We start from the raw sequence: 55014 nt of genomic DNA on the forward strand, positions 1-55014 counted from the left end.
GACACCCCAGAGAGCACATATCTCCTCACGTTGAAATTTTCTGGACTCGATAAACTGAGCATCGCGCTGAGAGATAGCAATCGGCTCATACTTCCAATTGCCTGCGACGAAAACGGTCTTACCGGCTGATCCAGATCCAGCACGTTGCTGGTCCCACGAGGTTTTTGCCGTGGTTAGCTCTGCAAGATCGATATCATCCGAGGTGGACATGATGCCGCCGGGATCGCCACCGGTGCCGAAGTAGCTCGCAGCGTATTTCTCAGCGGCCTTAGACAAACCAAGTCCCTGCCGCGCGAGGTCTACCGGGTTGTATCCCTTGAGACCATCGAAACAGAAGAGGGGTACATGGATGATGTCCGCAGGGGCTATCTTGGTTTCGCCGTGAGTGGCCGGGTCCGTGAACACATAGATCAGGTCCTTACCTTTGCGCTTTGGCTCGATATAGCGAGGCGGGATAGGCCATAACGCTACTACTTGTCCCGCTGGATTCCGCTCAATAAGCGCATATCCATTGCCGGTGAGAGCCATAGCTCCGGCCATCGCGTCAAAAAACGTAAAGGCCGTCATCTCCGGGTTTGGCTCCTGCGTGAGCAGGTAGTAGAGCGGATGATCTACAGCCTCGGTGTGGTTCGCACCGTCGATGCTGTACATCTTCGCGGGCATGCCAGCTACACCACTGCCGATGACGCGGATGCAGGCATAGACAGCGCCGATGCGTAGCGCCGACTCTGTGTTTATCGACTCGCCCGATACTGTGGGGTAGGAGCCAGAGAGTAGCTGGTATGCAGCCGGAGAAGAGAGCGAGACAGCAGGATTTTCAAGCGAGAGGCCCGAGCTGCGCAGGGAGATGGGTGCGGCATCGCGCTCCATCGTGTCGCGTGCTGCTCGAATGGCCGAATAGATACCCATGTGTGTCCTTGCTAGGCGATGAGAAATGAATGTTTTCGTTTGGGTGGCGCGATAGGCACTACCATGCCGCGTGCGAGGGCGGTGAGTGTCGCGGAGATGCCATCTATCTTCTCCCGGCACTTATCTTTGTCGGGATAAAGTAGTCCAGCCTTGACCCCGGCGACTACATTCGAGGCCATCCAGCGTAGTACCGGATTGCCTCCATGTGAGATCTCATGCCGGAGCACCAGCTCCATGATCCGCTTCATGGGCGGATTCATGGATATGGAGCCTTGCCTAACTTGCACTAATGTATGTCCGTCAGCGTGAAGGTGCGTGGTGATCTCGCTGGAGTTCCACGGGTCGAACGCTATCTCAGATATGCGATAGATGTCGGCTAGCTGATTGATTTTCTCGCGCACTGACTGCTGGTCAATTAGATTACCCGGCGTGAGGGTGAATAGTCCCTGACGAGCCCAGATGTCATACGGTACGTGGTCCTTGCGGACACGTTCGCGGATGTTATCTGCTGGCAGAAAAAAGTGTGGGAGTATGACCCACTTTTCTAGGTCACCTTGTGGCGGGAAAAGTAGGACAAAGGCCGTGATATCAGTAGTACTTGATAGGTCTAGGCCGCCGAAGCACTGCAGGCCCTTGAGGGCAGCCAGGTCGATGGGATCGCTACATACATCCCACTTATCCATCGGCATCCATACACTATGTGACTCAGTCCAGACAGAGAAGTGGAAGCGGAGTACCTCATTCAGCATCGCGGGGGACGACTTACCCTCCATCGCGTGCCGTCTAAGTCCGGCGATACTCACCGCATGACCCATGGATGGGTTGGCCTTTACCCAGATCGCCTCATTGTCCAGGCAGGCCGATGGGTTTGCCGGATCGAGGTCCTCATCATCCAGTCCGCATATCCACCCGAAGCGGGAGTCATCGGGGATGATGCCTAGAAGGACCTTGGTCGTGTACTCACGCTGCGTCCAGCAGACGGAATGCCTATCCCATCCACTGTTGGTGATCGCTAGAAGCCATGCCTCAGAGCGTTTCTCAAGGGCAGACCAGAAAGCATTCCATACGTCGGCGGTGGGGTGAAGATGTAGCTCGTCAAGTACCACGAATGACGGGCGAGACGCCTGAAAGAGCGTCTTCGCCTCTGCACTGCAAGGTACAAACTTCGATCCTGTCGACTTACTGCTTAGATTGTTGCGAAAACTCTGGATTCGCTTCGCCAGCGATGGTGATAAGTCCCGCATACGCACGGCAGTGTCAAACACCACCTTCGCCGACTCTTTATCGGTGCTTGCGGAGTAGACATTTGCGCCTGCGACGCTGATTAACTCATAGATGGCCAGTGCAGAGGCCAGAGTGGATTTTAGGTTGCCTCGACTTATCTCGACATAGGCGACCTTAAATCGCCTTTGTGAGTTTTCAGCCCACACCCATCCATAAGAGATGTAGAGCAGCGCGGCCATCCAAGGCTCAAGGATGAACGGCTTGCCTTTGAATTCACCCTCTGTACCGGGAATGAATCGCTCAATAAAATCAATAACTCGCCTGCCGCGAACTGGATCAAATCTAAGACCGCGTGATGGGCCGGATTCCAGATCTGAAATGTGACGCTCAATCGCTAAGCGGACCCATTTACTGACGACCTGCTTTTCGCAAAGTACATCAGCGATGTATTGTTCAGCCTTGTTGTGCGGGTTGTGGGAGCTCGCATGAGTCATCTGGTGGGTTAACTATCTCTTCCGCGCCGATCTGTGCCATGAATGCCTCGAAAGGATCATCAGCGGTTGTCGGCTCGACCTGTATGCGGGATCTGGAAGCGGGAGTCATTCCGAACTCGACGAGGAACTTCCGCATGTGATCCAGCGCGGTATTAGCCACGCCCACATAAGGATTAGGGACCGGATATCCAGACTTAGGAGACCTGATTACTGCGCCGAACTTCTGCACCTGGGCCTCAGCCTGTGCCCAGCGCGAGTAACTCGCGCAGTAGGCGGCGAGGGCAGCACGATCGACCTCGGTAAGTAGTCCGAGGGTAACTAATTCAGCGCTTATCCTTCTCCACTCACCCTTTGCGATCCTATCGAGATGCGTCGGGCATGTGGGAATGCCGGATGGCTTCGGCTCGCGGGAGTTAAGTCGCCGCTTGCCTGGATTACCCTGTAACTGCTTCAGCGCTGTTGGTTTTGGTCGGCGGCCTGCCATGGATTAGTTCTGCTTTCTTACCCGTGAGTGTTTCCCAGCGGTGGACGATTACATCGCAATACGCGGGATCTAATTCCATCCCGTAGCAGATGCGACCCTCAGACTCGGCGGCTATAAGAGTCGAACCGGAGCCGAGGAATGGGTCATACACGATGTCACCTCGCTGAGAGTTATTCAGGATTGGCCTGCGCATACACTCGACAGGTTTTTGTGTGCCGTGTCCTACCCGATCATCTTGCGGGCCGGATGACCTGCCGGTTGGGTTGAGGCTTGCGATATCCCATACCGTCGATTGCTTGCGGTCGCCATGCCAGTGGCCTGTGCGCCCTTTGCGCACCGCGTACCAACACGGCTCATGCTGCCAGTGGTAATCACCGCGAGAGAGGACGCCCTGCTGCTTACGCCAGATAACTTGTGATCGGATCTGAAATCCACCTACACTCAGGCTGTCTGCGACAACTCCAGCGTGAAGTGCACCGTGCCAGATGTATGCGACGTCCCCGGGGAACAGAGCCCACGCTTCGCGCCAGTCGGCACGATCATCGTTCTCGACCTTGCCACGCTGCTGTACCGGAGCGGTAGAGAATCCACCCTTGCCGTCACGCCATGTCGGATCGTATGCGACTCCATAAGGCGGGTCGCTCACCATCAGATGAGGCTTGGCACCGTCGAGCAGGTAATCTACATCGGTGGCGACCGTGCTATCACCGCACAGCAAGCGATGCTTGCCGAGCAGGTACAGATCACCGCGTACCGTCACCGGCGCTGTGGGGACATCTACCTCCGCGTCCTCGCCTTCATGCTCTTCCGGTGGGAGGATGTTGTGCAGTTCGGCATCGGTAAAGAACGGCTGCAGGTCTAACTCGCCGGATAAGTTCTTGAGAACTTCTGGATCCCACTCCAAGCCCAATTCTGCTGTGCGGTTATCCGCGATGGCCAAGCCACGAGCCTTGGGGTCGTCCAGGCTGAGATCCATGCGCTGCACGGCGACTATTTTAGTTCCGTCGGTCGGCACGACGATGACATCGTCGATGCCTGCAGTGGCGGCCTGCTCAATGGTCTTGTTTCCGGCGATCAAGCGACCGTCGCGGTCAATGAGAACTGAACGACCAGCACCGTACTCCTGTAGTGACTTGGCGACCGCAGCGCGTCCACGCTTGGTGCCTTTATTTGCATTGCGGTCATCGGATTTAAGGTCGGCAATCTTCAAAGTTATTCAATACCTCGATCGACTATTTCGCGGTTGCGTACGCGACAGCCATGCTTACGGTCTGGTAACTCGCGCCTTTTGAACAACTTAGGGGCCATACCCCCTATGACAGCACCATTCTATGGAACTGTGTAAAATTTACTCACCTGCTCGGGTACGGATGGAGTGATGCCGCTCGCACAGGCTCAGTAGGTTGGCGGGGTCGAGGCGACGAGAGGGGTCGAGACGGACGCGGACGAGGTGGTGTACCTGCTCTGCCGGTGTAGCTATGCCAGCGATGAGACAGTCTGCACAGAGGGGATGCTCCCGCATGTGCCGGAGACGGAGACGAGCCCAGGCATCGTCATACCCCCGAGACCATGCTGAGCCACGGGCTCTGTCAGATATCCGCTGTGACTCTCTGAGGTAGGTCCTACGCACGATAGTGTGGTCCGGGCAATAGCCCGAGGCGACGAGCACAGGGCATCCGTAGTGGGCACAAGGACGAAGTGGTGATGTCGGCATAGATACCAGTAGAGAGGAGGCCCGATGGCCAGCCGCAGGAGGAGGATGTGGGGCCATCGGGAGGCGTCGCGGTGGAGAGGGTAGAGCAGCGACGGCAGGAGAGATGTCTCATCTATGCGATGAGCGATGAGCTACATGCTAGTAGCATGCATGGTAAAAATGTGCCGGACTATTTTTTCAGGGGTGCTAATGCACGAAGGCCGGTACCGGCTCGGTCCTATATCTGCCCTCTATAGATTAGTCGGCTGAAACTACCCAGATACATCGGTCTTTTTTATCTCCGCTGTCAGCCTCTGTACCTTAGACCGCGCAGCTATCTCCGAGATCCCTAGCTCATCAGCTACACCAGCGACGGTAGCACCGGGTAGACACAGCAGACGGTATAGATCGCCATAGGTGGCGCGTAGAGCCACCGGTAGAGTAGGTGGGAGGTAAGGATGCATATCCGGGTCACCGTCTCCACAGAGGGCATGCTGAGCTATCTCAGGGAGCTCTACATATCGGCACTCGACCCTCTGCATATCGATGATGCGACGATGCACGATGCGAGAAAACCAAGTAGAAAATCTAGAGCGGCCGGAATAGCTGTCCAGAGACTGCCATGCTGAGATGGCAGCCTCCTGAGCTATGTCATCGCTCTGCGAGGTATCTGCTCGTGACATCTGCCTAGCATATGCCACGCAGTCAGCCAGTAGGGAGTTTAGGGTCTCAGCGGTGGCTGAGACCCGATAGGTGGCGTAGGACGCATCTAGCTGCGTGCTAGTCATGGGTACCTCCCTCGTATGTGTGATAGCCAGCCTCAGATATCTCAGCCATCTCGTCGGGAGAGACTACCCGGAGCATGGGGGTAGCCCTAGTGTGCGAGCGGATACCCTGCCAGGTGGGGATGATCACCTGCGCATACTCTAGGCCACACACATAGGCCAGCATGAGATGAGCGTCAGGCCGCAGAGAGAGAGCCGTCTGTAGCGTAGGGGGAGCGGTAGGGGTGTCAGAGGGACTAGACATGCGACACCTCCTGTTGTGGCTGTGGCTGTGGCTCGACAGGGGGGGCATAGTGAGCCGTGAGCTGCCGGAGTAGCTCCTCAGCCTCGCGCAGCCTGATCAGGGTCTCTATCAGGCTGCTACGCAGCGCTATCTCATAGGTGGCGGGGGTGAAGGAGCTACTCATGTGACACCCCCGGACGGACGATATAGAGACGAGACCGGGACGGGGCTGCTGTCTCCTTAGCTGCCCGTCGGGCAGCAGACCCGGCAGCCAGGTATCGGGACCACATATCTCGCAAAGAGGCCCACTGCTTGAGCGTCTCCTCATGAGATTTTTTGTCCTGAATCGCGAGACCCAATAAAAAAATCTCATGCGCTAGTGGACCGACTAGACGGTCCTGCTCGGTAGCCGGGTACCCCGGCATTATGCTGTGGCTGGGAACTATCGTCGAGATAAACTCCATGTGCTACCTCCAGAGGTCCTCTGACATCAGGAGCCTCTGTATAAGGGGTCCCGTAGTCGGTTTTTACACTCATTGCTGTTTTGGTCCTCTGGAGGGCTAATACCGGCGGAGGGAGGGGTGCGGCGGAATGGGGGTGGGGGGATACTCCCCCCTCACCTCACATACCTCTTCCAGGCTGGCTCGGAGGAGCGGATGCAGGAGCAGGGAGCTAGTGTCTGCACCCTCTCCTCAGGATGGTACCGTATGGTCCCGACGTAGTCGGTGGATACGACCCCGGTACCCTTGCACTTGGGGCAGGTCTTATCCACCAAGCGGGTAGTCTGGGTCATCTCCCCGGACAGGTACCAGTTGGCCTCAGCATTGATTTGCTTAGCCATCGTGGGTAGAGCCCGGGTCAGCTCAGGGAGGGACTTTATCCTGCCTGCAGGGTTATCCCGCCAGTAATGCTCCTGCAGGTCAGGAGACATCCAATGGTAGGAGACTATCCGACGGACCCCCCGCCAGTCATACTCTCCGACGGGATCCCGGTTCTCCATAGCAAAAGTAAGAGGGTCCCATGCTTTTGGCTGGGCAGGTACCTTCTGTGGCTGGGCAGGAGATACCTCAGTTTGAGCAGGTACCTTCTGTGGCTGGGCAGGAGATACCTCAGTTTGAGCAGATACCTTCTGTGGCTGGGCAGGAGATACCTCAGTTTGAGCAGATGTGTTTTTGCTGTTGCTCTTGCTGTTGCTGTTGCTGTTGCTCTTGCTGTTGCTCTTGCTGTTGCTTTTGTCTTTAAGAAAAAAAGTAGCAACATTACCCTGTCTCTGTGCAGGACTACCTAGTTCCACCCCTGCTGGCGGAGTAGCTGTCTCTGTCTTTGTTTCTTTCTTCTTCTCCTTCTCCTTTTTGTATATGTCGACAAAAAAGGGGGTCGTCGTGTCGCTGACAGCGACAAAAGGAGGGGTCGTCGTGTCGCTGTCAGCGACACTGGTGTCGCTGAGGTGTCGCTGAGGTGTCACTGAGGGTGTACCAAAGGTGAACCTACCACCACCCAGATCCTGTATCTGTCCCTCACTGAGGTCATTGGATCGCTCCCGGTAGATTGGGTTAACCACATCCTTTGTGTCCCCCACGGACAGGTATTTACCCGCCAGAGGTCCATCTGTGATGCGGTACTTGTCTAGCAGGATGGCATAGGGTCCTACTTTCCCCTTATGCACCTCCCGCTTGATGTACCCACTCTCCTCCAGATTTTTTAGGCTCCGCTGGAGTGTTCGGACGTTTACCTCCGGGGCCATCATATTCAGATATCCCGCACACCCCCAGTACACCCCCGTCTTGCGGTCCGCCAGCAGGAGCAGTAGGTTAAACACGGCAAACTCATTTAGACCCATTCGCCCCCGCTCTAGATGGGAGACGAGGTTTCTTCGGACCTGCACATATCCATTGTCCGTTGCGTCGTTCACAAACATTTTGCCACCTCCTCAGGAGACTCATAGGGGTTTATCCCCATCTGGATATCCCGCACATCTGCTGCCTGCTCCGGTGTCAGCTCCCGCACACAGCGCGAGGTAGGATCCACATGCACGTCAAAAAACTCGAATCCAAGTCCGGATCGAGGTGGCTTGGGCAGGGAAATCCGCATCGTGTTTGTTTCCTTGAGCGGACCTCGGAACCACACCCCTAACACCACATCCATACCTTGACTAGCAGCAGAGAATGTATCTACCGCGTTGCAGTCTCGATAGCACCCCCATAGCTGGTCATCCTCATCTTTGTCCGCCGCAGAGAAGCCCGCCCTATTGGACTGTAGTGGGGTGACACAGACGACCTCCTCATGATTCGCGAAGGCTTGTAGCCTTTTGAAGTCGCGGCTGTGGGCTGCGACTTCTTCGCTTGTATTTTTAAACTCGACCCCCATTAAGGCTACATAGTCGATGCAGATGACGTTGTACCGTTTGCGCGTACGGTGAGTGTGATAGTGCTCCAGCACATCATCCAGAGTCTCAGCATGGGTGCACTCAATGGAACCTGCCATCGCGTGCCGGAATCTGTCGAAGAGGGTGTCTTTAGCCAGTACCCCCTCTGCGGAGATGGTATCCGGCTGAGTCTCCCAGTCATTGAGGCTGGGTAGGTCCAGCACCCATGGATCTACACGTGGGTCTATATAGGCGGCGTAGGTCCAGATCATCGTAGCCATCGCCTTTTCGGGTGTCTCCTCACAGGGCACAAATAGGACCCTAGCCCCCTGAACCGCAAAGTGGACCATCAGAGATTTACAAAAAGTTGATTTTCCGCTGCCGGTGTACCCCAGCACTCCGATCCACCGCAGATTTTTTGGACCTATGACCATCCGCGTATCAATAGAAGGTAGGCCTGTTAAAAACCTATCCCCCTGCTCCCTCCTGAGGATCGCGTCAAGGTTATCTGATATCTCCTCGCTGGCCTCGATGATGTCTCCCTCTATCCCCCGAAACCCGGGAGTAATAGGATCCTCAGCAGCCCGCTTTCTTACAAAGGCCATTGCATCGACCACACCCCGGGGTGCATCTCCACCCTTTTTCTCATCTGGCACACGACCGGTCGCGATATTTATTCCGTGCTGGAAAGTTTTCTCAAAATAACTGACACGACCCTGATTGATCATGTTCACTGTTAGGACTTCGGCGTCGGCCACTCCATCCGGGTCACCAGTCTCTACGAGACTTAGATTCTCCACGATGAGGATCCAGCGATTCCCATATTCTGACCGTGCGGTCCCAAACTCTCTCAGATCGGCGATGCTGGTGGGGCACTTTTTCATCTGCTCAATAAAGTCGAGACATAAGCTCAGTGCAGGTACACCTGCATCGTCGACCAGACTCTTGATGGCCCACCTCAGATTGGGGGTGTAGTCCCGGATCGTATCGTATGGCTGCTGCTTGATGATGGCTGCTATGAGGTGGTGGCTAGGATCCCAGTTAGTTGCCTGCATTGGTCACCTCCTGTGCTGGCTGAGCGGGGGTGGGGTTTTCGGGGATGCCATGCATCTCCCTAATCCGCATAAAACGGAACTCATCCGCTATGAGGTCCTTTATCTGCTGGGCTGTGAGTATCTCCGGCTCATGCTGTGGGTCTCGCAGGGTGTAGGTGGTCATCATCCTCTGGGTGCCCGCTGACCTGACTTCCCCTCTCCCGAGGAGGCCTAGCTTGACGAGGCTGCGGATACAGCGCTCGGTGTGCTCCGGCTTACCACCCACCGTGGAGTGGACCTCTGCACTGGTGGCCTCGCCACGATACATATATATAGCTGCGATGATCATCCGCTCTGTGGGCGTCAGCTTATTTTTCAAAATCGACAATACTGTCTGCCGTTCTTTTTCCTGAATCCATCCTGTTTTCATTTTGTTATCTCCTGTGTGCCCATAGTTGGGTCTTTGTCTAATACTGCTGCTGTGGTTGTTTCGACCGGATAGGTCGAAGAATTTCTTCTCGCTACATAGGAGCAAGTGGTAGTTCGAAATTCTCGTTACATGTGTTTTAGGGGTGGGGGTGGCTCAGAGGTGCATAAACAGGGGAGATACGGGTAGTTGGGGAATGTAACAAGAAAAGGAATCCAGGAAGGGGCTGAAATTATTTTTATTTATTCTGAAGAATTTGTGCGTCAGGTCGGTATTAGTCCCCAGATGGCAAAAACAGTAGTGAGTGAAAAAACCGACTACCGGATCTATAGATATACGGGCTGCCCAGATGACAGCTCACACCACTCACGCAGCAGACACCACAGGAGGATACGCCATGACCACACGCACCGTAGGAGGATACGCCATGTACGCAGAGACGATGGACAGAGAGATCCGTATCACCCCACAGCAGGAAGCTCACCGGCGCTCAATGACCCTTCGTATGTGGGCTTCATTGAGATCCGGTACCCATGGGGCATAGTGCTTGCGAATCGTGGTGGTATCAACATGCCCCATCATGGTAGCCACCTCCTCGGGTCTTTGCCCGGCTCGCAACTGCCAAACGGCAAATGTGTGGCGAAACTGCTTTATGTTCGCCGGTTTCGTCTTCGGCCTGCCTCGGCTATCGAGCGTCGGCAGGATCACATACTTTACCCCCGACGCCTTTATGCACCGCATGAGCCGCTCCGTCCACATCTTCCTGTCCCCCAATATGCGGGGGTTGTCACTACGGAAGGGCATCGTGGGCTGGTACCCCGGAGGCAGTGGGATCGATGTGAGCTGCTGGGCCACCTCCTCGGAAATAGGAATGACGGCGTTGCCCTTGGTTTTTTGCCGGGCATAGGTGTACACCGGGATGCGCCGTCCATCGAGCACCACCCACGTGATATTGTCCGGCTGAAATTTTATGGCATCCATGATGTCGCATCCGGTATTGAGCAGCAAGGTAAGCAGCGACGACAGGCGCTCGACGAACATCCCCTGCTCACACTGCTGCACATGCCGGGGAGAGGCAGTGGCCACCGCAGCGGTGATCTTCTCGATCTGCTCATCGCTATAAGGACCCTGCACCAGATCGGCATCCGGCTTGATCGGCTTGATCGCTGCAATGGGGCTCTCCTTGAGCACCTTGCGCTCGACCAGATAGCGGAAAAAACTCCGCAGGATGCTCCAGCGGTTCTGGCGCGTGCTCATCGCCAGACGGCTCCACTTGGGGGAGGAGTACCAGCGCTCCATCGCTATCGTGGTGATCTCCTGAATGTATTGAACCCCATGCTCATCAGCCCACTCCTGTAGCTGACGCATCTGTGTCCGGTAAAGTTGGGTCGTGGTCCCCAGCTCGGACCCGGCCCGGAGGCTTCGGGAGATCCAGAGTTCCCCGGCTTCTTTTACCGTCACGAGTTGCGCGGCTTCCTCTTCCGTGAGCTTGCGAGAGGCGGCGATCTCCGGGTCATAGCCATGCAACACATGAGACGCAATTCGCTGCGCCTCCGCCCATGATGGCGTGTTGAGAGTTCTTCGGAGCATCTTCCCGCCCCGGGGGTTCTCATAAATCCATTTGGGACAGGAGCAGGAGTTGTATTCCGGCTCCGCCAGATGAGAGCATGTAGTGATATGTCTGGTGTAAACCCGCACACTCCCGAAGGCACTCTTGCTGATCGTCATGACTCGGTACTCTCTCCGAGCCATCATAGACTGTTTTGTACACCCTTGGTACACGAAATTTTTACAGTCTTATAACTTATGTGTTTTCAATAGTTTAGGACTTCAAGGGGCCGTACGAAGAGTACGTCTCCGCAACCAGCACCGCCAGCTAAGAGGCCCGCTTTGACGCCGATCTTGAATGGGCAGGGGTTGGAGAAGCGCTTTGGCGCGACAACCCTCTTCCAGAACATCAGTTTTGTTGTTTCCGAGGGCGACCGCATCGGCGTGATCGGCCCAAATGGCTCCGGCAAATCGACGCTCCTCGGTATTCTGGCTGGCGAAATCGAGGTCGATAGCGGAGAACTCTCACGGCGCAAACATACCCGGCTGAGCTATGTAGCACAGGTATCCGAATTCGCTCCCGGACAGACGCCTCGCTCGGTATTGCAGGATGCCTTGAAGAAGGCGCATGTACCTGAAGCGGAGTGGGAGGCGCGGATTGCCGAAACCCTTGGCCGCGCGGGGTTTGAGGAATTCGATACCGAGGCGGTTACATATTCCGGAGGCTGGCGGAAGCGGCTGGCGATTGCACAGGCGCTGGCTGTAAAGGCCGATGTCCTGCTGCTGGACGAGCCGACAAACCATCTGGATCTGGCGGGCATTGAGTGGCTGGAAGGCCTGCTGGCCACTGCCCCATTTGCCTGCGTCGTGGTGAGCCACGACCGGTACTTCCTCGAAAATGTCGCCACAGAGATGGTCGAGTTGAACCGCACCTATCCCAACGGCCTGCTGCGGGTGGCTGGAAATTACAGTCAATTTCTGGAAAAGAAGGAAGAGTTTCTGGAGACGCAGGCAAAGCGCCAGGATGCGCTGGAAAATCGCGTCAAACGTGAGATGGAGTGGCTCCGCCGCGGCCCCAAAGCGCGAACCACCAAGAGCAAGGCCCGCATCGACAAGGCGAATGAGTTGATTGGAGAGCTGGCTGAGCTAGGCGCGCGCCGCAGCACCTCATCGGCTGGAATCGACTTTACCGCCACCGAGCGCCAGACCAAGAGACTCGTCGAAGTAGAAGCACTAAGCTACACAATTGGGGAGCGCACGCTCTTCCAGAACCTCAACTTCGCAATCCTCGCCGGAATGCGTGTCGGCCTGGTTGGACCCAACGGCAGCGGCAAAACAACACTGCTTCGGCTGCTCCGGGGAGAGGTAGAACCGGCCAGCGGGGATATCCGCCGCGCTAATTCCCTGCGTATCGTCTATTTCGATCAGAACCGCGTGCTCGATCCCGATGTAACCCTGCGCCGCGCACTCGCACCTGACAGCGACTCGATCGTCTACCAGGACCGCGTGATTCATGTCGCGTCGTGGGCCTCGCGCTTCCTCTTTACCGGCGAGCAATTGAACCAGCCTGTTGGGCGACTCTCCGGCGGCGAGAGAGCGCGCGTGCTCATCGCCAATCTTATGCTGCAGCCGGCTGACCTTCTTCTTCTGGACGAGCCGACCAATGATCTCGACATCCCCACGCTTGAGATTCTGGAAGAAAGCCTGCTGGAGTATCCCGGCGCGTTAGTGCTGGTTACGCATGATCGCTATCTGCTCGACCGCATTTCGACCACGGTACTGGGCCTGGATGGTATCGGCTCGATCGAGCGTTTTGCGGATTATCCGCAATGGGAGGCGTGGCAGGCGGAGCGCAAGCAGGCGAAAAATAAAAGCACTAACCCTTCCACCACACGCACTGCCTCACCTACGCCAGCGCCGCTGCCGGCCAAAAAGAAGCTGGCCTACCTGGAAGCGCGCGAATATGCCGAGATCGAAGACCGCGTCGCGAAAGCGGAAGAGGTTCTGCAACAATGGCGGGCAACGCTGGAAGACCCTGCGGTCGCAATTGACGCCGTGCGCTTGCAGGAGGCGCTGGCTCAGTCCGAGCGGGCACAGCATGAGGTCGATGCTCTCTATGCCCGCTGGGCCGAACTGGAAGCGAAACAGAACTAGCAACTGCCAGGCTTAGACCCGCCAGTAATCCGGGCGCCAGATGATGATGGCTTTCTTGATCTCCTTAGGAGCAAGCCGATCACGGAGAGTCTTTTCGACAAGAGCTGGAAGCTCCCCATCCGAAGCAAAGCGCAGAGCAATCAGTTGTTGCTCGGTAAGCTCGTCAGATTGCAGGCGAAGAGCCTCTGGCAGAAGAGCCGCAAGACGCAGGCGCTCCTCAAGGCGGATTACACGGTCTTGAACTCGCAGCGCGTAGCTCCGCACTCTGAAGGCCAGCACGATCAGCACGATGGAAAGCACAATCAGCCACTCATCAAAGTGGCGTGGTTCGTGATATTCATGCACGATGCATACAAAGAAGTTGAGCAGTAAAGCAGGCATGACAAAGAAGTGGTACCAAGGATCCACACGTCCATGATTTGCAAGCGTCTGCGGTTTCTTCTCGCTCATATCTTTCTCCTGTGTTCAGACTGTCCACTTCCCTGCTAAGTGTTCCCGAAGAGGGTAGCACCGCTGGCTGTCGGTTGCGAAGCTAGAACTTAATTGGCAGCAAGTCTACATCGTCTTGAATCAGGCCTCCGGACGGGAGACATAATCCAGGAGATGCAGGTAGGAGCGGTAGATCTCTCCTGTCGCCCGCGTCATTCCAATCTCGCAGGTACGGCTGCTGGAGAAATATCCGTCGCAATGTTTCTTCTCGATACTCTCTGCCTCGTCCTGCGTGGCCGAAGCCGTGAGCTCGGGGAAAAGGAATCCCCTATCTCCGGCAAACGCGCAGCAACCCGCCCCCTGCGGCACAACCACCTCATCGCTGCAGGCCTCGGCTATCTTCACAAGCTCTGACGCAATCCCCATCTTCGTCACCGAGCATACGGGATGAAGCGTTACCGAATTTACCCGGCGATGGATCGGCAGGTGCGGAAGGATCTGCTCGCTGGCAAACTGCACACTGTCGAGGATCGTGAGCCGATCGAATTTTGCCTGGTTTTCAGGCGTCAGGTAGGGGCGTGCGGTCTTCAATCCGTAGGTACAAGGGCTGGTATCTACCAGGATTGGGAGCGCACCATTCTCGGACCAGCGCGAAAAATTTTCGATGGTGTGGTTCAATGCTGCGCGGTGTCCCGCTTCAAAGCCCTTGGAGGAAAAAGGCACGCCGCAACACTTCCCCGTCAGATCGGAGGGCACAAACAAAGGAACATTTGCCCGTTCTGCGATATTGAGCAACGCCTGCATGGTTGTCGTGTCGTCGGACTCTCCGGGCAGCGCCCCCATGATGCGGGAAATACATGCCGGGAAGTACACCGCCCTGGCTCCCTGGCGTGGCGTTACCGGCAAAGGCCCGCGGCGCGGATGCGGCATCTCTTTCGACCATTGCCAAAAAGGCTCATCCATCCATGCCCTGGTAACCCGGTTGAGTGTCCGCGTAATCGCAACCATGGTCTGCAAGCCAAACACGCGCTGCACCCCGTGGCCCATGCCAAGCGCAAACCGCGCGCCAATCTCCGCAAGCTTCAGGTTGCGTGCAATCGTCCGTGCCGCTGCGTTCGCAAGGCTCGTGTGCCGCACCTGGCGGAAGCGCTTGGTCAGCGTGCCGGTATCGATGCTCACGGGGCACTCTGTGGCACACAGGCCATCGACTGCACAGGTATCCAGCACCATGTAGGGAAAGTCCCGCTCCAGCGCCTCGTATCGCTCCCACTCCTGGCCTGAGTCCTTCAGCCTTTGCATCTCTCGCCGAACCACAATGCGTTGGCGCGGAGTCAGCGTCAAGTCGCGGCTGGGGCACTTATGCTCGCAGTATCCACACTCGATGCACTTGTCCACCTCTGGCTCGACGACGGGCAGCCCCTTGAGGTTTGCGATATGGGCCTCTGGATCGGAATTGAGGATGACTCCCGGATTCAGCAAGCCGTACGGGTCGGCAAGTGCCTTGACCTCGCGCATGACGGAGTAGGCGTCACTTCCCCACTCCGTCTCGACAAATGGAGCCATGTTGCGCCCGGTTCCATGCTCTGCTTTGAGCGCGCCATCATACTTCTGCACGACCAACGTCACCACATCGTCGATGAACTCCCGGTAGCGACGAATCTCAGTCGCATGAATAAAGCCTTGCGTGATCACGAAGTGCAGGTTGCCATCCTTGGCATGGCCGAAGATGATCGCATCCTTGTAGCCATGGCGATCGAGCAGGATCCGCAAATCTACCGCTGCATCCGCCAGCCTCTCGACCGGGAAGGCTACATCTTCAATGATCGCGGTGGTTCCGCTGGCGCGAACCGCACCGACGGAAGGAAACATCCCTTTGCGAATCTTCCAAAACTGGGCCTGTACCGCCGGATCGCGAGTGAGAATCGCAGGATGCAGGAGGTGGAAACTGGAAACTGCCTCATCCGCACGCGATTTGACCTCCGCGCGTTCGGCGTCATTGGCGCATTGGAACTCAACCAGTAACGCAGCCGCATCGGGAGGAAGAGAGCGTAAGACTTCGGGCACTCCTGGCTTGTCTTCAACGGAACGCATCGACGAACGATCCATCAACTCCAGTGCGGCGGCACCTGCCTGCTTCAAGACGGGAATAGCAGCACAGGCGGCGTGGAGATTCTCAAACAAAAGCAATCCAGTGTATTTGTAGGGCTGGTCTGGAACCGTGTTCAGCACCGCCTCGGCAACGAAGGCGAGCGTGCCTTCTGAGCCAATCAGCAGGTGGCTGAAGATATCGACTGGACTCTCAAAATCAAGGAAAGCATTCAACCCATATCCGGTAGTGTTCTTCATCAGATATTTGCGCCGGATTCGCGCAACCATCGCAGGATCGTTTGCGATGGTGCTCTTCAGGCGTAGCAGACCGTGATAGAGGTCCGGCTCCAGCTCACGAAAGCGTGCATCGGCATCCGGTTCGGCAGTATCCACTTCTGTACCCGAGGGCAGCACGAATGTGAGGGATTGCAAGGTGTGATAGGCGTTCTGAGCGACTCCGCAGCACATGCCGCTGGCGTTGTTTGAGAGGATGCCGCCTAATTGGCAGCTATTGATTGACGCCGGATCGGGTCCGATCTTTGCCCGATACAGGCGCAGAGTATCGTTCGCCTTCTGGCCGATCACTCCGGGCTGCACGCGAATCGCCTTGCCGTTTTGCTCTACGCGGATAACGCGCCAGTGACGGCTCACGTCCACCAGTACACCGTCGGTGATGGATTGGCCTGAGAGACTGGTGCCGCCGGCACGAAAGACCAGCGGGACACTATGACGATGGCTGAAGCGAAAGAGTTCGCGGACCTCATCTGTGCTTACGGGCTGCACCACTGCCCGCGGAATCAGCCGGTAGAAGCTGGCATCCGAGGCAAACGCGATGCGGTCTATCTCGCGAATCAGGATTCTCGCCGGATCGATCCGCTCTTGCAACGCGGCGAGGATCTCGCCGGGCGTTAGTGAAGTTGTCACAACGGCCTCTCCGGTCTGTATAACATCCGCTTTCACTTCCCACTCCTTATCAAAAATAAGAATCCCGCACGAGTAACTTTTCAAGTCCATGCAGTCCTGCCGCGAAGAAGGAATGCGGCAGGCTGGATTCGGGTTTCCTCAATCGTTCAGACTGGCTGGAATCCCCACATCCTCCGGCCTGGGGAGTGTGCGGGTGCGGTACCACTGATCGATGATGCCCGTGACGCGTTCCCGGCGGCCGAGCCAGAGGTCCATCGCGTGGTCGTAACGAGCCAGAACATTATGGAGCCAATAGGTACGGTTCTCACGCAGCCATGCCTGTTCGTATAAGTCGCGGTTCGCGGAGTAGCCACTCAAAATATCCTGGCAGCGTCCATTGTTCCCGGCGATGTCATAGAGTTCGTTCGCCAGATTGTCGGCCAGCTTTGAATCTTTCTGCTCCGCGTAGGCACGGCCATAGCCCAGGATGATTTCATCGGAGAGCTGAAACTTCAGGCCAATCAAATCCATTCGGCGCGCTCCCAGTTCCATCCCCCGCAAAGTATCGCTTTCTCTCAACTTCTGCTGCGACTCCGCCTCCGCCAGCAGGATCATGGCCCGCTCCGCGTGAAGGCGGAAATCGTGAACCACGGGGCGCAGCTTCTTCGCCGCGATCTTTCCTTCCACGCTCCAGGGATCCATCCAGAAGAGCCGGTTACTTGCGTCGCCCAGGTCCGCCTTGGCCAGAATTGCATGAGCCGCGGCCAACTCCCGCTCCGCTTCGTCGATCTTCCCAGTGGCATCTCCGTGGAAGACCGCTCCATAGCTCTGCTGAAACTGCTCGATGGAGCTCTCCCCAGGCTGCCAGCTTGCGGCGGCAGAAAAGATCACTCCATACCAATCCTGATCGAACAATCCCTCCCCATCATCGTCCCATACCGTCGTCAGAGCCCCTGTACTGCCCAGCCGCTGTCCATCGCGGACAAATCCCTGAATATTCAGCAAAGCGGTATTGTTATTCGGATAGACGCGATTCCAGTTACTGACACCCGGAGCCACCCACGTCTCCATTCCCGCCTCTTTGAATGGCAGGATGAAACGAGCGAATCCCTTCGGCTGTGGGCCATAGACCCAGGGAACCGCGATCATGTCCTTCGGCAGGGTCTTCACTAGTGCAGGGTCATTCCACGCCAGATCTCCCCAAAAAAGAATCTTCTTATTCAGTGGCTGCAGAGCGTTCCGAATCTGCTTGAGGAAGGCGACATAGGTGGCGCCAAGCCCTTTCTGCTGAACCTCAGCACTGGTCTGGCCGCGTCCAAGATCAAACGTCTCATCCGCGCCAATGTGGACAAAGGGTCCCGGAAACATTCCGGCAATCTCAGTAAACCACTGCGTGATAAGGGCGATGGAGCCTGGCTGACCAGGAGCCAGCACGTGTCCGTGCGGAGTCTCAGCCAACGGTGCATATTGCTCATACGTGAGGACGTTGTGCAGATGGCCGAATGCCTCCTGCTCAGGAACAACGGTCACATGATACTGCCCGGCATAGCGCACCAATTGCTCGACATCGGACCGCGTCATGGCACCTCCCGGAGACGCAGCCAGAGGATTGCCGGAATAGGCCAGAGTGCTCTCAAAATATGGCGAATAAATGTTGATCTTGAATGCGGAAAAGATGCGCACCTGGCGCTTCTGATACTCCAGTGTCGGCACTGGACCGCGTGAGAGGTCATCGCTGATTCCACGGTACCTGAGCGCCGGCCAGTCTCTCACCAGTACAGAATGGATCTGCGCCGAGCGGCCCGACCCAACGACCAACTGCTTGACTGTCTGGGCACCATAAAACATGCCCTCGGCGCTGCTCGCGATGATCGCCAGACTATGCGCGCCAGGCAGGAGGACGTATCCCTCGGGCTTCATCGCATCATCGAACTGCACAGCGCCGGCAGAGAGCAGCCGCCGCGCCCGGGGCTCGCTTGCCCGTAGAAGCTCGATCTGAAGTCGCTGGGGATCGGTCGATGAAGGCCGCACCTCACGGCTGGACAGGGCTTGCCGCAAATCGTCGGCGGCAAACCGATCCTGCGCATCCGAACTGTCCACTCGAACCACGACTCCATGCGCCAGGGAAACTAACTTGTCGTGGCTGACCTCGCGTGGCTGGGGAATCAGCCGGAGCGTGGCCCTTTTGCCTGCTGCGGAATCAGAGGTCGACACGCCCTTCTGCGCCCGGACCGGGCATGGGGCGACAAGCGTCGCCAACAGATACAAGATTCCCGCAGGAGCCGCCATTTGGCTCCAGGAACGAAATCGCAATCCCGGTCTCTCCAAAAAACGTACAAACTGCATCAACGCTCTCCTTCAACCTGCACTACAATTCCGCACACCCGGTTAGCGTCGCCTGCCGTCAGCCGGCCCCACTGTCAGGACCACCTCAGGAAGTCTTTTTTGGCGGGAAAGAGCCTCCAGACTACTGGGCCTGGACACTAGACGCGCAGCAGGCGATACCCTGCCATCGCCGGACAGGACGGTCCCACTCTACATGTATTGAACTATTGGACCTTGAAATCGGATTCTATTCCTCCCGGCATCCCAGTTGGAGATGTTTTTTCGCCGCGCTGCGGTCACAATGGATGAAGATTGGAAATCTTCCGATACTCTGGAGTGAGGCGCCCTATGGGGTTCTTGGACCACAGCCGCGCTGCGCCCCCCTCGGCACGAAGAGAGAACACGAAGAAAGAAAAGAAGAGAAGAGTGATGAGCGAGCACAAAGGCACAAGCAATTCTGGTTCCCCACAGGAGCCGAGATCCTTCCCTCACGCGATGCTGCGCGAAATCTACGAGCAGCCCCGTGCGCTGGCAGACACCATCGGTCACTACATCCCCGATGGCAAACTGAATCCCGATGCCTTCAGGACGGTTCCGGAATCGATGGGGAGCAAGCAGCGCCTTGTCATCGCGGCCAGCGGTTCGAGCCGCAACGCCGGTCTTGCAGCGGAAATCATGCTGGAGGATCTGGCCGGCCTCGCGGTGGATGTGGAGTATGCCAGCGAATACTGTTACCGCTCGAGCCACACGTTGCAGGATCCAGGCGTCGTTGTCGTTTCGCAATCCGGAGAAACAGCGGATACGCTCGCCGCGCTGCGGGAGGCGAAGCTGCGCGGACTTGTCACCGTAGCGATTACAAATAATCCGAATTCCACCATGGCATTGGAGGCGGACTCTTCCCTTCCCACCTATGCAGGCAAGGAAAAGGCTATCCCTGCCACCAAGAGCTTCACGACGCAGCTCGCCGTTCTGTATTCCCTGACGCTGCTGCTGGCCCGGCTCCGCGGACGTATGACCGCGCCTACGATCGAAGCACATGGCTCCCAGTTGGCTAGGCTGCCGCTCCTTCTGGAACAGGTGCTTCCGGCATGGGAAGACCAGTGTCGCCAGATAGCGGAAGAGAGAAAAGATTCACAGACCTTCCTGTACCTTGGACGCGGCGTTCATTACGCGATTGCCCGCGAAGGCGCACTGAAGTTAAAGGAATCGGCATATCTGCAGGCGGAAGGATATCCGGCAGGCGAACTGAAGCACGGACCCAATGCGCTGGTCAGCAGGAGTGCTCCGCTGGTGATTCTAGCAACGCAGGATCGCTCGGATCCGGACTCGGTTCTGCGCTATTCCAAGACTGTTCAGTTGATGAAGGATATGAAAGAGCAAGGTGCTCAGATTATCGCCCTGGCCAATGAGGGCGATCTGCAGGTACCCGCGCTAAGCCGGCACTGCATCTTCATTCCGGAGACAACGGAACATCTGCTTCCGATTCTTGAAGTGGTTCCGCTCCAGTTGCTCGCCTATGTGTTCGCAATCCAGCGGGGCATCGATGTGGACAGCCCGCGCAATCTGGTAAAGGCTGTTGTTCAAGAATGAAATGAGCAAGGAGATACAGCGTATGGCAGCCACCCAACCCGTCGAAACAACCATTGCCGTTGCTCCCTCCACCCGAGTGATGTCGGTGGATGTTCTACGCGGCTTGACCATCATGCTGATGATCCTGGTGAATAATTCGGGGGACGGCGCGTACTGGCCACTCCATCATGCGCAGTGGAATGGCTGGACGCCCACCGACATGGTCTTCCCCACCTTCCTCTTTGTAATGGGGAGTTCGGTTGTGTTCTCCTTCCGCGCGCGCCTGGCAAAGAACAGCAATGTGTCTCCGCTAATTCCTCATATCCTGCGCCGGTTCGTGATTCTGTTTTGTCTTGGATTGCTGGTGAATACCTTCCCCTACTTCCACATGGACACGCTGCGAATTTTCGGCGTGTTGCAGCGCATCGCTATCTGTTACCTGGTGGTCAGCCTGCTCTTTTTGTGGAACAGCAAACCTGCCCTGCGGATCGGCGCCATCGTCGTGATTCTCGCTGCGTATTGGGCGCTGATGAGGCTTGTTCCGGTTCCTAGCGCAGGATTGCCCGTCCGCGACATTCCGCTACTGGATCCCGACAAGAATCTTGCTGCGTGGCTGGATCGGCTGATCCTGCCGGCGCGACGTCTGTATGAAGGCACTCGAGATCCAGAGGGTCTGTTAAGCACGCTTCCCGCCCTGGCAACGACGATGCTGGGAACGCTGACCGGAGAATGGCTCCTCTCTAACAGATCCAAGGAGAAGAAAGCACTGGGTATGCTCTGCGCAGGCGTGGTCTGTGCGCTGCTGGGAGAACTGTGGAATCCCTGGTTCCCCATCAACAAGAAGCTGTGGACAAGCAGCTATGTTCTGCTCGCGGCGGGATGGTCCCTGGTATTTCTGGCGCTGTGTTACTGGGCAATTGAAATCAAGGGATGGAAAAAAGGCTGGACCTATCCCGCGCTCGTCTTTGGCAGCAATGCGATTGTTGCCTATGTGTTTTCCGAACTGCTGGCTCCGCTGGTGTGGATGCGTTTCCGGACTTCCGGAGGTGTCACCAGCGTTGGAAAATTGGCAAACGCGGCGCTCGCCACATTACACACATCGCGATCCTTTGCAGCCCTGCTGTATTCGCTTCTGTACGTGCTGGTCTGCTTTGTGCCGGTCTACATCCTTTACCGGAAGAAGATCTTCATCAAGGTGTAAGCGAGTGCATGTCGGCTATTCAACTAGCGAATAGCCGAAAGTAAAGCGGCCAAGTTGAATCACAGCCTTGTCGGATGGAGGCCAAATCCGGAAAGACTCGATTCGGCTGATGGATGGATTACGGGACGCCACCGTTTGTCCTAATGGCTTGCCTGTCGCGGCATCGTAAAAGAGCACCGTGAGGGTCTCCTCTTTCCTCGTCCATCCGAAGACGTACTGCCCCGGAGGCAAGGAAAGATTTCCCACCCTGATTGGTACCTGGGTAAGCAGGTAATGGGAGTACTTGCCTTCCGCCGAATAGCCTGCCGTAATCAGAACCACCCCTGCGACAAAGCGGCCGCGCCCATCGGTGATACCGGACGCAGTGCGAAATTCTGTTTCAATATGCTCGGCAACTACCGGAGCGCGCGGCGGAATAACAGACCGCAACTCATCTTCGGTCGTTACGCGCCAGGCGGCTCTCCCATTTTGCGCATGAAGCACGATGCCCAGCGCCGGCAAGAGTCCGATTGCGAGCGCCACAAGTGTCACACGGATAAAGAAGCCGCCCCTAGTCAAGGTGAACAATCCCCCGTTGCAGTGCAGTCGTAGCAGCCTGCGTCCGATCACTCACGCCGAGCTTACTCAGCAGGCTGTTCACGTGAGTTTTAACAGTCGCCTCGGTGATAGAAAGCTTGCTGGCTATCTCCTTGTTACTGTTTCCCTTCACGATCAGTCGCAGAACATCCGTCTCGCGATCGGTAAGCACTGGTCCGCTCATGCGTCCCGCGAGCCGCTCTGCCACCGCGGAAGGGATGCGCGACTTGCCGGAGTGAACCGCGCGTATCGCGTCCATCAATTCGTCCCCTTCCATGCCCTTTAACAGGTAGCCGCGTGCTCCCGCCTGAAGCGCACGATAGATGTCTTCATCGCCATCGAACGTCGTGAGCACGATGATTCGCGCCTGCGGAAAGTCGGATCGGATTCGGCCGATCGCTTCCACTCCATTCATCTTTTGCAGACGCAGATCCATCAGGGTTATGTCAGGCTGGTGCTGGCGAAACAGTTCCACCGCCTGACGGCCATCGGCGGCTTCGGCAACAATCTCAAAATCGGAGACGGTCCCCAGCAGTGCCACCAGGCCCTGACGAACAATGTTGTGATCCTCAACTACCATGATCCGGATTGGATCCGCCATATTTCATCCTTCCCAACGGTTCGTATGCTGCTCACGATACAACTTCTCACGCTACCGGAAGCTCTACCGACACCTTGGTGCCTGTCCCCGGTTGACTCTCCAGTTTCAGGTTAGCTTGAATGCTTGCCGCGCGTTCCCGCATCCCACGAATTCCAAAATGCCCCTCCAGGCCATTCAGGCTTGTTGCGCTCAAAAATCCGCGACCGTCGTCGATGACGCTCATGCGGAGGTGAGAGGCATCGTACACCAACTCCACGTCGATCCGCGTCGCCTGCGCGTGCCGCGTGGCATTCGTAACCGCCTCTTGCCCAATCCGTAAAAGCTCTGCTTCCACGTTCTTCTCCAAGGGACGATAGGTTCCCTTCACCTGCACGTAGACCTTGGCGGAGCTATGCGATGCCACGGACGTTACGGCCTTGGTAAGTCTCGCCGGCAGATCCTCGCTGCTTTGCGAGCGAAGATCCCAGATTGAGGTACGAGCATCCTCGATGCCCTTCCTCACCAGCGTTCGTGCAGCGTTCAACTGGTTTCGTGCAGCTTCTGCCGAGGAGGTCATCAGCCTGGAAACAAGCTCCAGTTGTACCGAAACGCCCACCAGATCCTGGGCAAGGGTGTCATGGATTTCGCGTGCAATTCGTCCGCGCTCCTGCAGCACAGCCCGGAATCGCGATTCGACCTGATGCACCCTGTAGCGGTAGATGGCATAAGCCACCAGGACTGTGCCCAAACCTATCACGAGATAGAACCACAACGTCTGATAGAACTGCGGATGCTTCCATAACTCGATAGAGGCTGCTGCTCCGCTCCAGGCACCATCTTTTGTCGCAGCATAAACATGGAAGCGGTACTTCCCCGGCGGCAAATTCGTGTAGTAAGCCGCGCGACGCGTACCGGCGTCGATCCACTCGGGATCGAAACCCTCCAGGCGGTAACGATAATGCACATTCTGAGGAGCCGCAAAGCTTAAACCCGCATATCGCAGCTCCAGACGGTGTGAGCCAGCCTGCAACTGCAAGATGCCCTGCGGGGAAACTTCGTGGTCATCCACCAGGACGTTCTCAATTGCCACCATTGGGGAAATCTGCTTCTCCGAAGCACGTGCCGGATCAATGAAGCTGACTCCCCGCAGCGTTGCAAACCAGAGGGTGCCATTGTTCATCTTCCATGCCACGGGATGGCCGCCGCTGCTGCATTCGCGATTCTTCATTCCATCTGCGGTGCCATAGTTCACGACTTTGATCGAGGACGCGCCCACTCCCGGTTCCAGGTCGCTCTTCGCGACGCGGAAGATACCCGTTCGAGCGCTGAGCCACAGGTGATCCGCGTTGTCCTCTAAAATTCCATAGATCGTTTCTGGCAGACCGCCGGGCTTGTTTTGCAACGATTGTAGTTTGCCCTGGCGAAGACGGTTCAGCCCCCCTCCGTTGGTGCCGAGCCAGAGGACGCCTTGCGCGTCCTCATACATTGCCGTAACCACATTGGAAGACAATCCATCTTTCATGGTGTAGTTCACAAAAGTTCCGTGACTATACCGCGTAAGCCCGCCTGAAGTGCCGATCCATAGGTCACCATTCTTCGATTGAGTCATGGCGCCGATAAAGTCGCTGCCGAGACCATCGAGTCGCGAGTAGTTGATAAACCTGCCGTTGCTCCAGTGTGAAAGCCCCCGCCGTGTTCCGATCCATAGCGACCCATCCGCCTCTGCCTGCAAGGAGCGCACAAAGTCATCCGGCAATCCGTCAGCGGAGGTAAAGGTGTGGATCTTGCCCTGATGCAGCCTATTCAGTCCATCCGGAGTTCCTATCCACAAATCTCCATTCGGCATGCTTGCAATCGCCAGGATCACATTGCTGGAGAGGCCATTCGCAGTGGTCACGGCGCGAAAGCCATCCGGAGTGGAGCGGTTCAGGCCCGAGCCATTCGTTCCGATCCAGATCGTACCGGCAGAATCCTGCAGAATCGATCGCACGACGTCCCCGGAGAGTCCATCGCTCGTGGTGTACGTGGTAAACATCTGGTCGCGCAGAATAGTCAAACCGCCGGCGTCGGTTCCCAGCCAGATATCTCCTTCGCGATCTTCGTGGATTGAGAGTATCGCATTATGAGAGAAGCCATCCTTCTCCTTGAAAGACTGCATGCTGCCTGAAAAATAGCGTGCTATCCCTTGATCCGTTCCAATCCAGAGCGCACCTTGCCGGTCGCGGGCCAGCGTCTGGATCCTGTTGCCCGGCAACCCCTGGGAGACCCTCCATAGAGTCGGCTTGCCATCGCCATAATGGACCAATCCAGCGGAGGTTCCTACCCACATCCCATCGCCCTCATCCCGGAGCAACGCCGTAATCTCAGGCTTCGGTCCCGTTCCGGGGAAAGCACGATCCGTCAGGTGGCCGCGAGAGAAGACCTCAAGCGACTGGCGTGTTGCGATCCACAACTTTCCCGAACGATCCAGGTGAACTGCAGATGCCTCAGCATGCTCCAGAGCAGGCACACTGACATCTGCCTTTAAGGTCTGCTCCTGAATGCGCAGCACTCTACTGCCGGTGGCAATCCAGAGAGAAGCATCTGCGTCTTCGGCAATGGCGCTGCGCGTCAGCACGTCGATGCTGCCGGAATCGGGAATACTTTGGAACTGACCTCCGCGATAGGCAGAAACGCCGTCGGCAGTGATAGCCCAAAGCGTACCGCGGCGATCCTGGTAGGTACACCAAACGGCGTCAGCAAGCAGACCGTTGCTCTGCGCGAACCGGGTGAAGACTGCGCCTTGATAGCGCAACAACCCATCGGCCGTACTAATCCATAAAGCGCCTGACGAGTCTTCCAGAAGATCGTAGATAGTGTTGCTCTTTAGGGCTGGAGTGTTCTCGATATTGTAGGTAACGAATTCGACGCCATCGAAGCGAACCAGTCCACCCTCGGTACCAATCCACAGAAATCCATCGCGAGTTTGCAGGATGGAGTGGACGGTGTTCTCAGGAAGGCCATTGTCCGTCTGCCAGGTCTGATGACCATACTCCTTGAGCGATCGATGCGGATCCAGCCCATATGCAGGAACGAGGGTGGCGCTCACCAGCAAGAAGACAAACCATCGTTGGACGATCCCTCGAGTCATAAGCTCCCGCTGCATCATTGAAACAGCTAACACCTACTATGCACAACTGGGGCTCACGTGCCGGACTTTTTAGGGAAGGTGCAATGGGAGCGAAAGAAAGGCGCCCGAGTAAGGGGCGCCTGGGATAGTGAATCTGAGGAGGCAACGCAGCTAGGATCTCAACTTCACCGCTTTCTGTCTTGAACCCATTGATGGGGTATTTTCTAATCACTTTGATCTACCGGGTCCCGGAGTCGAAGCGCCATCTCCCCCCCCGTACTCCCCACCTTTCGATTGAGTCGCACTCAACCTTTCGATGGAGTCCCAAATCCAACCGCATACGTGACGTATGTCACGGACCAATCAGGGCTTCGGCAAACTATCATGAGCCGCTTACTCTTCACGGGAACAACTACCATTGAACGCTCATTGGATGGAATGCTTTTCGCAGTTCAATCTCGTCGTTCGGGCGGATAATCAGCCGCGGACGATCGTCCGCGTGGGCGAAATCGAGGTGGGCGGAGAAGACTTCGTCGTGATGGCGGGTCCCTGCTCGGTGGAGTCTGAGCGGCAAACGCTGGACACAGCGGAGGCAGTTGCCAGGCATGGCGCACGGATTCTTCGCGGCGGTGCATTCAAGCCGCGCTCCTCGCCCTACTCCTTTCAAGGGCTGGGCAGACAGGGCCTGATGATTCTGGCCAAGGCTCGCGAGGTGACCGGCCTTGCTATCGTCACCGAGGTAATGTCTGAGTGCGATGTTCCATTGGTAGCTGAATATGCTGACATTCTCCAGATTGGCGCGCGAAGCATGGAGAACTATTCGCTACTGGAGGCCGTCGGCAGAAGTGGCCGTCCTGTCCTGCTCAAACGCGGCCTGACGGCAAAGCTCGAGGATCTGTTGCGCTCGGCACAGTTGATCGTGGAGTGCGGAAACCCTGATGTGATCCTTTGCGAACGCGGGATCCGTACTTTTGAGACCGCAACTCGCAACACCTTTGATATCGCGGCTATCCCTGTTCTCAATGCCATAACCCATCTGCCCGTTGTGGTAGACCCGAGCCATGCTGCGGGGATGCGCGAAATTGTCCCCCACCTGGCGCGGGCGTCGGCGGTCATCGGTGCTGATGGGCTGATTGTGGAAGTTCATCCGGCACCGGAACATGCCCTCAGCGACGGCGAGCAATCCCTCACATTTGCAATGTTTGGAGAGATGATGCGCGACCTGGAACCCTATCTATCGCTGCGGCATGCACTGAGTGAGCCGGAGCTTCTGACATCCGAAAGGAGACGATAGGTGTTGGCAAAGCCCATCGTTCTCTCCGCCACAATCTTTGCCGCATCCATGCTGATAGGCGCCGTTGTGTTGGCATCTCCCTCTCCGCGGCAGGCTTCTCCAGCATCATCCGCCTCAGACAAGCCGGCAGTTGAACCACCCGGCATAGCTGTTATTTATACGGCGGCCAGGTCTTATGAGCCACTGGCATGGCTGCATGGTGACGAGCGTTTTCCCGCCGGCGCAACCTTGATGATTCATGACAGCGGTGGCACTCATGAGCTAATCCGGCAATTTGCCGCCACTGCGGATGCAAATATATCTTTCGATGGAAAGTCCGTGCTCTTCTCCGCAAAGCAGCACGAATCCGATCCCTGGCAAGCATGGGAGCTGAGCCTTAAGGACAACCAGCTGAAGCAGCTCACCCAGGGCTCAGACGATATTATTCGGCCGATCTATCTCCCTGCGCGGCGCATCGTATACGCGCGCAAAACCGGAAAGCACTTCGTTCTGGAAGCGCTCTCTCTTGCGGATGGCAAGGTGATGCCCTTGTCGTATGCACCCGGCAACTACGTGCCGACGGACGTGCTGCAGGATGGACGCGTTCTCTTCGAGTCCTCCTATCCACTGGGAACGAATGGCCCGGCTGAGATTTATACCGTGTACTCCGATGGCACCGGCGTGGAGTCCTACCGATGTGATCATGGTCCGGCGCGGTTTGGGGGACGTCAGATCAGTTCCGGCGATATCGTCTTCCCTTCGGGCCACGGGCTTGCGCGGTTCACTTCTCCCATGGCTCATCAGGATAGCCTTGAAGCCCCGGCAGGCGACTATGCCGGAGACGTAGTGGAGCTTCCTTCACAGGACTGGCTGCTGTCCCGTCGCAAGAGCACGCAACAACCGTATCAAATTGCAAGATGGAATCCGGCAAGCAAGACGCTGCAGCCCTTCCTGTCCGAGCCAGAGAGGAACCTGGTTGAGCCTGCGATCGTCGCGCCTCGTGCGGTTCCCAACCGGCATCCCTCAACACTGCGAGACTGGACTGCAGCCAATCTGATGACCCTGGATGTCTACACATCGAAGTACACGCTGCAACCCGGATCTGTCTCGACCGTTCGGATTTCTACGCTGGACGCATCCGGACAAAGAAGAGTTCTGGGGACCGCGCCAGTTGAGAAGGATGGCTCGCTGTATGTACATGTCCCGGGCGATGTGCCGCTGCAGTTTGAGCTGCTCAACCGCGCGGGCAAGGTTCTCCAGAAGGAGTCCGGCTGGATGTGGGCTCGCAAGAGCGAGCAGCGAATCTGTGTCGGCTGCCACGCAGGACCGGAACACGCTCCAGAAAATGTCGTTCCCGCGGTTCTGCTCCATTCGACGACCCCTGCGGACATGACTACAGCGCCTGCCGCTATCTCAAAAGGAGCCCACTGATGCAGTCTCGCGTACTCCTCCTGCTGATCTTTTCCACGGCGGTCTCCGCTCAGAAAGTAGCGCCGGTTGTTCCACCATCTCAAGCCGCGCCTGCGCCAGCCATTCGCTTTGAGGATGCGACCGCATCTTCAGGAATCGACTTCACGCACAGCTTCGGCTCACGCCAGCTAGGCTCGCTGTTGGAAGGAACCGGTTCCGGTTGCGTCTGGCTGGACTACAACAACGACGGTAAGCCGGATCTTTACGTCGTCACGGGCAGACCTCTCGACGACAGCATGCATCCCTATCCGCTCAAAACGAAGCCATTAGAGATGCCGACGAATCATCTCTATCGAAACGACGGCAATGGAAAATTCACGGATGTAACCGAGAAGGCTGGACTGGCGCCCGATCTTTATAGCGATGCCGTCGCCGCTGCCGACTATGACAACGATGGAAATGTCGATCTGCTGGTGGCGGGCTATGGACGGGTGATTCTCTATCACAATAACGGTAATGGAAAGTTTACCGACGTCACGGCCAAAGCAGGAATCAAGGTAGATGGATGGTCGATCAGTTCCACGTGGCTGGACTACGACAAGGACGGATGTGTCGATCTCTTTGTCGGCCGCTACGTGCAGTTCGATCCTAAGTACCGCGCCTTCTATGCTGCGGATAACTACCCGGGCCCTCTCGATTACGAAGGGGAAACGAATAAGCTGTATCACAACAACTGCGACGGCACCTTCACGGATGTCAGCGAGAAATCAGGGATCGCGGCGTATCGCGGCCGCACCATGGGAGTCACTGCTGCGGACTTTGACGGCGACGGATGGCCTGACATCTATGTAGCCAACGACAAGACGGAAAACTTCCTGTTCCACAATAAGCACGATGGCACCTTTGAAGAGATTGCCAATCAGGCAGACGTTGCTTATGGCCAGAGTGGCGAATCCACCTCCGCCATGGGACCTGTGTTCGCCGACGTGGACGGTGATGGCCGTCTCGACCTCTGGGTCACCGACTCAAAATACAATCGCATGATGCACAATGCCGGCAACGGCATGTTTGACGATGTCTCCGCGCAATCCGGCATCTCGCAAGCCACCGCGCAATACACCAGTTGGGGATCCGGCATCTACGACTTCGACAATGACGGATGGCCTGACATCCTGACCTTTCATGGCGGACTCATCCACCTTGTTCCTCAGGAACACTCCGTCTTCAAGGGGCTGGGCAATGGCAAGTTCGCGGATGTCTCGCGCGGAGCAGGTGCCGTTCTGGATGTGAAAACCGTCGCTCGCGGCGCCTGCTTCGCGGACTACGACAACGACGGCAAGATGGACGCATTCGTCGTCAACCTGGGCGCTCGGGGCACGCTGGTCCACAACGTAACAGCCTCCAGTAATCACTGGATAGCTTTTCAACTTAAGGGGACCAAAAGCAATCGCGATGGCATCGGCGCTCACCTCGAAGTTCAGGCGGGCGGCCGCAAACAGGTAGCCGAACGCGTCGCTGGATCAGGCTATCTTTCGCAGGATGATCCACGTGTCCACTTCGGTCTTGGTTCATCGACCAAGGTAGACAAGCTGACAATCCAGTGGCCCAGCGGAAAGCAACAGGTGCTCGAGAATCTCGCGGTGGATCGCGTTGTCACAGTGGAGGAACCTCAGTGAAGGCAAACTTCACCATTGCCGCTGTTCTCACGCTGGTGACGCTCTGCCTTGCCGGTGCATTGCGTCCCCATGTCGTTGCGGGATCGGCTGCGCCGGAGTCGGAGTATCTCAACCCCGGCGAGATGGCCTTCTCCCCAGACGGCCGCTATCTCTACGTTGTGTGTGAACGCAGCGACGAACTGCGCATCCTCGAAGTATCCAGCGGCAAAGTTACAGCACGCATCCCCGTCGGCCATGTTCCTCGCAACCTGACGCTCTCCCATGATGGGAAACAGATCTATGTCGTGAATTCGTGGGAGGACACACTCTCGGTAGTGGACCTTGCTACCCAGTCTGTCGTCCGCACCATATCTACGGGAGCCGAGCCATACAGCGCAGTCCTCGATCGCAGCGGTTCGACTCTGTATGTCGCGAACCGCGTCAGCAATGACATATCAGTGATCGACGTTGCCAGCGGAGTCGAGAAGAAGCGACTGGCGGGTGGGCGCGGAGCGAGCTATCTGGTGCTCTCCCCCGATGGCAGTAAGATCTACGGAACCCATATCTATCCTAAGATTCGCGAGCACCGTGTACCGCCCCAATCTGAGATAACGGTGATTGATACTGCAACGCAGTCCGTCATCGAGCGCAAACTACTACCCGATGTGGCTGGTGTCTTCCATCTTGCCGCGTCTTCGGATGGCAGGCTCTTTGCCACCCCAGGTATGCGTCCCAAAAACCTTGTACCCCTGGCGCATGTGGAACACGGATGGGCATTTACCAGCGAGCTCACCATCTTTGGCGAAGATGCAGGAGCGGTGATCCAGATCCCGCTGGACGAGATGGAGCGGTATTACTCCATGCCCTTTGCGGTAGCTATCCTGCCGGATAAGTCGCGGGTCTTTGTTTCCACAGCAGGTTCCGATAGCGTAACCGTAATTGATACAAAGCGGATGCTGCACTTCGCTCATATGCAGCACAAGTCCTTTGCAAATGACCTGTCTGCCTCGTCGAACTATGTGGAGACACGCATCCCGGTGGGTCACAATCCTCGCGGCCTCACGCTATCTCCCGACGGCTCTCGTCTCTACGTCGCCAACCGGCTTGACGATACTCTCTCGGTCATCGACACCCGGACGAACAAGGTTCTCAATACGATCGAATTGGGTGGAGCACAAAAAGTCATTCCTTTGCGTCGTGGCGAGCAGATCTTTTATACCGCGAAGTACGGGTTTCAAGGTCAGTTTGGATGCTCCAACTGCCACATCGACGCTACCTTCGATGGCTTGCAATGGGATCTGGAACCGGATGGCTTCGGTATCGACATTGTCGACAACCGATTGCTGGAAGATGTCCGGGACACAGAACCTTATAAATGGAATGGCGGCAATCCGGATCTCCCGACGGAATGCGGGCCTCGTACGGAGAAGTACTTTTTCCGCTCACAAATTTACAGCGATCGCGAGTTGGCAGATCTCACGCTCTTCGTGCGCAACATGGGACGTCGTCCCAACCGCATTCGTTCTGCAGACGGAACACTGACCCCGCAACAGGAACACGGCAAAGCCATCTTTCAGCGAGTTACGGACAAGCGAGGCCATGCGATTCCACTTGCGGACCAATGCTCCTATTGCCACGGCGGCCCCAAGTACACCAACCAGAAGAGCTTCGACGTAGGCACCGGCAAACCGACAGATCGCTCCCCGGTGTTCGATACTCCTCAACTGGTCAACATCGCTATGACCGCGCCTTACCTGCACGATGGGTCTGCTGCCTCACTCGAAGAAATATGGACAATCTTCAATCCACAAGACAAACACGGCATTACCAACGACCTGACCAAGGATGAGTTGAACGATCTGATCGAGTACCTGAGGACGTTATGACACGACGCATCTGGAGCTTATTTTTTCTCTTCTGTGTACCTCTTGCATTGCGAGCCGCCGCGCCGGACATGCCACGCTATCGCTGGGTGAATTACACGACCGCGAATGGCCTGCCAAATGCTCACGTCTTCTGTGTCCTGGTGGATGGCGACCGCGTGTGGGCAGGTACGGAAGACGGTCTGGTGCTATATCAGGCAGGCAAGTGGAAGGTCTTCACCACGGCTGATGGACTGGCGCATCGTGTCGTACTCTCTCTGGCTCTCGATGCGCGTACGGGCGATGTGTGGGCCGGTACGATGGGCGGCCTTAGCCGTGTCAGCGGTGGACGCATCGACTCCTATACACAACTGAACTCCGGCCTGAGCAGCGACGTGGTTTATGGAGTTGCTGTGCTGGACGACTATGTATGGACCGCCACCGCGGCCGGCGCGTCTCGCCTCAATCTTCGTAACTCGCAATGGAATCTGTACAACGAGCGCAACACCCCTATGGCCGAGATCTGGACCTATGGAATAGGTGCTGGTCAGGACAAAGTCTATTACGCGGTCTGGGGCAGCGGCGTGCTTGAGTACGACGTAAAAACCGAACATTGGAAGGACTATAACGATCCTGATGGTGAAAACGAAATCGTACTTTTCAAAGACCAGGGACTTATCCACGAAATCACGACAGCGGTGAGCTACGTCGATAAGACGGTCTGGATTGCAACATATTTTGGGGACAGCCGCTACGATGGCCGCAACTGGCACAACTTTCTCACAAAGGACAGCGGGCTTCCCAGCAACTTCACCAACACAGTCCACGCGATTGACGCAGATCACGCATGGTTCGGCACCGATAAGGGCCTTGCTTACTACGACGGCACCAACTGGGCTGTCTATCGGCCTTCCCTCACCACGGGCAAGCCGGAGATGTATGTCCGCGACGTTAGCGGTAAAACAACTACTGTTTCCGTAGAGACAGCACCCGCACACAATTACGTGCTCGGAATCGACTTTCAGGGCGACGACCTTTGGGTTGCCACCGCGAAAGGTCTGAGTCACGGCATTCGGCAGAAATAAATTTTAAGGAGTGTCCAACATGATGATCCAGGAAGTACTAAACGCCATTGCTACCGCGCCGGCTCACGAGCCCATCCAAAAACGCGCTGTCACCAACCTCAACGTTCTCAATGAGGCCTATGCCTACGCCAAGCCGAGCTCGTTCGCGCGCGCCATGCGGATCGACCTTAATGGGATCGTGATCCTGCTCATCTCCGGCACGGCCAGCATCGACGAGTATGGGACAACGGTTCACGTTGGCGACTTCCGTGCACAACTACGTCGCACCTATAGCAACATCACCGGCCTGCTTGCTTCCGAAGGCGCCACGTGGAAGGACATTGTCCGCACAACCTGCTACCTGCGTGACATTGAGCGTGATTATGAAGCCTTCAACGAAGAGCGCACCGCCTTCTTCGCAGAGCAGAAACTGGATCCCCTGCCCGCCTCCACCGGCATTCAGGCCATTCTTTGCCGCCCCGATCTGCTGATCGAGATCGAAGCGATTGCCATATTTCGTCAGCAGAAAGCATAGGAATCCCGCATGATGCGACTCCCCGTTGCAATGGCTCTCTCACCCCTGCTGGCTTTGGCTGCAGGGGCACAGTCTAGCTGGCATTGCTCCTGCGGAAGCAATCCACCTCCGCCGCCAGCGATGCGGACCGTCAGCCCATATGCCGGCGAGCCAGAGGATCTGCGTCCATTCTCCAAATTCACCATGCCGTACTATCAGCACTACGAAGAGCCGAACATCTATAGCGGCGCGGCGCGAGACGTTCCCGCGCCTGACCTCAAGACGCTCAAAGAAATTCGCATCGGCTTCATCGGGCCGATAGGCAACAATCCAGAACATGTGCTGGGAGAGCGCATGCTTCGCGGTGTACAACTGGCCATTGACGAGGCCAATGCCGGCGGTGGCTATGGGGGCAAACCTTTCCGTCTTATGCTTCACAATGATTACGACAACTGGCAAGCCAACCAGGTCTACGGCTCTACCAGGCCAACCGACCCGGAGATATGGGGTGCGGCGGCGGGCGCAGTTGCAAAGATGGTCTACGACGAAAACGTGTGGGCTATCTTTGGCTCGATCAGTTCGGAGACGACACACATTGCTTTGCGAGCAGCACTTCGCGCGGAAGTTCCCATCGTAAACAGCGCATCCACAGACCCCACGATTCCCGAGACCCTGATTCCGTGGTATTTCACGGATATTCAGGATGATCGCGTGCAGTGCCTGACCCTAGCGCGGCACATCTTTACGGAACTCGGCCTGAAGCGCGTCGCCATTCTCCGCGTGAATAACCGCTATGGCCGCTTCGGTGTTCCAAAGCTCCGCGATGCTTCGCGCCGCCTTGGCCATCCGATCGTCATCGAGCAAAAGTATCTTCCTGGCGATACAGATTTTCGCCATCAGCTTCGTGTCATCCAGGAGTCGCGCACGGACGGTATTGTTCTTTGGGCAGATCAGGCGGAGACCGCGGCGATCTTGAAGCAGATGCGTGAGATGGGAATGAAGCAGCGCGTGTTTGGCAGTCACCGCACGATTGGCGCCGACATGCTCCAACTGGCTGGGCCAGCCGCAGAAGGCTTTGAAGCCGTCTACCCCTTTAATCCTCAGCGGAACGACCCGCGCTGGATAGCATTCCAGAAGAGCTTCAAAGCTAAATACAACGAGGAGCCGGAGCAGTTTGCCGCGCTCGCCTATGATGCCGCGCAGGCAATGCTCAGCGCCATCTGCAAGGCCGGCTTGAATCGTGCTCGCATCCATGACGCGCTGGCGGATATGCAGATTTACAATGGCGTAACCGCCGACATGGTTTTCGATCCGAACAGCAAGAACACGACACCCATGTTTCTCGCCACGGTTCACGATGGAAAGATCACCTACCGCCGAGCCACGATGGAAAAAGAACCGACAGATACACAAAAGTCGGGTCAATCCCAATCTATAACGCCCGCGCCTTATGCTCGCGTAGGTGAGGACGGAGTGACCTACTCCGGACCGACAATCGCGAACCCAAAGCCAGGCTTGACCCGCATCGCAGTCTTCGGACCAAATGCGGAGGAGGCAGTGCGTACTCCGGAGATGCAGCAAGCCATCACACAAGCGGAAAAGAGCGGTCAGCGAATCTCACTCATCGGGATTTCAACAGAAGCGGCATGGGGGAAATCTTCGAGCAAGCTGGTCGATGCTATTTACACGCAACACGTGATCAGCATCCTCGCGCTGGATCGTGATTCCAGCCACCTCGCAGAACAACTCGCGCTAAAATCCTTTGTCCCGGTAGTGGCCATTGCCTCCGACAAAAGCCTGACGTCCACCAACATCCCCTGGATCTTCCGGCTGCCGGCGGAGACGCCGCTACCGCAGGCTCTTTCCTGTCTGACTGCCGCAATCCGTAAGGGTGGGAGTAATCCTGAAAAGATTCGCGATGTGCTGGCTTCGGGAAAAGCAGTCGCGGGATTCCAGTTTGAATCGACAGGAGAGCCAAAGGTCGCGCTGCTCATGAGGTAGCAGATCCTCTGTCTTCAATCTGTACGGATCACGCTAGTGCAATTGGAGGCGCGATGTAGCCGAACTCGCTCTCTACCGCGGCTGCGACACCAAGCACAACCTCATCTGCAAACGGTCGGCCAGCAATTTGCACCCCTATTGGTAGGCCATCCTGCGACTTGCCAACGGGCACCACGGCAGCCGGAGAACCAAGCAGGTTAAACCATACCGTGTAGCGCATTGCGTCCAGGTACTCCACACGATTGCCATCCACGCTCCAGCTACGCTCACCATGCCGGAAAGCAGGAATGGCGCACACCGGACAGAGCAGGATGGGAAAGTCGCGCATTTCTTCCAGCATCCGGGCCCGCACCACGTCACACTGGAACCACGCCTCCAGCAGCTCATCTCCGCTTAACGCCCCATCGCGTCGCGCGATTTCGAGAAAGCCGCGAAATGTGTTGCTGAGTTCCTGTTCTCTGCCTTGAATTACAGGCTCCAGCAGCATCAGTCCGCAACGCACAAAGAACTTCCACCACAATTGCCGCAACAACTCCAGAGACTTTGGACGATAAGTCCGAACAAGAAATCCCTGGGCTGCAAGAGCCTGTGCTGCAGCCTGAAGCGCCCGTCGCGTCTCCGCAGTCACGGGAGTCGTTCCGTCATCCTCAAAGACTCCGATGGGATATTGCTTCAGCTCCTCCATCGAGAGCGTGCGAAGAGGCGCAGGCGCACCCACCGGATCTGCCTCATCATGCCCTGATAGAACTTCGAAGAGAAGCTGCACGTCCTTCATCGTTCGCGCCATCGGACCAATTGCACCCAGAATCGAAAAGGGTCCGGTTGACCCAGCCAGGTGCCCGGCAACCGGGATGCGGCCGGGAGTGGGCTTCAGCGAACAGATGCCCGTAAAGTGCGCCGGCTCTCGCACCGAACCACCACTGTCGCTGCCCACACCGCAGGCCGACAAGCCAGCAGCAATCGCTGCGGATTCGCCGCCGCTCGAACCACCTGCGGTATAGTCCAGATTCCACGGATTCGAGGTGCGCCCATAGATCCGGTTCTCTGTCTCATAGGCCATCAGGAATTCCGGACAGTTGGTCGTGCCCAGGAGCGTAGCTCCCGCCTGGCGCATGCGCGAAACCACGATTGCATCCTCGGCTGGTATGTATCCGCGATTCAACAGGCTTCCTGTCTCGCAGCGATAGCCTGCCGTTGCGATCGACGCCTTCACCGTCATCGGCAGCCCATACAAGGGTCCTCGCGGCGAACGATTCCCTTCCGCCATGCGCACCTGCTCTCGAATGCGATCCGGGTCGAAATCAACCAGCGCGTTCAACTGAGGATTTAGCCGCTCGATCTGGCGAATGAACTCTTCCGCAAGTTCCATCGGAGAGATCTCCGAGCCGCGCAACATGGCAAGCAGATCAACCGCAGGCTTGACCGTAATGTTCTTCACAGCGATGCTTTCCATTCTCCTATCTGCCGCCGCTCACTGGGACAGGCAGCGTTGGTGGCTCGGATGACATGGGCACATAGTGCAGCTGAAATCCATTCGGAGTCCGGCCCGATTCGAAGCGATCATTCCAGTCCAGGCGATATTGCAGCGCCTCCGTATCCTGCGGGAAATGCTCGTTCGCCGGGTAGGGATAGCGGCTCATTCGGTGGAAGGGCATGTCCGCCACAGTAAAGGGCGAGGCCTCATAAAAGTCCATGTCCTTCACAAATCCGTTGGCATAAAAGAAGTAGTCGCGCGTCCATCCTGCGGGCAATGGCGGCAGAGCGTCCGTGCTGAACTCGGCATCGATCTCTTCCCCACTGCCAAAGACAACGTAACGATCGTCCACCTTCTTGAGAAGCTGTGTGACATCTCCATAGTGCGTATAGCTGCCGCGCTGCTTCACAAAGGGACCGGTCGCACTCACGTTCTCGTAGTTATAGGTGAGGTCTCCGTGGGTCGCTCCGTCGATCTGCTGGGGATAACCATGAAACTGCACCTTGCCCAACGATAGCGGCATCTCCGTCTGACGAATATGCCGGCTGATGTCTGGACCGTTATCTACAAGGATCTGGTCCCAGTAAATCTGCAAGTTCGTTTTGATGCGAATCCGGCGTGTGCCCGCTGGCAACTTACCCGTGAGATCCGCCACAATCGTCCGCGGCAAGCCTGCGGGAAAGCCCATCTCATCCATCACGCGTTTCCAGCTTCCATCTGGCATCTGCGCTTCCACATAAGGCGCGATGGGATCGAGCCCCGCCTGCCATGCGGCATACATCGACGATGCGGAAAAATATTCGATGAAGCCGTGAGCCAGCAAGCGTAGAGGATTCTTCTCACTCCAGTCGCCCAGATCCAGCGTCAGGGTGTGCATGCTCGCGTAGCCCGCATAGTTCAGCAGCTTAAAGTCCACAACGTAACGGTGATCCCGCGTACGCAACAGATCGAGAACGTCGCGGCCGGAGTCATCCCACGCCCCAGCGGGAGGCTTGGCGGCGGCAGAGACAATCGTCTTCTCTGTAGGAAACGGCGGCTCGTTCAGAAATCCCTCGTTGGGATAGACCTCTGTTCCGATGCGATGATCGACAGCAACCATACGCACCTGGTCGATGTAGTTGACCTCTTCCATCGGCTCCGCAAAGCGCACGCTCATGTTGCCGTTGCGCGCCTGCAGAAGCTTGCCGTCAATCTTCACCCACTCATCAGGATCGGCGATGTTCTTTGCCACGGGAGAGATCCAGTGTCCCACCACTGCGGCTCCAATTACGTCAGTCACAAACTGATAGCGAGTTCCATCCCACGCAAATAGCACGGGGCACGAACTTCCGCGGCGATCCAGTTCCGTAAAGCTCACCGGCTTTGTGATGGCCACATCCAGTTCGTCCTGAGGAACTCCGGTGGGCCACAACAGACGCACGATATCAGCCCGGTCAGAACTACCCAGACCCGCAATCAACTCCGCTGGACCCTGGCTCATGTACCCCGCCGCGCCAGCCATCTCCCACTTCTGCCACAGACCGTCGGCAAAAATCTCTACCTCTGTCCCCGTGCCGGTCTTGTTGTCCGCGCCACCCTTGAGCGCCAGCTTCAGCGAGTGATTCTTATTGCCACCATTGTTCTGTAACAGCAACGGTTCTCCATTCAACTGGGTCACCAGCAGGTCCGCATCGCCGTCGCCATCCACATCTGCGGCGACCACAGAGCGGGCCTCATGAAGCTGAATCTTGTCCAGCCCCAGGCTCTTGCTGACATCCTCGAAGCCCTCCGGCCCACGGTTACGGAATACCCGCAGTTCCGAGCCTTTTGCCGTCTCCACAACCACCGCCAGGTCAAGCCAGCCGTCGTTGTCCACATCGATCGCTGTGAGACCCCATCCACGCTGCGCATCCTTTATTGGCAGCGGAACGCGCTCAAACCTCTTGCCATCCACATTGCGCCACAAGCTAACGCCAGGAGCCCCCGCATGGGTGACCGCGATATCCATCCAGCCGTCTTTGTTGAAGTCCAGAACGGAAACACCCACGGTCGGGGCAAGACCGGCGTCGTCATACACTGGCGTCCCTTTAAATTTTCCTTCCCGAGGATTGAAGAACACGACCGGCGACTTGGTTGAACCCGCAACCACCAGGTCCACGGCACGATCATTGTTGATGTCCGACAGGACTGCTCCGGTGGTCTCACCTTCACCGGCCAGGCCGCTCTGCTCCGTCCAATCCGTAAACGTCTTGTTGCCGTTGTTGCGCCACAGTACATTCGGTCCGGAAGCGGGCTTGCCGTCCGCTCCAACGCCCGGTTTTCCTGTAACGAACAGGTCGAGATCGCCATCATGGTCGTAGTCGACGAACGTTAACCCCGCAGGCTGATTCCGGGGCTCAATCCCGGCCTGCTTCGTAACATCGGTAAAGTGACCATGGCCCTCGTTTCTGTAAAGCAGAACTCGATCGCTGAGAGCAACGGCGAGATCCGGCAGGCCGTCGTTGTCGAAATCCCCAACCGCGCAGGCCACGCCGGACCCGCTCACTGCCAGCCCCAACTCTTTGGACGCGAGCTCAGAGAATTTGCCACTTCCATTGTTGCGAAATACGCGAATCGCCTGCTCCCCCGATGACGGCAGCACAAAGTCCGCGACTCCGTCTCCATCTACGTCCAGAAAACAAACTCCGCCGGTCTTCTGCTGCGCCTTCGCAGTGGCCCCAACAGGCTGCGCCACAAATGTGATCGGGTTCATCGCCAACACCTTCGGCTCCGGCGTGAAAACGTCCGCGGCCTTGGCATAGCGTCCTTCCTCTCCATAGGTATGCGTAATGGGTGCAGAGATCTTGTCGCGCGAGAGGTGCTCAAAACGCTGAAAGTGCGTGCGCGCCTCATCCGGTTTGCCTGAGCGTTGCATGGCTCTTGCCAAACCGAACTCCGACGAAGTATGGAGAGGATTCAATGCCAGCGCACTTTGAAATTCAGTGATCGCTTTCTCGAACTCCTTCATCTCCAGATAAGACGACCCTAGAAAGTAATGCGCATCCGGGTTCGAAGGGACCATCTGAACCACGCGTTCAAACCGCTCGGCACTTTCGCTGCTCTTGCCTTGTGCATGCGCGGCCAGCCCCAGGCAGTACCACACCGCCGGGTTCTTCGGATCCTTGGCGGCGGCCTCTTCAAAAGCCTGCTCCGCCTCCGGCATCTTGTTCAGATAGAGAAGCGCGATTCCCTTGTTAAGAACTGCCGTCACCAACGTCGGGTCCGTAAGATAGGCGGCGCTGAACTGGTCCACCGCTTTCTGAGTGAGCTGCTGGTTCATGTATGCCACGCCAAGGTTGTTTTCCCGCGCAGCCTTTGCACGAACCCCGGGCGCATCCGCTGCATGCGCTGCCGCTGTAAGCAACAAAAGACCACTCACGACAACCAACCGACCGACTCCAGAACTGGAAGCCACGAACCGCGATAGAAGGGACATGGCTCGAATTATAAGGGCTTTGCGGGAGAAGAATTCTCTGGGTTGAGCTGAACCGCGGGTTTTGATGGGAGCAAAGCCCGGAATCATGATCCGGGCTCTATTCCCGTATGTAGTTCCTATGCTGCTCCACCTGTCCTGTGCCATTGCAGCAGGCGACCGGAACGCGACGAAAGATGATTTGTTAGAGAACCGGAATCAGAAGTTCCTGCCCAACCTTTACCAGATCCGGGTTCGCCATGCCATTCGCCTCGGCGATCTTCTGATAGTGGTTGGCGGTCCCATAGAAGTGCTTGCTGATATGCGACAGGTTATCGCCGGGCTGAACCGTATAGGACTGGTCGCCTGATCCAGCGGTGATGATCTCGTGGTGAAGATCGGCAAACTGCGGATCCACGGATTTAATGGAATCCCAAACCCGGTTGGCGATCACCTGAGAAGGCACAGTAGCCTTCAGGTGTAGTTGTTCGCCATCCAAGCTAACATCGTCGAGCGTGGCGCCATCGCTCGCAAACTCCTGGATTGTTGCAATCACGGGTGCATACTTCTGTTTCAACTGCTCCAGATCAGCCATTCTTCCTCCAACGGTACTTTTGCTAAATTCTCAGAGCCGCCGGTGGAAGAGAGGGTTGCCATACCTGAATAAAAATTCATCGGTGTCAGGCGATACAGGGATTGTCCAAAAGCGGGCCTCAATGCTTCCGCGGAAGCTTTCGCGAAGGCGCTGCCGTCAAGTCCAGCAGGCGCCCGCCCAAACTCCGCGAATCGCGTACCGAAAGATGGGTCCCTCGCATGACCTCTATGGCTGGATAAGCCGGTCTTGAAGCCTCCCCCTCAAAGCCATCGATCGTGAGACCATGAAAGCCATCGACGCGCACGGCCGAGCGGTAGAACTCCGGAAATGCCCCCTCCCAGTGCACCTGAAGATTATGGAAGGACAGCCCATTTACGTTGTGCGCCTGCACCGCTGAGAGGTCCTGGCGAGTCAGGCCAAGATCCTTTGGCGTTGTTGGCTGCAGATCGAGATTCCCTCCCATCACAGCTAACAGAGGGCCAGCCTGCATGGTGAGCGTCAAGTCGCGAAACTCCACATCCTCAATATGGCCGGGGTCCAGGCTGTAAAGAACCACCGGAGACTGACTCTTCGCGATCACCCTGCTGAAGCGCACATGACGCACATAGCCCATGGTGTTCGAGTCGGGCCACGGGGCATAAGCCCAGCGAGCCACCGTGATCGAAACCGGCTCTCCCGATCCCCACCATGGTCCGTCGATCAACCGCGTTTCGCTGACGACGTTCGAGAAGATCAGGTTCTCTATCGTCTCCCCTGCCCTCGACTGGATGTTGATACCGCGGTTGCTGTCGCGGATGACGATATTGTTGAAGGTCAGATTCCGAACATCCTTGGCAGCCGGTCCAATGCGGATTGCAGCTGACCGGCTGCACAGAATGACATTGGATACAGTAATGTTCTCCGCTGGCTCCTGGCACCAGCCATCCGCACATGGACCGCCCACCACTAGTGCGTCATCGCCTGCTTCCAGCGACGAATTAGCAACTGTGGCATTTCGCGATGCCGAAATATCCAGGGCGTCATTATTCGGAATCAGCAGGTTGTTCCGCACATCCAGCCCGCTCACGGAGATGTGATCGCTGCACATCAACTTGACGCCCCAATTCGGACTATCGACAACATGGAGATCGCGCACAACGACGCCATCGGAATGCAAAATAAGCACCAGTACGCCGGGCCGGGGACGCATATGGAGAGGCCCCTCGCGCGCCTCGCCCATTCGGGAGACGAGCGTCTCCCCCTGCCGCGTCTTTGCCGGGTCAAAGTAGGGATCGAAGGGTGCCGGATTCGGATCCACAAAGGCACGGCCATTTCCGTCAATCGTGCCCTCGCCGAGAATCGCAATATTGTGCGCATGTTCGGCCACAATCAGGGCTGTGTCGCGGCCCTCCGAGGCTCGATCCAGGCGAGGATAGTCTTCCAGATTCTCACTGCCCAGTATGGTCGAGCCCGGCTCCAGCTTCAGAGTGATGTTGTCCAGCAGGCGGATCGTCCCGGTGCGATAGGTTCCCGCATCTACCACCACCGCTCCCCCGCCATGCGAGTGGCAATCCTCTATGGCTGCGTTGATCGACCGCGTATCCAGCGTGTGTCCATCGCCCACCGCTCCATACGACCGAACATGGCAATCTGCCGCCACTCGCGCAGGCTCTGCCACTTGCGCATGCATCGAGGATGAGGCGCAGAAGCAGGCCACGCAGGCAGCCACAACCAGCTTGCAGGAAATAAAAGATCGAGGGGAAATTCGCGGCATGGGCACAGCCGCATTCTACACATGGCGGACAGCCACATTCGCAAGCTCGTAGAGTACACTTGCTGGTCAACGCACATGGTCGGGATTGCCGCTGTGTAAAGGGCAGATCCTGTCCGCTATTCCCTTTCACCGGTATTGGAGCTTTCATGGTGTCGAAGAATTCGTCTCAGTTTTTACCTGTCCGCTGGCTGCACCGCATGGCTTTGTTTGCCTCGATTTTTCTGGTGCTTCTCGTTGTTTCTACAGCGCATGCGCAGCAGATATACCATCCATCTGCGGACCCCAAGGCAGTAGTTATCGACGGCCACGCGCGATTTACCGTGCTGACCCCTCAGTTGATCCGCCTGGAGTGGAGTGAGGATGGAAAGTTTGAAGATCGGCCATCCTTCGTGGTTCTGAATCGGCAGCTTCCCGTTCCGGCATTTCAGCACTCGACCGACGGGCAGGACCTGATTCTCAAGACCAGCACGCTGGAACTGCGCTACCGCAAGGACTCCGGAAAATTCACGCCGGAGAATCTCACTATCCGCTTCCAACTGGATGGCTCCGCCCACACGTGGCAGCCGGGAGCGGCAACCACGGGCAACCTGCTGGGCACCTATCGCACGCTCGATGGAGCACGAGGCTATTCCGTCAAGCTGGAGCAGGGATTGGTATCTCGCGACGGGTGGGCGGTGATCGATGACAGCCAGTCTCCGCTCTTCGACTCCGCGGATTTTCGCTTTCAGGGGCCGGACAGCGTCTGGCCATGGGTGGTGGAGCGCTCTCCGGGAGATCGCCAGGACTGGTATTTCCTCGGCTACGGGCATGACTTCAAACAGGCGCTCGGGGACTACACACGCATCAGCGGAAAGATTCCCATGCCCCCTCGTTTCGCCTTCGGCACCTGGTGGTCGCGCTATTGGGACTATTCCGATGCGGAGTTGAAGGATCTCGTCACGCAATTCCACCAGAACAAGGTTCCGCTCGATGTTCTGGTGATCGACATGGGCTGGCATCTCTCTCCGGAGGCAATTAAGGCAAAGGGCTTTGAAATCCCAGCGGACAACAAGGATCAATCCGGGCACAGTGTCGGCTGGTCTGGCTATACCTGGAACCCGAAATATTTTCCTGATCCCGACAGCTTTCTCGCATGGGTGCACCAGCAGGGCCTGAAGGCTACGCTCAACCTGCATCCCGCCTCAGGCGTGCAACCGTGGGAGAATCAATACCCCGCGATGGCCACGGCGATGGGGATCGACCCTTCCACCAAGAAATATGTGCCCTTCGACATCACGAACAAGAAGTTCGCGACCAACTATTTGAACCTGCTCCATCATCCGCTGGAGAAACAAGGCATCGACTTCTGGTGGCTTGACTGGCAGCAGGAGATGACCACGCAGCTCGCCCACGTAAACCCGACCTTCTGGCTGAACTACGTTCACTTCAGCGATCAGGAACGGGAGGGTAAGCGCCCCCTCATCTTTCATCGCTGGGGCGGACTGGGCAATCATCGCTACGAAATCGGATTCTCCGGAGACACGTTCTCCGTATGGGAGTCCCTCGCCTTCCAGCCCTACTTCACCGCGACAGCAGCCAACGTTGGCTATGACTACTGGAGCCACGATATCGGTGGACACATGCCGGGTGCTGTCGATGGCGAACTCTACTCCCGCTGGATTCAGTTCGGGGCCTTCTCTCCGATTCTGCGAACCCACACCACCAAAAACCCGGAGGCGGAGCGCCGGATCTGGGCCTATCCTGAGCCTTACGCAAAGATCATGCGCGACACATTCGTTCTCCGCTATGCCATGCAGCCTTACATCTACACGGAATCACGGAAAACCTATGACACGGGCGTGGCTTTCTTCCGGCCTCTCTATTACGACTATCCGGAGGCCAGGGAAGCCTACGACCAGAAGGGCGAATACATCTTCGGCGACAACATGATCGTCGCTCCGATCGTCGCTCCCGCAGACGCCACAACCCACCTGTCCACCAAGTCTGTCTGGCTGCCCAGGGGCGAGTGGATCGAGTGGTTCACCGGCAAAGAACTGACCGGTCCCGGTAACTTCGAACGCACATTTACCGAGGCACAGATCCCCGTCTACATCAAGGCGGGCTCCATCCTGCCGCAGCAACCGGAGATGAGCTATACCGGCGAGAAGCCCGTCGACCCGCTGATTCTTGAAGTATTCCCCTTCGGCAAGGACCAGCACAGCAGCAGCTACCAGATCTACGAGGATTCCAGCATAGGAGAGAACTACACCCGCGGCGAATTCGCACGGACAAACGTCGAGGTCAGGCGCGAGACGGCGAAGAAATTCCACGTAACCGTCGCCCCCGCGGAAGGGACCTACCCCGGTATGCTGACGCAGCGCAGCTATGAGGTGCGGCTGTGGTCCTCGGCAGAACCCACCAGCGTCTTACTTGACGGCAAAAAGCTGGCCGCCTCCACCGATGCACAATCGGCAGGATGGCGCTATGACAAGGAGAAGGCACAGGTCATCGTGCGTACGCCCAGCCGCTCCGTGCATCAGAAAACCGATGTCTCCATCCAGTTGGCGCACGAACCAAGTGCACCGGAAAAACCATAACTCAGCAGACCACCATACAAGGAAGAGGCCTGGCATTTTCGCCAGGCCTCTTCCTTGTATGCCTTAGGTCGCAGCTTCCGTCGTATCACTTGAAAATCGTGTGCGGAATCAGCTTCCAGTAATCCTCCTGATTCGCATCGTCCATACACGCCTGGATGATCTTGCGGCCCAGTGGGTCGAGATCCGGAGTGAGGTATGGCTTCAATTCACGTTTGAAAAACTCACGCCACTGCCGCGCGCCTTCTTCGTACACCTCCGCGCCACCCTGTAGCTGGCTTTCCACATGCAGAAAGACAGGAGGAATCAGGGATCCCTCCACGCGAATCTGCTGCGGCGCATACCCTAGGAGCGGGCAGGTGCACTCCGTCAACTGATCCCGTTGGAAGCGTGCACTGCCGCGCCGGGCCAGGTATTCGCGAGCGATCCACTCCCCCATAAAGCCAACCCGCCATGCTCCGATGTACTGGTTCGGAATCAGCACATGACGAGTCTCGGTGTTTTCGACGATCTGCTCCAGCAGCAGGTTCGCCTGATCCACGCGGCGGCCGGTGCAGAAAGCCCAATACGACCCCACACCCTCCGACTGCATGCCCTTCGAATCCTGAATGCTGGGATTAGCGTGGCCCCGCGGAGCAGCCAGCCTCCACAGCCATGCCAGCGCTGGGCTCAGAATATGCAGCATCCCGATGATGCCGTAGAGACGGCTCTCCTTATGCGTTGGTGGGCAACGAACGCCAAAGCTGCGAATGTTCACCGCGACCGGTCCCTGGCTCACATCGGGAATCAGGTCTCGCGGAATAATCACTCGGGGATTGGTGCAGAGCTTACCCGGCGCGTCTTCGATATGCTCCCATGTCAGGCATCCGCCGCCGGGAACGATGTAGTGATTTAGGAAGATCAACGGCTTCGGCGGAGAGATGCAAAGACGCTCCAGCTTCGGATCGGTGCCGTACTTCTTGATGTGGTCCACGCGCACAAACCAGCCGTTCTCCGCGTCGCGGATATTCAGCTTCGTCTGACCTTCGTTGTAATGCGGATGCGCACAGGCCATATCGTCGGCCATGGGATTCAGATGGCAAGCCTGCGGCAGCACCAGCGTACGTTCCTCGCCCGTGACCACGTTCTTGCCCAGCAGCAGACGGCCATCCTCCATGCGGTGGATGTGCTCGGTCATCTCGCTCTTGCCTCCCCCGGAGGCGCCTTCGTGCATAATCACGATCTCGTTGTCATACGGCGTAACGACCCCCACCGCCGCGCAGTGATTCGTCGTCCAGCCCTCGCGCTCGCCAATGTCCAGCAGGATCGAGTAGACGCCCTTCTTCGCGCTTGGCCCGGGGTAAAGGTTATAGGCGTAGATCTCCTGATGCGTCTGCGTGCGGAAATGCACGACCACCTGTTTGCCATCGAAGTGGGTATGCCGGAAGGGAGGCGCAACAAAGAGCACTCCGCCGTTCAGTCGAAAATCCGCCGGCACCTCGTTCCCCGGAATCATGCCCTGCAGATCCGCCAATGCACCGGCAAAGAAGCCCGCCTGACGGGGAATAATCAGCAGGGAGCCGTACCGCAGATCGTCCGGTCCGGCGTAAAACGGAGTCACAATCAGTTCCTGCGTCTTCAGCCAGCCAAGGGTCTTCTGGCGTGTCAGGTCAAATGGCTCTCCAAACCTCTGCTGGTAGGTCGGCTTATCCGTGGGCAGCGTGTCGCCGATGACCATGGCATCCGGATCGCGACGACGCATGCGCGGATCTGGAAAGTTCACTGCCAGGCCATTGCGGGCCTTGGTTACCACTGCCTCAACCACGGGCCCTACGCCAGGAACGTCGAAGGCAGCCTCAAACTCCCCCATGTCCTCGCGATTGCCGATGTTCCAATCGGTCGTTCCGGTCTCGCGGCCCAATGCCCAATCGAGCAGATCCTCCCGAGTATTCGGCACGAACAGTTCCGGCGCCGCGCTCAGAACCTCGATCACGTGCGCTGGCAAGCCCAGCGTGGGCCAGTCAGCTTTAAAGTTGATGGTTTTGCTTGAAATGGTAGGCATATCTTATCTTCTCAAATATTCCGCTGTCACGTCTTCAAATTCCGCTGCCGCTGCCGTGACGAGAGGCATCACAGATCCGCGATCCTCCCCAACTTCCCTTTTCTGAGTTGGCGTTCCTCGAAGTGTGGGCTCACCCGGCATCACGCATTCCTTGACTGGCAGGAACAGAATTGTGAGAATCATGATCTACAGGATGGCGGCATGCAGAGAGAGCCTGCCACCACTAAAATCTGCATCTCAACAGCAAGATGCACACCCACTGCCTTGAAGTAATGATCCATCAGATTTAAACCGCCAGCCATGGTGGCCGGGCGAATCCCACATCCACCCGTAGAGCTCCGCCTTACGGGCTGACAGGAAGAATGATCAGGGCCAGTGGTGTAGCTCAGAGCGATGCTTTAGTGCACCAGTGCGAGCGAATGCAAGTCCTTTCGTAGCCTGACAAGTACAACCGATGACGGCAGATCCGAGCACGACGTGCCGCGCGGAAGGAGCTATGGAAAATAAGAAGTCTGCATTTCGACCGGATATTGAAGGCTTGCGGGCTGTCGCAGTTCTGCTGGTCATTGCCTATCACGCAAAAGTTCTTGCATGCAAAGGCGGTTTTATAGGGGTCGACGTATTCTTTGTGCTCTCGGGATACCTGATCACTGGCCTCTTGATCGATGAAGTCGTTCGCAGCAGAACCATCCATCTGGTTCAGTTCTATGCCCGGCGAATCCGCCGCTTATTGCCTGCGTCGGTAGTGATGCTCGCCGCTACGATGCTCGCCGTATGCTTCATCCTGCCACCATTCGAGCAGTGGATACTGTCGCGATCCGCCCTTGCGACCTTCGCGTATCTGAGCAATGTATATTTTGTCCATTTAAGCAACGACTACTTTGCAGGGGATACCGCCGGAAATCCGCTTCTTCATACGTGGTCCCTTGCCGTGGAGGAGCAGTTCTATTTCGCCTGGCCAATTCTGATCCTGCTCGCCTTCCGGCTACGGCCTTCGCGGAAAGTTGCCTGTGTGGTGATGGCGGTCATCGGGGTGCTCTCATTCGCGGCCTCGGTGTGGCTAAGCCAAACGAACCGGCCCTTGGCGTTCTTTCTCATGCCACTCCGAGCCTGGGAATTTGCAATCGGCGGTCTGGCGAGCCAGATTCCGATGGAAAGAATTCGGAGCCGTCCCCAGTTAATGCGTGTCCTGGGGTGGGGCGGCCTGGCGATGGTTCTCTTCTCGGGCTTCGTACTGAGCCCTGTAGGTTTTCCGGGGACGAAGGTCCTGCTTCCGGTTCTCGGTAGCACGGCGATATTAATCGCAGGTCTGGGAGGAGGTCGCGCCAGCGTGAGCAGCGTCCTCGGTACCAGCCCCTTGCAGTATCTTGGTCAGCGATCCTATGTGCTTTATCTCTGGCACTGGCCTCTGCTTGCCCTGGTCGCAGTTCTGGCGCAGCCATTCTCTCTGCGGCTCAGGCTGCTTTGCGTCCTGGTCTCTCTGATACTGGCAGAGCTGACCCATCGATTGATCGAGAACCCCATCCGATTTAATACCTATCTGCAGAGACATGCGCAGCTCTGCATCGGAGCCGCGGTGATGATCATGCTGATAGGAGTGGGAACAACTTCAGTATGGAGATCCTGGGCCAAACAGTCGCCGAGTTACGCGAAATATGAAAAGGTAATCTCCGACATTCCGGAAGATGCGATGACCGGATGCCTGATTGGCTATGGAGAATCGGCGCCCCACGAATGCGATTTCGGAAGCAGCCACCCCTCCAAAACCGTAGTTCTTTTTGGCGATTCACACATCGAGCAGTGGATGCCTGCATTTCAGGAAATCGCGAATCAGAAAAAATGGAGAGTGATTCTGATGGTTAAGTCTTCCTGCCCCGCGTTGGCGATCTCTGTCTCGATACAACAGGCAAGCGTTGAAGATCGTACCTGCCGTACCTGGCGCGAGTTGGCGATAGCTCGCATCCAGAAATTACATCCGACTGCCGTCATCCTTTCGAATGCGAGCAACTATAAAGAGGTGGGTCGACCCGATGTGGCACAGTCCCCCAAGGAGTGGAGCGCTGGCGCCCGCCAAACATTCACCAGTCTGCGTGCAGTGGAATTTCCGCTTGTCTTTTTGAGGGATACGCCGTTGCCTGGCTATGACGTGGCACAATGCCTCTTGCGCGCGGACTGGAACAGTGTGCAGCAATGCCCAGCTTTACTCAGAAGCACAGCCTTGCAGGATGATGTCTATCGTGCCCAGGTAAGCGGCGCACAGGGTATACCCAATGTTGCCTTCGTTGATCTGTCGAACCAGATATGCGGTGATGTTTACTGTGACATCATGCAGGGTCAAAGCATCCTTTATCGAGACAGCAACCATATGACCGCGAGCTTCCTGCGCGGGCTCTCAACCGATCTCTACAAAGAACTCGTACGTGCTGCACCCGTGCTGGCGAGTTGAACTTCCGGATCTCCTGACGCCATCGTTCGCAAGGCACGTCAGCTGGCACCTCAGCCGCCACGTCAGCTAAGGTGTTGCGCTGTGTGGCGTGGCCGGACTGGCCATGCTCACCTGTTATTCTAAGGGCATTGATGCAATGAAAAAACCGGGCCGGACGTCATTGGAATCGCCTGCTCCAACCTTTGTTTTGAGGAAATCATGGCCGCACTGATCGACGCCATCGCTGTAAAACGCAAGATGTTTTTCGAAATCGAAAATACCCCCTTCCTGTGTCTGGAGTCAGACGTTTCCACCCCCACGGCACGGGGCGCCCAGACGCTGGTTCGCCTGAAGATGCGCAACCTCCTTACCAATGCGGTCTTCGATAAGACCTTCAAGGCCAGCGACAAGTTCAAGGAGCCGGACCTGCAGATGGTCCCCGCATCCTACTTGTACCGCGACGGATCCGGTTCCCACTTCCTGGACCAGGAAACCTTTGAGACGCTCACCCTCTCTGAAGAGATGCTCGGCGACGCGATGGACTTCCTCGTGGAGGGAGCCGTCATCGAACTGCATAAGTACAACGGCAACCCCATCGGATTACAACTGCCGCCTCAGGTGGAGTTGACCGTCACCTACACGGAACCCGGCACACGCGGCGACACCGCAAGCGGCAATGTGACCAAACCCGCCAAGCTCGAAACCGGCATCGAAATCCGCGTTCCTCCCTTCATCAAAGAGGGAGAAAGAATCAAGGTCTCCACAGAAACCCGGGAATTCGCCGGCCGCGCCTGAATCGCAAAGGTCTGGGCGCTCCCTGCCCAGACCAAAGTCATCCCAGACAGATCCATACGCCGTGGCAGGCAACCATCGGGTTGCATCGAAAGCCACATTCCACGGCCTTTGCACGTTGATCGTCATGGGTAGTCATCCTGAGCCGGTTGCCATCCTGAGCGCAGTCATCCTGAGCACCAAGGATTGTCATCCTGAGCGCAGCGAAGGATCTATATTTGGAGGGATTTGGTAGCGGCATCGGGGATCGAACCCGAACTCTCTGCCTTGAGAGGGCAGCGTGTTAACCAATTACACCATGCCGCCGTGCCGTGGTGGGGACAGCGTTTGTCAGCGTACAGCGCCAACTTTTCGAGTATATCAAGGTTACCGGGAAATGAGAATCGAGGTCAGTTACTCGGATTGAGAATCGCAGCCTCTGACGTTCTCTCTCCACTCCGCAATTCTTAAATCCCCAGCTTCTTCACTTCGTCGTTGTAGTACTTGCGGTACAGAATGTCCCACTCCTGGCTGCCTTCAGGAATGATCCTGCGCTGAGAGGCGATCTTTTGCCGAGCTGCAAGATCAATCTTCGTCTCCTCCGTCAGCAGGTTCTCTAGAATCTTGCGAGCCTCCTGCCGGATCGTGTTGCGATCCTCAAGAAAGTCGCACTCGTCGGTTTCCGCCAGGGTATCGGCCACAACGTGGGCCATCTTGTTCAGCTTATCGCGGGAGATTCTCACAGGACCGCCTTGTATTTCTTGGCCAGCTCCAGCTTGACCTTCTTGAACATTTCGGCATAACTTGCGCCGGTCCGGTTCATCTCGTCCTGGTACGCATCCAGGATCACACGCACTTCCTCGTTAATCCGATCTTCCAGAGTCAGTTCCTCCAGCAGACCGTTCAGGACGTGCTCCTCGACCGCGGCAAGCTTATCGCTTCGGATCATCTTGGCATCGACAAGATGTTTCACCGTTTGCCGAGCCAGATAACCGACGTATTCTCTTGAGAAAATCATTGATCTTCTTGAAAATATAGCACACACGACTCGTATCTTCGGTGCTTTAGGCCACCCGTGCTAGCGGCCTTTCTGCGGCCCCGGCCGATGAGGACATTGGGCGGTATTGATGCAGCTCTCCGGCAAGCGCAGTCGCTCGACCACGCGCCCGCCTACCAGGTGTTCCCTCACAATCTCGTCCACATCCTCCGGCTTCACAAAGCCGTACCAGACCTGCTCCGGATACACAACCACCGTTGGTCCATGCTCGCACTGGTCGAGACAGCCGGATTTATTGGCCCGGACCCGTCCTTTCAGCCCGATTGCGTCGATCTTTTGCTTGAAAAGCAGGTGCAGTTCGCTCTTGCCGTTCACTGTGCAGGACGGTCGTGCGCTCCCCGGCTCGCGATGATTTGTACAGACGAAAACATGCCGCTCAAAATTTGCCAAGTATTCCATTTCTCCTTATGTCCATCCTAATTCATGCTGTGGTCCCTGCTCCGCTCTCCTCCGTGCCCTTTCCTGATGGAAGCTCCGCTGTTTTGCGCTTCAGCCCTAAAACAACTCCTCCTTCACGCCCAAATGGGAACGCGAAGGAGGAGTTGTCATTTGGCGCAGAATCAGCGTCTTGAGTTGCTGGAAACTACCACATCAGCTTCAGGGCCAACTGCATCTGACGAGGCAGATTGCTCTGTCCCCACGATCCCCTCTGGATGGTTCCGAAGTTAGGATCATTGGCGCTTCCGGTGTAGTTTTCCTGCCATAGCGGATGATTGAGAACATTGAAAGCTTCCAGCCTGAACTGAAGCTTTATATTCTCGACGATTGCGAAGTTCTTGGAGAGGTTCGCGTCGAACTGGTGATTGTTCGGCACACGGATTCCGGTATCGACCGTATTTGTGTGGGCACCGTACTCCGGAACCTGCATGAAGTCATAGTGACCGCAGCCCTTTGAATAAGACATGGGTTGAATCGACCAGCTACCTGACTTGTCTCGGGCATACTTCGCAACGCAAGGCTCCACGCCACGAATATATCCTGTCGAAGGATCTACCTTTCGTGGTACCCATGCATTGTGGATGTACTGCTCAGAAGGATTGCCCGGCACCCTCCAAGGCCAGCCAGTCTCATAGACATAGAGACTGCCCAGTTCCCATCCGCCGATAGCCGTGTCTACCAGGCGATTCGAGCTGCCGAGGAACTTGCGTCCGCGACCGACTGGCAGCAGATACACCCCGGAGATCGTAATACGATGCGTTCTGTCGTTGCCGCTAATGGCTCTGTAAGGGATGCGATATACCTTATCAGCAAACCCACCCGCTTGCATCGCCTTCGACCAGGTCCATGTGCCATGCAAAGTCAGCGAGTCGCTCCACTTGTGCATAGCCGTAACCTGCAACGAATTGAACCACGACGTACCATCATTCAACTGCCACTCAAGAATGTCGCCAAACGCGGCGTACGGCCGGATTAAGTTTCCACCCTGAATGGTTTTTGCTGTGTAGTAGCTTGTTCCCTCAAATCCCGCTACGTGGTAGAAGGGATTGGTCGGGTAATCGTTGTCGCATATGCTCGGATCGCCACCCATCTGAACATTGCACTTCTTGTAATACTCTAAAGATTGGTGATTGATGTTGTCGTTGCTGTCATCGTTGTACGTCTTACTTCCGACGTAGCTGACTTCAACAGTATCGTGGCTGAGAAACTGCCGCTGGAATCCTAGAGAATAGCTCCAAAAGGCAGGTGCTTTGTAATGCGGATTGATGAACCACGGCCCCTGTCCCAGACCGGTGAGCATACCCTGCGACGAACCCTTGGGCTGCACAACTGTCGGGAACGGGTTAGATAGGCTCTGGTATGGGTGCTTCCCTCCATCAAGTGTGGCGTCATAGTTCGTTTGCGCATACCAGCCTAACTGGTTTCCTCCCGGGGTGGGATTCCTAAACATCTCTCCAAAACCGCCACGAAAGACGGTCTTGTCGTCGATAGCATAGGCAAACCCAACGCGAGGCTGAATGTTGGTCTTGACCACAGGATAGAGCGAGCGGGGATTGCCATTCACACCCATGAAGGTAACCCCGCCCTTCACCACTCCGCCCGGAAGCGCTGCAGAGTTCACGAGCGAATTTACCGGATTTGTAGCGTTCATATCGAACGCATAGTCCGACCGGTTGTGGCGCTCCAGTTGAGGTCCGTTCAGGTCGTAACGAATGCCAAGGTTCAGCGTGAGCCTCGGTGTTACCTTCCAGTCATCCTGGACGAAAGGAGCGTAGTAGTGCTGCGACCAGAAGGCTTGGGGCTGAATTGTCTCGTTACCCGAGGTAGCAGTACCCAGCAGCATCGAAGCAATTGAGTTTCCGCTATCCTGCGTCCAGAGCCAGCCAATATAGTTGGACTGAGTCCACTGCCGGTCTGTCCAGAAATATGGACCACCATAGACATCGACATTGGCTGACTGCAGAAGCCTCATATCAAGGCCAGCATGTAATGTGTGTCTACCCTTGATCCAGGTAACGCTGGGGAAGAGGTTCATAGAGTTGCCAACGGTGCTGGAACCACCGCTGTTGCCCAGGCTGGAAAACTCACTGATGTCCAGCTTGGGGAAGTGATTGCTGGTTACGCCAAACTGCGAAACCTGCGCCCCGGTCCAACCAAGCGAGGTTTGATTAAAGCCAGTCGGTCCATCGAACCAATAATCATTTCTCGCGGTAACGGATGCGCGGAAATCGAGCAATAAGGTGGGAGAAAAGGTATGCACCCACTCCGTAGCAAAGGTGTGGCTTCGCTCTCCATGGGGTTCTGCACCCTGATTCGTTGCACCAGGCATGCCGTTCAGGCTTCTCAACTCGATACGCTCCCAGTAGCCATAGCGAAGGGAGAACCTATCTTTGCTGGTGAAGTTCTGATCCCACTTACGTAAGCGTTTGGTCTGAGCCGTCTTGACAGTTAGATTTTTGACTATCGTGTCCACAAGTCGCGACGTGTGGACACAACTAGGCGTTGACCGTATCGATTTGGATGTTCCAGGGCAGGAGGTCTTCGATGCGGTTGATCGG

Annotated in this window: 36 protein-coding genes and 1 tRNA gene; 13 read left to right on the forward strand and 24 right to left on the reverse strand. The window is 56.8% G+C overall.

Annotated features, from left to right (window positions below; genetic code table 11):
• The 8 genes from VM554_00005 to VM554_00040 form a co-directional block, all read right to left on the reverse strand.
• Nucleotides 1-909: phage portal protein (locus VM554_00005; GenBank protein HVJ06747.1), on the reverse strand; the 909-nt coding region annotated here is incomplete at its 3' end.
• 11 nt (nucleotides 910-920) lie between these two features.
• Nucleotides 921-2627: a terminase TerL endonuclease subunit gene (locus tag VM554_00010; GenBank protein ID HVJ06748.1), complete on the reverse strand. Its 1707-nt coding sequence runs from the start codon at nucleotides 2625-2627 to the stop codon at nucleotides 921-923.
• A gap of 434 nt (nucleotides 2628-3061) precedes the next feature.
• Nucleotides 3062-4321: a DNA modification methylase gene (locus VM554_00015; GenBank protein HVJ06749.1), complete on the reverse strand. Its 1260-nt coding sequence runs from the start codon at nucleotides 4319-4321 to the stop codon at nucleotides 3062-3064.
• A 1263-nt stretch (nucleotides 4322-5584) separates the two neighbouring features.
• Nucleotides 5585-5833, reverse strand: coding sequence for a hypothetical protein (locus VM554_00020; protein ID HVJ06750.1), 249 nt, complete (start codon nucleotides 5831-5833; stop codon nucleotides 5585-5587).
• Between the two features lie 595 nt (nucleotides 5834-6428).
• Complete coding sequence (locus VM554_00025; GenBank protein ID HVJ06751.1) at nucleotides 6429-7730, reverse strand: hypothetical protein; 1302 nt, start codon at nucleotides 7728-7730, stop codon at nucleotides 6429-6431.
• Nucleotides 7721-9232 (reverse strand): hypothetical protein, encoded by a 1512-nt coding sequence (locus tag VM554_00030; protein HVJ06752.1) that lies wholly within the window; start codon nucleotides 9230-9232, stop codon nucleotides 7721-7723. Before VM554_00030 ends, VM554_00025 begins: the two co-directional genes overlap by 10 nt.
• Nucleotides 9219-9641, reverse strand: coding sequence for a hypothetical protein (locus tag VM554_00035; GenBank protein HVJ06753.1), 423 nt, complete (start codon nucleotides 9639-9641; stop codon nucleotides 9219-9221). The genes VM554_00030 and VM554_00035 overlap by 14 nt, the downstream gene beginning before the upstream one ends.
• 477 nt (nucleotides 9642-10118) lie before the next feature.
• Nucleotides 10119-11228 (reverse strand): tyrosine-type recombinase/integrase, encoded by a 1110-nt coding sequence (locus VM554_00040; protein ID HVJ06754.1) that lies wholly within the window; start codon nucleotides 11226-11228, stop codon nucleotides 10119-10121.
• A 300-nt stretch (nucleotides 11229-11528) separates the two neighbouring features.
• Here VM554_00040 and VM554_00045 point away from each other — a divergent pair, with 300 nt between their 5' ends.
• Nucleotides 11529-13340, forward strand: coding sequence for an ABC-F family ATP-binding cassette domain-containing protein (locus VM554_00045; GenBank protein HVJ06755.1), 1812 nt, complete (start codon nucleotides 11529-11531; stop codon nucleotides 13338-13340).
• A 12-nt stretch (nucleotides 13341-13352) separates the two neighbouring features.
• Here VM554_00045 and VM554_00050 read toward each other — a convergent pair whose 3' ends face one another.
• The 3 genes from VM554_00050 to VM554_00060 form a co-directional block, all read right to left on the reverse strand.
• On the reverse strand, nucleotides 13353-13790 hold the full coding sequence (locus VM554_00050) for a DUF6526 family protein (GenBank protein HVJ06756.1): 438 nt from the start codon (nucleotides 13788-13790) through the stop codon (nucleotides 13353-13355).
• Between the two features lie 120 nt (nucleotides 13791-13910).
• A complete protein-coding gene (locus VM554_00055; GenBank protein HVJ06757.1) occupies nucleotides 13911-16781 on the reverse strand; it encodes an FAD-binding and (Fe-S)-binding domain-containing protein in 2871 nt (956 codons plus the stop codon).
• Between the two features lie 138 nt (nucleotides 16782-16919).
• Nucleotides 16920-19049 (reverse strand): glycoside hydrolase family 20 zincin-like fold domain-containing protein, encoded by a 2130-nt coding sequence (locus VM554_00060; GenBank protein HVJ06758.1) that lies wholly within the window; start codon nucleotides 19047-19049, stop codon nucleotides 16920-16922.
• A 465-nt stretch (nucleotides 19050-19514) separates the two neighbouring features.
• On the opposite strand from VM554_00060, the gene VM554_00065 reads away from it, so the two are divergent.
• Nucleotides 19515-20675: an SIS domain-containing protein gene (locus VM554_00065; GenBank protein ID HVJ06759.1), complete on the forward strand. Its 1161-nt coding sequence runs from the start codon at nucleotides 19515-19517 to the stop codon at nucleotides 20673-20675.
• Between the two features lie 22 nt (nucleotides 20676-20697).
• A complete protein-coding gene (locus VM554_00070) occupies nucleotides 20698-21855 on the forward strand; it encodes a heparan-alpha-glucosaminide N-acetyltransferase domain-containing protein (GenBank protein ID HVJ06760.1) in 1158 nt (385 codons plus the stop codon).
• 15 nt (nucleotides 21856-21870) lie between these two features.
• Here VM554_00070 and VM554_00075 read toward each other — a convergent pair whose 3' ends face one another.
• The 3 genes from VM554_00075 to VM554_00085 are packed head-to-tail and all read right to left on the reverse strand — an operon-like array spanning nucleotide 21871 to nucleotide 26141.
• On the reverse strand, nucleotides 21871-22413 hold the full coding sequence (locus VM554_00075) for a hypothetical protein (protein ID HVJ06761.1): 543 nt from the start codon (nucleotides 22411-22413) through the stop codon (nucleotides 21871-21873).
• Nucleotides 22406-23032 (reverse strand): response regulator transcription factor, encoded by a 627-nt coding sequence (locus VM554_00080; protein ID HVJ06762.1) that lies wholly within the window; start codon nucleotides 23030-23032, stop codon nucleotides 22406-22408. The genes VM554_00075 and VM554_00080 overlap by 8 nt, the downstream gene beginning before the upstream one ends.
• A 46-nt stretch (nucleotides 23033-23078) precedes the next feature.
• Nucleotides 23079-26141: a two-component regulator propeller domain-containing protein gene (locus VM554_00085; protein ID HVJ06763.1), complete on the reverse strand. Its 3063-nt coding sequence runs from the start codon at nucleotides 26139-26141 to the stop codon at nucleotides 23079-23081.
• A 412-nt stretch (nucleotides 26142-26553) separates the two neighbouring features.
• On the opposite strand from VM554_00085, the gene aroF reads away from it, so the two are divergent.
• From aroF to VM554_00120, 7 genes are read left to right on the forward strand one after another with little or no spacing between them, the layout of a single operon-like run.
• Nucleotides 26554-27414 (forward strand): 3-deoxy-7-phosphoheptulonate synthase, encoded by an 861-nt coding sequence (gene aroF / locus VM554_00090; protein HVJ06764.1) that lies wholly within the window; start codon nucleotides 26554-26556, stop codon nucleotides 27412-27414.
• Nucleotides 27415-28824, forward strand: a complete 1410-nt coding sequence (locus tag VM554_00095; protein ID HVJ06765.1) for a hypothetical protein — start codon at nucleotides 27415-27417, stop codon at nucleotides 28822-28824. It abuts the gene before it with no gap.
• Nucleotides 28824-30479 (forward strand): CRTAC1 family protein, encoded by a 1656-nt coding sequence (locus tag VM554_00100; protein HVJ06766.1) that lies wholly within the window; start codon nucleotides 28824-28826, stop codon nucleotides 30477-30479. The genes VM554_00095 and VM554_00100 overlap by 1 nt, the downstream gene beginning before the upstream one ends.
• Nucleotides 30476-32344 (forward strand): beta-propeller fold lactonase family protein, encoded by a 1869-nt coding sequence (locus tag VM554_00105; GenBank protein HVJ06767.1) that lies wholly within the window; start codon nucleotides 30476-30478, stop codon nucleotides 32342-32344. The genes VM554_00100 and VM554_00105 overlap by 4 nt, the downstream gene beginning before the upstream one ends.
• Nucleotides 32341-33405, forward strand: coding sequence for a hypothetical protein (locus VM554_00110; protein HVJ06768.1), 1065 nt, complete (start codon nucleotides 32341-32343; stop codon nucleotides 33403-33405). Before VM554_00105 ends, VM554_00110 begins: the two co-directional genes overlap by 4 nt.
• A 19-nt stretch (nucleotides 33406-33424) precedes the next feature.
• Nucleotides 33425-33919, forward strand: a complete 495-nt coding sequence (locus VM554_00115) for a Rid family hydrolase (protein ID HVJ06769.1) — start codon at nucleotides 33425-33427, stop codon at nucleotides 33917-33919.
• Between the two features lie 9 nt (nucleotides 33920-33928).
• Nucleotides 33929-35899 carry an ABC transporter substrate-binding protein gene (locus VM554_00120; protein ID HVJ06770.1) on the forward strand — a complete coding sequence of 657 codons (1971 nt, stop codon included), beginning with the start codon at nucleotides 33929-33931 and terminating at the stop codon, nucleotides 35897-35899.
• 28 nt (nucleotides 35900-35927) lie between these two features.
• On the opposite strand, the gene VM554_00125 is transcribed toward VM554_00120, so the two are convergent.
• The 4 genes from VM554_00125 to VM554_00140 form a co-directional block, all read right to left on the reverse strand.
• Nucleotides 35928-37352, reverse strand: a complete 1425-nt coding sequence (locus tag VM554_00125) for an amidase (protein HVJ06771.1) — start codon at nucleotides 37350-37352, stop codon at nucleotides 35928-35930.
• A 4-nt stretch (nucleotides 37353-37356) separates the two neighbouring features.
• The gene (locus VM554_00130; GenBank protein ID HVJ06772.1) at nucleotides 37357-40770 is read right to left on the reverse strand and encodes an FG-GAP-like repeat-containing protein; all 3414 of its coding nucleotides are present in this window, start codon (nucleotides 40768-40770) and stop codon (nucleotides 37357-37359) included.
• Nucleotides 40771-41008: 238 nt separating this feature from the next.
• Nucleotides 41009-41398 carry a LysM peptidoglycan-binding domain-containing protein gene (locus VM554_00135; GenBank protein HVJ06773.1) on the reverse strand — a complete coding sequence of 130 codons (390 nt, stop codon included), beginning with the start codon at nucleotides 41396-41398 and terminating at the stop codon, nucleotides 41009-41011.
• Nucleotides 41399-41516: 118 nt separating this feature from the next.
• On the reverse strand, nucleotides 41517-43055 hold the full coding sequence (locus tag VM554_00140; GenBank protein HVJ06774.1) for a glycosyl hydrolase family 28 protein: 1539 nt from the start codon (nucleotides 43053-43055) through the stop codon (nucleotides 41517-41519).
• 242 nt (nucleotides 43056-43297) lie between these two features.
• Here VM554_00140 and VM554_00145 point away from each other — a divergent pair, with 242 nt between their 5' ends.
• A complete protein-coding gene (locus VM554_00145) occupies nucleotides 43298-45727 on the forward strand; it encodes a TIM-barrel domain-containing protein (GenBank protein ID HVJ06775.1) in 2430 nt (809 codons plus the stop codon).
• An 85-nt stretch (nucleotides 45728-45812) separates the two neighbouring features.
• Here the strand turns inward: VM554_00145 and VM554_00150 are convergent, their stop codons facing one another.
• The gene (locus VM554_00150) at nucleotides 45813-47765 is read right to left on the reverse strand and encodes a DUF4914 family protein (protein ID HVJ06776.1); all 1953 of its coding nucleotides are present in this window, start codon (nucleotides 47763-47765) and stop codon (nucleotides 45813-45815) included.
• 496 nt (nucleotides 47766-48261) lie between these two features.
• Between VM554_00150 and VM554_00155 the strand changes: the two genes are divergently transcribed.
• Together VM554_00155 and efp are read left to right on the forward strand one after the other, a co-directional pair.
• Nucleotides 48262-50211, forward strand: a complete 1950-nt coding sequence (locus VM554_00155; GenBank protein ID HVJ06777.1) for an acyltransferase family protein — start codon at nucleotides 48262-48264, stop codon at nucleotides 50209-50211.
• Between the two features lie 198 nt (nucleotides 50212-50409).
• Nucleotides 50410-50985, forward strand: coding sequence for an elongation factor P (gene efp, locus VM554_00160; protein ID HVJ06778.1), 576 nt, complete (start codon nucleotides 50410-50412; stop codon nucleotides 50983-50985).
• Between the two features lie 226 nt (nucleotides 50986-51211).
• On the opposite strand, the gene VM554_00165 is transcribed toward efp, so the two are convergent.
• The 5 genes from VM554_00165 to VM554_00185 all read right to left on the reverse strand — a co-directional run bounded on the left by VM554_00165 (nucleotide 51212) and on the right by VM554_00185 (nucleotide 54929).
• A tRNA-Glu gene (locus VM554_00165) sits at nucleotides 51212-51288 on the reverse strand.
• A gap of 140 nt (nucleotides 51289-51428) precedes the next feature.
• Nucleotides 51429-51704, reverse strand: a complete 276-nt coding sequence (locus VM554_00170) for a DUF507 family protein (GenBank protein HVJ06779.1) — start codon at nucleotides 51702-51704, stop codon at nucleotides 51429-51431.
• On the reverse strand, nucleotides 51701-51979 hold the full coding sequence (locus tag VM554_00175; GenBank protein ID HVJ06780.1) for a DUF507 family protein: 279 nt from the start codon (nucleotides 51977-51979) through the stop codon (nucleotides 51701-51703). Before VM554_00175 ends, VM554_00170 begins: the two co-directional genes overlap by 4 nt.
• Before the next feature lie 60 nt (nucleotides 51980-52039).
• Nucleotides 52040-52417: a ferredoxin gene (locus VM554_00180; GenBank protein HVJ06781.1), complete on the reverse strand. Its 378-nt coding sequence runs from the start codon at nucleotides 52415-52417 to the stop codon at nucleotides 52040-52042.
• 184 nt (nucleotides 52418-52601) lie between these two features.
• Nucleotides 52602-54929, reverse strand: a complete 2328-nt coding sequence (locus VM554_00185) for a TonB-dependent receptor (GenBank protein ID HVJ06782.1) — start codon at nucleotides 54927-54929, stop codon at nucleotides 52602-52604.
• Between the last annotated feature and the right edge of the window lie 85 nt (nucleotides 54930-55014).

Source organism: Acidisarcina sp., from assembly GCA_035539175.1.
In the GTDB taxonomy this organism is placed as follows: Bacteria; Acidobacteriota; Terriglobia; order Terriglobales; family Acidobacteriaceae; genus JANXZS01.

What these genes read in the sequence shown, in the direction of transcription:
- VM554_00010 (HVJ06748.1), bottom strand. Translation starts at nt 2,627, where the DNA reads ATGACTCATGCGAGCTCCCACAACCCGCACAACAAGGCTGAACAATAC.
- VM554_00020 (HVJ06750.1), bottom strand. Translation starts at nt 5,833, where the DNA reads ATGTCTAGTCCCTCTGACACCCCTACCGCTCCCCCTACGCTACAGACG.
- VM554_00025 (HVJ06751.1), bottom strand. Translation starts at nt 7,730, where the DNA reads ATGTTTGTGAACGACGCAACGGACAATGGATATGTGCAGGTCCGAAGA.
- VM554_00030 (HVJ06752.1), bottom strand. Translation starts at nt 9,232, where the DNA reads ATGCAGGCAACTAACTGGGATCCTAGCCACCACCTCATAGCAGCCATC.
- VM554_00035 (HVJ06753.1), bottom strand. Translation starts at nt 9,641, where the DNA reads ATGAAAACAGGATGGATTCAGGAAAAAGAACGGCAGACAGTATTGTCG.
- VM554_00040 (HVJ06754.1), bottom strand. Translation starts at nt 11,228, where the DNA reads ATGCTCCGAAGAACTCTCAACACGCCATCATGGGCGGAGGCGCAGCGA.
- VM554_00050 (HVJ06756.1), bottom strand. Translation starts at nt 13,790, where the DNA reads ATGAGCGAGAAGAAACCGCAGACGCTTGCAAATCATGGACGTGTGGAT.
- VM554_00060 (HVJ06758.1), bottom strand. Translation starts at nt 19,049, where the DNA reads ATGGCGGCTCCTGCGGGAATCTTGTATCTGTTGGCGACGCTTGTCGCC.
- VM554_00065 (HVJ06759.1), top strand. Translation starts at nt 19,515, where the DNA reads ATGAGCGAGCACAAAGGCACAAGCAATTCTGGTTCCCCACAGGAGCCG.
- VM554_00070 (HVJ06760.1), top strand. Translation starts at nt 20,698, where the DNA reads ATGGCAGCCACCCAACCCGTCGAAACAACCATTGCCGTTGCTCCCTCC.
- VM554_00080 (HVJ06762.1), bottom strand. Translation starts at nt 23,032, where the DNA reads ATGGCGGATCCAATCCGGATCATGGTAGTTGAGGATCACAACATTGTT.
- VM554_00085 (HVJ06763.1), bottom strand. Translation starts at nt 26,141, where the DNA reads ATGACTCGAGGGATCGTCCAACGATGGTTTGTCTTCTTGCTGGTGAGC.
- aroF (HVJ06764.1), top strand. Translation starts at nt 26,554, where the DNA reads ATGGAATGCTTTTCGCAGTTCAATCTCGTCGTTCGGGCGGATAATCAG.
- VM554_00100 (HVJ06766.1), top strand. Translation starts at nt 28,824, where the DNA reads ATGCAGTCTCGCGTACTCCTCCTGCTGATCTTTTCCACGGCGGTCTCC.
- VM554_00110 (HVJ06768.1), top strand. Translation starts at nt 32,341, where the DNA reads ATGACACGACGCATCTGGAGCTTATTTTTTCTCTTCTGTGTACCTCTT.
- VM554_00115 (HVJ06769.1), top strand. Translation starts at nt 33,425, where the DNA reads ATGATGATCCAGGAAGTACTAAACGCCATTGCTACCGCGCCGGCTCAC.
- VM554_00120 (HVJ06770.1), top strand. Translation starts at nt 33,929, where the DNA reads ATGATGCGACTCCCCGTTGCAATGGCTCTCTCACCCCTGCTGGCTTTG.
- VM554_00125 (HVJ06771.1), bottom strand. Translation starts at nt 37,352, where the DNA reads ATGGAAAGCATCGCTGTGAAGAACATTACGGTCAAGCCTGCGGTTGAT.
- VM554_00135 (HVJ06773.1), bottom strand. Translation starts at nt 41,398, where the DNA reads ATGGCTGATCTGGAGCAGTTGAAACAGAAGTATGCACCCGTGATTGCA.
- VM554_00145 (HVJ06775.1), top strand. Translation starts at nt 43,298, where the DNA reads ATGGTGTCGAAGAATTCGTCTCAGTTTTTACCTGTCCGCTGGCTGCAC.
- VM554_00150 (HVJ06776.1), bottom strand. Translation starts at nt 47,765, where the DNA reads ATGCCTACCATTTCAAGCAAAACCATCAACTTTAAAGCTGACTGGCCC.
- VM554_00155 (HVJ06777.1), top strand. Translation starts at nt 48,262, where the DNA reads ATGGAAAATAAGAAGTCTGCATTTCGACCGGATATTGAAGGCTTGCGG.
- efp (HVJ06778.1), top strand. Translation starts at nt 50,410, where the DNA reads ATGGCCGCACTGATCGACGCCATCGCTGTAAAACGCAAGATGTTTTTC.
- VM554_00175 (HVJ06780.1), bottom strand. Translation starts at nt 51,979, where the DNA reads ATGATTTTCTCAAGAGAATACGTCGGTTATCTGGCTCGGCAAACGGTG.
- VM554_00180 (HVJ06781.1), bottom strand. Translation starts at nt 52,417, where the DNA reads ATGGAATACTTGGCAAATTTTGAGCGGCATGTTTTCGTCTGTACAAAT.